The organism is Bacteroides sp. HMSC067B03, assembly GCF_001811315.1.
Lineage (GTDB): Bacteria > Bacteroidota > Bacteroidia > Bacteroidales > Bacteroidaceae > Bacteroides > Bacteroides faecis.
Window position 1 is genome coordinate 1 of the sequence record NZ_KV804276.1, and the last position, 49,897, is coordinate 49,897.

The 49,897-nt window shown below is 47.0% G+C and carries 44 protein-coding genes and 4 pseudogenes; 1 reads left to right on the forward strand and 47 read right to left on the reverse strand.

The genetic code is table 11. The features are described 5' to 3' along the window. Positions 1 to 3 precede the first annotated feature (3 nt). The 5 genes and pseudogenes from HMPREF2794_RS27510 to mef(A) all read right to left on the reverse strand — a co-directional run. Positions 4 to 218: pseudogene (locus HMPREF2794_RS27510) on the reverse strand (nucleotidyltransferase domain-containing protein); the annotation flags it as partial. A 397-nt stretch (positions 219 to 615) separates the two neighbouring features. After that, positions 616 to 1,350, reverse strand: a complete 735-nt coding sequence (gene erm(G), locus HMPREF2794_RS02785) for a 23S rRNA (adenine(2058)-N(6))-methyltransferase Erm(G) (protein ID WP_008021360.1) — start codon at positions 1,348 to 1,350, stop codon at positions 616 to 618. 120 nt (positions 1,351 to 1,470) lie between these two features. Continuing rightward, entirely contained in the window at positions 1,471 to 2,004 is a 534-nt protein-coding gene (locus tag HMPREF2794_RS02790) for a GrpB family protein (protein WP_008665086.1), read from the reverse strand. A 117-nt stretch (positions 2,005 to 2,121) separates the two neighbouring features. Then, on the reverse strand, positions 2,122 to 3,585 hold the full coding sequence (gene msr(D) / locus HMPREF2794_RS02795) for an ABC-F type ribosomal protection protein Msr(D) (RefSeq protein ID WP_008665088.1): 1,464 nt from the start codon (positions 3,583 to 3,585) through the stop codon (positions 2,122 to 2,124). A 113-nt stretch (positions 3,586 to 3,698) separates the two neighbouring features. Next, on the reverse strand, positions 3,699 to 4,925 hold the full coding sequence (gene mef(A) / locus HMPREF2794_RS02800) for a macrolide efflux MFS transporter Mef(A) (protein WP_008665090.1): 1,227 nt from the start codon (positions 4,923 to 4,925) through the stop codon (positions 3,699 to 3,701). 165 nt (positions 4,926 to 5,090) lie between these two features. Between mef(A) and HMPREF2794_RS02805 the strand changes: the two genes are divergently transcribed. Continuing rightward, positions 5,091 to 6,365, forward strand: a complete 1,275-nt coding sequence (locus HMPREF2794_RS02805; RefSeq protein WP_115474383.1) for an IS1380-like element IS612 family transposase — start codon at positions 5,091 to 5,093, stop codon at positions 6,363 to 6,365. Between the two features lie 100 nt (positions 6,366 to 6,465). Here HMPREF2794_RS02805 and HMPREF2794_RS02810 read toward each other — a convergent pair. The 42 genes and pseudogenes from HMPREF2794_RS02810 to dnaK form a co-directional block, all read right to left on the reverse strand. Continuing rightward, a pseudogene (locus tag HMPREF2794_RS02810) lies at positions 6,466 to 6,804 on the reverse strand (SIS domain-containing protein); the annotation flags it as partial. Next, a pseudogene (locus HMPREF2794_RS29385) lies at positions 6,801 to 7,115 on the reverse strand (hypothetical protein); the annotation flags it as partial. The pseudogenes HMPREF2794_RS02810 and HMPREF2794_RS29385, both read right to left, overlap by 4 nt. A 137-nt stretch (positions 7,116 to 7,252) precedes the next feature. Continuing rightward, entirely contained in the window at positions 7,253 to 8,611 is a 1,359-nt protein-coding gene (locus HMPREF2794_RS02815; RefSeq protein ID WP_005816221.1) for an efflux transporter outer membrane subunit, read from the reverse strand. After that, on the reverse strand, positions 8,612 to 11,725 hold the full coding sequence (locus tag HMPREF2794_RS02820) for an efflux RND transporter permease subunit (protein WP_009126928.1): 3,114 nt from the start codon (positions 11,723 to 11,725) through the stop codon (positions 8,612 to 8,614). Next, on the reverse strand, positions 11,722 to 12,843 hold the full coding sequence (locus HMPREF2794_RS02825) for an efflux RND transporter periplasmic adaptor subunit (RefSeq protein ID WP_005809248.1): 1,122 nt from the start codon (positions 12,841 to 12,843) through the stop codon (positions 11,722 to 11,724). Before HMPREF2794_RS02825 ends, HMPREF2794_RS02820 begins: the two co-directional genes overlap by 4 nt. Positions 12,844 to 12,886: 43 nt before the next feature. Beyond that, positions 12,887 to 14,089, reverse strand: coding sequence for a GNAT family N-acetyltransferase (locus HMPREF2794_RS02830; protein WP_008021343.1), 1,203 nt, complete (start codon positions 14,087 to 14,089; stop codon positions 12,887 to 12,889). A gap of 99 nt (positions 14,090 to 14,188) precedes the next feature. Continuing rightward, positions 14,189 to 14,761 (reverse strand): UpxY family transcription antiterminator, encoded by a 573-nt coding sequence (locus HMPREF2794_RS02835; protein WP_008021340.1) that lies wholly within the window; start codon positions 14,759 to 14,761, stop codon positions 14,189 to 14,191. Between the two features lie 505 nt (positions 14,762 to 15,266). Then, positions 15,267 to 16,475, reverse strand: a complete 1,209-nt coding sequence (locus HMPREF2794_RS02840) for a putative resistance-associated DNA invertase (protein WP_005816149.1) — start codon at positions 16,473 to 16,475, stop codon at positions 15,267 to 15,269. An 88-nt stretch (positions 16,476 to 16,563) separates the two neighbouring features. Further along, complete coding sequence (locus HMPREF2794_RS02845) at positions 16,564 to 17,061, reverse strand: lysozyme family protein (RefSeq protein ID WP_005816141.1); 498 nt, start codon at positions 17,059 to 17,061, stop codon at positions 16,564 to 16,566. A gap of 53 nt (positions 17,062 to 17,114) precedes the next feature. Then, positions 17,115 to 19,304: a type IV secretory system conjugative DNA transfer family protein gene (locus HMPREF2794_RS02850; protein ID WP_005816140.1), complete on the reverse strand. Its 2,190-nt coding sequence runs from the start codon at positions 19,302 to 19,304 to the stop codon at positions 17,115 to 17,117. A gap of 80 nt (positions 19,305 to 19,384) precedes the next feature. Beyond that, positions 19,385 to 20,293: a fimbrillin family protein gene (locus HMPREF2794_RS02855; protein ID WP_005816138.1), complete on the reverse strand. Its 909-nt coding sequence runs from the start codon at positions 20,291 to 20,293 to the stop codon at positions 19,385 to 19,387. A 66-nt stretch (positions 20,294 to 20,359) separates the two neighbouring features. After that, positions 20,360 to 21,013, reverse strand: a complete 654-nt coding sequence (locus HMPREF2794_RS02860) for an Lcl C-terminal domain-containing protein (protein WP_005816136.1) — start codon at positions 21,011 to 21,013, stop codon at positions 20,360 to 20,362. Positions 21,014 to 21,021: 8 nt separating this feature from the next. After that, positions 21,022 to 21,567: a hypothetical protein gene (locus HMPREF2794_RS02865; RefSeq protein ID WP_005816135.1), complete on the reverse strand. Its 546-nt coding sequence runs from the start codon at positions 21,565 to 21,567 to the stop codon at positions 21,022 to 21,024. Continuing rightward, positions 21,567 to 22,412, reverse strand: coding sequence for a conjugative transposon protein TraN (gene traN, locus HMPREF2794_RS02870; protein ID WP_005816133.1), 846 nt, complete (start codon positions 22,410 to 22,412; stop codon positions 21,567 to 21,569). Before traN ends, HMPREF2794_RS02865 begins: the two co-directional genes overlap by 1 nt. A gap of 69 nt (positions 22,413 to 22,481) precedes the next feature. Further along, positions 22,482 to 23,624, reverse strand: coding sequence for a conjugative transposon protein TraM (traM, locus tag HMPREF2794_RS02875; protein WP_005816128.1), 1,143 nt, complete (start codon positions 23,622 to 23,624; stop codon positions 22,482 to 22,484). Then, positions 23,608 to 24,027, reverse strand: a complete 420-nt coding sequence (locus tag HMPREF2794_RS02880) for a hypothetical protein (RefSeq protein WP_005816127.1) — start codon at positions 24,025 to 24,027, stop codon at positions 23,608 to 23,610. Before HMPREF2794_RS02880 ends, traM begins: the two co-directional genes overlap by 17 nt. A 12-nt stretch (positions 24,028 to 24,039) precedes the next feature. Then, a complete protein-coding gene (gene traK, locus HMPREF2794_RS02885; protein ID WP_005816126.1) occupies positions 24,040 to 24,654 on the reverse strand; it encodes a conjugative transposon protein TraK in 615 nt (204 codons plus the stop codon). A gap of 3 nt (positions 24,655 to 24,657) precedes the next feature. Further along, complete coding sequence (locus tag HMPREF2794_RS02890; RefSeq protein WP_005816123.1) at positions 24,658 to 25,059, reverse strand: hypothetical protein; 402 nt, start codon at positions 25,057 to 25,059, stop codon at positions 24,658 to 24,660. A gap of 65 nt (positions 25,060 to 25,124) precedes the next feature. Beyond that, on the reverse strand, positions 25,125 to 26,255 hold the full coding sequence (locus tag HMPREF2794_RS02895) for a hypothetical protein (protein WP_005816122.1): 1,131 nt from the start codon (positions 26,253 to 26,255) through the stop codon (positions 25,125 to 25,127). Beyond that, the gene (locus HMPREF2794_RS02900; protein ID WP_005816121.1) at positions 26,255 to 26,656 is read right to left on the reverse strand and encodes a hypothetical protein; all 402 of its coding nucleotides are present in this window, start codon (positions 26,654 to 26,656) and stop codon (positions 26,255 to 26,257) included. The genes HMPREF2794_RS02895 and HMPREF2794_RS02900 overlap by 1 nt, the downstream gene beginning before the upstream one ends. A 15-nt stretch (positions 26,657 to 26,671) precedes the next feature. Further along, on the reverse strand, positions 26,672 to 27,502 hold the full coding sequence (locus HMPREF2794_RS02905; RefSeq protein ID WP_005816120.1) for a phage antirepressor: 831 nt from the start codon (positions 27,500 to 27,502) through the stop codon (positions 26,672 to 26,674). A gap of 43 nt (positions 27,503 to 27,545) precedes the next feature. Next, on the reverse strand, positions 27,546 to 28,310 hold the full coding sequence (locus HMPREF2794_RS02910; protein WP_005816119.1) for a DUF5045 domain-containing protein: 765 nt from the start codon (positions 28,308 to 28,310) through the stop codon (positions 27,546 to 27,548). 27 nt (positions 28,311 to 28,337) lie between these two features. Then, on the reverse strand, positions 28,338 to 29,063 hold the full coding sequence (locus HMPREF2794_RS02915) for a hypothetical protein (RefSeq protein WP_005816118.1): 726 nt from the start codon (positions 29,061 to 29,063) through the stop codon (positions 28,338 to 28,340). A gap of 14 nt (positions 29,064 to 29,077) precedes the next feature. After that, positions 29,078 to 31,618: a hypothetical protein gene (locus HMPREF2794_RS02920; protein ID WP_005816117.1), complete on the reverse strand. Its 2,541-nt coding sequence runs from the start codon at positions 31,616 to 31,618 to the stop codon at positions 29,078 to 29,080. 220 nt (positions 31,619 to 31,838) lie between these two features. After that, the gene (locus tag HMPREF2794_RS02925) at positions 31,839 to 32,369 is read right to left on the reverse strand and encodes a TraG/VirB4 family ATPase (protein WP_117722843.1); all 531 of its coding nucleotides are present in this window, start codon (positions 32,367 to 32,369) and stop codon (positions 31,839 to 31,841) included. A gap of 92 nt (positions 32,370 to 32,461) precedes the next feature. Continuing rightward, positions 32,462 to 34,273, reverse strand: coding sequence for a reverse transcriptase/maturase family protein (locus HMPREF2794_RS02930; RefSeq protein WP_004318718.1), 1,812 nt, complete (start codon positions 34,271 to 34,273; stop codon positions 32,462 to 32,464). 573 nt (positions 34,274 to 34,846) lie between these two features. After that, positions 34,847 to 37,033 (reverse strand): annotated as a pseudogene (locus HMPREF2794_RS02935) (conjugal transfer protein TraG); the annotation flags it as partial. A gap of 122 nt (positions 37,034 to 37,155) precedes the next feature. Beyond that, positions 37,156 to 37,455, reverse strand: coding sequence for a DUF4133 domain-containing protein (locus HMPREF2794_RS02940; protein WP_005816074.1), 300 nt, complete (start codon positions 37,453 to 37,455; stop codon positions 37,156 to 37,158). Positions 37,456 to 37,503: 48 nt separating this feature from the next. After that, positions 37,504 to 37,869 (reverse strand): DUF4134 domain-containing protein, encoded by a 366-nt coding sequence (locus HMPREF2794_RS02945; protein ID WP_007837354.1) that lies wholly within the window; start codon positions 37,867 to 37,869, stop codon positions 37,504 to 37,506. Between the two features lie 58 nt (positions 37,870 to 37,927). After that, complete coding sequence (locus HMPREF2794_RS02950) at positions 37,928 to 38,260, reverse strand: DUF4134 domain-containing protein (protein WP_005812854.1); 333 nt, start codon at positions 38,258 to 38,260, stop codon at positions 37,928 to 37,930. Further along, positions 38,257 to 38,709: a hypothetical protein gene (locus tag HMPREF2794_RS02955; RefSeq protein ID WP_005812857.1), complete on the reverse strand. Its 453-nt coding sequence runs from the start codon at positions 38,707 to 38,709 to the stop codon at positions 38,257 to 38,259. The genes HMPREF2794_RS02950 and HMPREF2794_RS02955 overlap by 4 nt, the downstream gene beginning before the upstream one ends. Positions 38,710 to 38,930: 221 nt before the next feature. Continuing rightward, entirely contained in the window at positions 38,931 to 39,701 is a 771-nt protein-coding gene (locus tag HMPREF2794_RS02960) for a metallophosphoesterase (protein WP_007837351.1), read from the reverse strand. Further along, entirely contained in the window at positions 39,698 to 40,477 is a 780-nt protein-coding gene (locus HMPREF2794_RS02965) for a hypothetical protein (RefSeq protein ID WP_005812861.1), read from the reverse strand. The genes HMPREF2794_RS02960 and HMPREF2794_RS02965 overlap by 4 nt, the downstream gene beginning before the upstream one ends. After that, the gene (locus tag HMPREF2794_RS02970; protein WP_005812863.1) at positions 40,465 to 41,436 is read right to left on the reverse strand and encodes a hypothetical protein; all 972 of its coding nucleotides are present in this window, start codon (positions 41,434 to 41,436) and stop codon (positions 40,465 to 40,467) included. Before HMPREF2794_RS02970 ends, HMPREF2794_RS02965 begins: the two co-directional genes overlap by 13 nt. Before the next feature lie 156 nt (positions 41,437 to 41,592). Then, complete coding sequence (locus tag HMPREF2794_RS02975) at positions 41,593 to 42,492, reverse strand: toprim domain-containing protein (protein WP_005812865.1); 900 nt, start codon at positions 42,490 to 42,492, stop codon at positions 41,593 to 41,595. A 200-nt stretch (positions 42,493 to 42,692) separates the two neighbouring features. Next, positions 42,693 to 43,799, reverse strand: coding sequence for an AAA family ATPase (locus HMPREF2794_RS02980; protein WP_005812867.1), 1,107 nt, complete (start codon positions 43,797 to 43,799; stop codon positions 42,693 to 42,695). Positions 43,800 to 43,801: 2 nt separating this feature from the next. Next, positions 43,802 to 44,143, reverse strand: a complete 342-nt coding sequence (locus HMPREF2794_RS02985; protein WP_005812869.1) for a helix-turn-helix transcriptional regulator — start codon at positions 44,141 to 44,143, stop codon at positions 43,802 to 43,804. 43 nt (positions 44,144 to 44,186) lie between these two features. Continuing rightward, a complete protein-coding gene (locus tag HMPREF2794_RS02990; protein ID WP_004320284.1) occupies positions 44,187 to 44,555 on the reverse strand; it encodes a helix-turn-helix domain-containing protein in 369 nt (122 codons plus the stop codon). Between the two features lie 133 nt (positions 44,556 to 44,688). Continuing rightward, positions 44,689 to 45,417, reverse strand: coding sequence for a hypothetical protein (locus HMPREF2794_RS02995; RefSeq protein ID WP_007837349.1), 729 nt, complete (start codon positions 45,415 to 45,417; stop codon positions 44,689 to 44,691). A 236-nt stretch (positions 45,418 to 45,653) separates the two neighbouring features. Next, positions 45,654 to 46,901: a site-specific integrase gene (locus HMPREF2794_RS03000; protein WP_005812874.1), complete on the reverse strand. Its 1,248-nt coding sequence runs from the start codon at positions 46,899 to 46,901 to the stop codon at positions 45,654 to 45,656. Beyond that, positions 46,898 to 47,464 (reverse strand): hypothetical protein, encoded by a 567-nt coding sequence (locus tag HMPREF2794_RS03005; RefSeq protein ID WP_005812876.1) that lies wholly within the window; start codon positions 47,462 to 47,464, stop codon positions 46,898 to 46,900. The genes HMPREF2794_RS03000 and HMPREF2794_RS03005 overlap by 4 nt, the downstream gene beginning before the upstream one ends. A 201-nt stretch (positions 47,465 to 47,665) precedes the next feature. Continuing rightward, entirely contained in the window at positions 47,666 to 49,582 is a 1,917-nt protein-coding gene (gene dnaK / locus HMPREF2794_RS03010; RefSeq protein ID WP_010537261.1) for a molecular chaperone DnaK, read from the reverse strand. Positions 49,583 to 49,897 lie beyond the last annotated feature (315 nt).

Below are 49,897 nucleotides of genomic sequence, written 5' to 3' on the forward strand. Positions count from 1 at the left end.
TCATCATATTTGTTTTCTTTCATCTGAATTCCCCTTGTTTAAAAAGTTATTTATCTCCGTTGCAATTTTCTTCACTTCTTTATAAGGCTTCCCGGTCATATCATAGCATTCAAAAAGTGAAAGACCGAGTAATTCAAAAATATGATTAACCCTTTGGCGTATTTTTCAGGTTTATATTAAAAAGTTTCAAGCAGTTTTATAGCTTTCTTTTCGCCTATTCGAACGTGGTGGAAAGTACGCGAACATAAATTCCCGCGCCCCTATGCGCACGCAGTGCGCTCACGTGCCGAAGGCACATATCGCGCCAGAGGCATATCGCACGCGAATGAAATGTAGCGTATATCGCAAATCCGTGAGGATTTATATCGCTTTAGTTTGTCTGCTTCGTCAGACAAACTAAACTTTCCACGTGGCTGGAGAGGACAGAATGAATGTCATTTGAGTACGTCCGTTCTCGGAAACATATCCACTTCGCTTTTGGCACTATCGGTATACGGGAACATATCCAATCTCTCTCAGGAATGTATACCATACTTTTAAAAGGCAGAATAGCATTTTAACTAATGCTACCCTACCTATAACTAAACATTTACAGTTGCATGTGGCCTATTGTTTTTAGCCGTTAAATATTTTATAACTATTAAATAGCGATACAAATTGTTCGAAACTAATATTGTTTATATCATATATTCTCGCATATTTTAAAGCTTTATTAAATTGATTTTTTGTAAACAGTTTTTCATACTCTTTGTTAACCCATTTCATTACAAAAGTTTCATATTTTTTTCTCTCTTTAAATGCCATTTTTGCTGGCTTTCTTTTTAATACAATTAATGCGCTATCCACTTTAGGTTTTGGATGGAAATAATACCTGGGAATTTTTGCTAATATAGAAATATCTACCTCTGCCATTAACAGCAATGCTAGTGATCTGTTTGTATCTAATAACATTTTAGCAAAACCATATTCTACTATTAAATAACTTATTGTGGCTGAACTTTCAAAAACAATTTTTCGAATTATATTTGTGCTTATGTTGTAAGGTATGCTGCCAAATATTTTATATGGATTGTGGCTAGGAAATGTAAATTTTAGTATATCATCATTTACTATTTGATAGTTAGGATAATTTAAGAGCTTATTACGAGTTACCTCACATAATTTAGAATCAATTTCTATCGCCGTAACAAAATTACATCTCTTTACCAATTCAGCAGTAAAATGACCTTTCCCTGCACCTATTTCAAAGATGTTATCTTTTTCATCTAAACTTATGCAATTCATTATTTTTTCTATGTGATATTTTGAAGTAATAAAATTTTGACTATCTTTTATATTTACTTTGTTCATTATAACCCCTCCTTAATTTATTTCATTAACAAACAGTTTTTATGTTTTCATTTGGATATAGTTTTTTCTTATCTGGTCCTATCATAGGATACACCTCTCTTTCATACTTTTATATATTTTCTATCGTGTTTTATATGATTCATTATTTTGATACCATAGCAAAGCATCCTTTTCTAGTTGCTTTACAAATGCATCCTTACCAGTGCAGTAGCCTTCAATATCCTCCGAGAATCGATAAGCCAGCTCCATCTTTAATTCACCATACTCTAAAGCGATGTCTGGATGTGTACGCAGAAAGTCCCTTACTGCTATATGCCTATTAATATCTTTGTGATTGCTTTGCTCAAAAATATGAATCTGGTGTGTCCTGTTATCGCCGCCTTTGCGGAAATATCTACGTCCTTCAATACCAAACTCACCCATACACTCATAACCAATCGCTACAAATTCTTTGTTATGCTTATCAACCAAACTAATATTTGTCACTACGGGCATTATATCAATGATTGATTTAGCGGCTAACCCTTTGACTGCTGTACTGCCAATATGGTAAACCTCCACCAATATATCCTTCAATATATTCTTTATCTTCTGTGATTCATTTTCATACTCTACTTCCCAAAAGGGGTCGTACGGAACTACTCGTATAAACAATATAAACCCTCCAATCTCATTCTCAACGAATAATATTTTTAGAAAAAAGTCTTTATACTTTTTAACAATGGAGCCGCCAGCCAGAACAGACTATACTGATCAGCGACTACCTTAAATTTAATGTTTCAGATTTATTTTCTTATCTCTAATTTCATAAACTACATCAGCTACATTTTCGAGTAAGCGTTTATCGTGGGTGATAAACACGATAGTTCCGGCATACTCCTTCATTAGTATTTCCAAAGCCTCTAAACTTGGTATGTCAAGGAAGTTACTGGGTTCATCCATTAGTAGGATGTTATATCTACCCATGAGCATTTTAGCTAGCAACAATTTTATAATTTCTCCACCGCTTAAAACAGATAAGCTTTTTCCAATATCGTTCTGTTTGAACCCCATAGATGCTAGCACTGAACGAATTTCTGATATATTGTAATCACAATCCTCCTGCATAAACTCCATGACATTCTGATTACTGTTGTACTTGTAACCATTCTGTGCAAAGTAACCTATTTTTGCCTTAGGTGAAATAGAAATTCCTTCTTCATGGTTTAAGATCATTTGGATTAAAGTTGTTTTTCCGGTTCCATTACCACCAGTTAACGCCACTTTTGCTCCTAGAGGAATTTGAAAAGATGCATTTTCAAACAGTGCCTTATCCCCAAATATTTTATTAATTTCCGTACCGACTATAGGGTATGGATTATGGAGCTCCAATGCTTTACTTTGCCTGAAACGAATTCTGCGAATGTCTTCCGGAGCTTCTACATTTCCTAAGGCTGCAATCCTGTGCTCTAGGGATTTAGCGGCATTATGCATCTTTTTTTCCTTACTTCCTATTGATTTTTGATGAGCTAAACGCCCTCCGCCTTCAGTACTTTTTTTCTTTGAAGCACCTTTCGCCTTCTGTTCTATTTTACGAGCCTGTTTTCGCTTTTCCTCCGCAGCCCTTTCCAATCGGGCACGTTCCGCAATAAATTGTTCGTATTCTGCAGCTTGGCTCTTGCGTTCTTCCTCTTTCTGACGAAGATAATCAGAATAGTTTCCCCAATACTCAGTGATTTTGCCATCTTTCAGTTCCCATATTTTATCTACTATTTCATCAAGAAAATAGCGGTCATGGCTAATAACTAACAGTGCACCTGTAAAATATTTTAGCTGTCCAATTAGAAAATCAATTCCTTCACGGTCTAAATGGCTCGTAGGTTCATCCGCTAAAATACCATGAACCTGTGCCGATAAGGCCTGTGCTATTTTAAGCCTTGTTTCTTCACCACCGCTCATGGTCTGTATATCTAATTGCTCAACACCGAGCTTGCCTACAAGTGCAAAATCTTTTTCCACCTGCAAAGTTACTTCGTCCAACTGGGGAATATAGGCAAGTTCACCCAGACGATTCATTTTACATCCTGGGGGAGTTAATTCTCCTAAAAGTACCCTGAGTAAAGTGCTTTTTCCAGCACCATTTGCTCCTACTAAACCAATACGGTCATAATCATATACTTCTAATTCATTTATATCTAAAACATCGCGTCCTTTGAATTCCACACGAATATCTTTTGCTTTTAATATCAATTCCATAACATTTCCTCCTGTCTATAATCGCATGTTTTCTTTTGCTTGTACGCAGGGAAAACCCTGCGATTTTAGCAGGAAGAATTACATGAAAATTAAATACATAAATATGGTCCCTCCTATGAATTTTGTTTTAAATCTAATTTTCTAACCTCAGTTATCATGGGGCAAGCTATGGCAATGCCAATAATTAAAACACCTGATAGTAAAAACCAATGATTTACACCGATTCTATCAGCAAAGAACCCAGATAGAATTAACCCAATTGGCATAGCAAGTGACATGATACTTCCGGTCAAAGAAAATACACGTCCTAAATATTCAGGCTTAATTTTCTCCTGAAAAAGAGCTGTTTGCACACCGCTGTAAAACGGAACCGAAAGCCCCATTATTGCACAGCAGACTACAAATATGAAAAATCCACTTTGGGGAAGTAATCCTGAAATGGTTAAGCTTATCCCCATCATAAAAATGGATGCCGTTATTAATAAGATTCGCTTTTGGTAATTCCCAAATAACCCTAATAATAGACCCCCTATCAACATACCAGAGGCATAAGCAATCTCCGTAATAGAAATATGCATCGGTGTACCATTAAAACATTCCATAGTGATTAAAGGATATAAAGCATTTATGGGCATATAAACAAACATATATAATGTTCCAACGAGTAATAAAGCAAATAATCCTTTATTTTGCCGTAGTACAGCCATTCCTTCTTTCATTTCTCTTATGAAATTTGGTTCCAAACTTTGCACTCGATCACCCAGCTTAGGTATACGTACAATTGCTACCGTAATAGATGCAATCACAGCACCCAATACGTCGATGGCAATAATAGCATTTAAATCCCAAACGGAGTATAAGAGTGCTGCAACTGCCGGACTAACAATATAGCTTATAGACTGCAAAGACTGACTATAGCCTGCGCATTTCGTTAGCTGCTCTTCTGGTACTAAAAGTGGTGTAACCGAATTGAGTGCTGGGGTATGAAAAGCTGTTCCAATGCTACGGATAAACAATACTATCATAACCATCCAGACAGGTAGCTCCATATAGAATGCAACAATAGCTAGCACGGCCCCAGCTGCTGCGATAATTAAATCAGCACCAATCATTATCTTCTTCCTATCATGACGATCCACTAATACACCAATGGCTGGTCCAAAGACCGCATAGGGTAAAAAACCTACAAGTGAAGCCATAGACAAGACCATCGCAGATCCTGTTTTTTCTGTAAGGTAAAAAATAATCGCCATTTGCAGGATGGCACTAGTGATTAATGATACTGCCTGCCCTGCCCATATTGTATAAAACTTAAGTTTCCAATTGTTGTATTTTTCCATTTATATTATCTCCCTTAATTCCGCAACACTTTGATTTAACTTTATTTATAAGTTCCTGAGCAACAAAAAGTTGCTCAGGATTTTGCCGTGTCAGATTTTTCACTTATCTTAGTGTTGCAATTAGAAAACAAGCGAAAATCGTAACAAGGCGCTGCATAGGTACAAATAAAATTCGAAAAACTCACACCTTTTGGAGGAATTTTTTCAATCATGGAGAAATTTGACTCCATGCTTTCACCCGTTATCGACTCAACACTGGGTCAGAGATGCCGCAGTATCATCGGATATCAGTTCAGCGAGATAGTCCGTTCGCTGATGAGCGTTTATTTCTGTGGCGGCTCATGCGTGGAAGATGTAACGTCACAACTGATGCGCCATCTCTCGTATCATCCTACCCTTCGTACATGCAGCTCTGATACCATCCTCAGAGCCATCAAGGAACTGACACAGGAAAACATCTCCTATACTTCCGACCAAGGCAAGACCTATGATTTCAATACTGCAGACAAACTCAACACATTGCTTATAAACGCTTTGGTTTCTACAGGCGAGTTGAAGGAAATTGAGGAATACGATGTTGACTTTGACCATCAGTTTCTTGAAACGGAGAAGTATGATGCAAAACCGACCTACAAAAAGTTCCTCGGCTACAGGCCTGGCGTATATGTTATCGGTGACAAGATAGTCTATATCGAGAACAGCGATGGCAACACGAATGTGCGTTTTCATCAGGCAGACACCCATAAGAGATTCTTCGCTCTTCTGGAATCCCAGAACATCCGTGTAAATCGCTTCAGGGCAGACTGCGGTTCCTGCTCGAAGGAAATCGTCAGTGAGATAGAGAAGCATTGCAAACTTTTCTACATCCGTGCCAACCGATGCAGTTCGCTCTACAATGACATCTTTGCTCTGAGAGGATGGAAGACGGAGGAGATTAACGGCATCCAGTTCGAACTCAATTCCATTCTCGTTGAGAAGTGGGAAGGCAAGTGCTATCGTCTTGTCATCCAGAGACAAAGACGCAACAGCGGCGACCTTGACCTGTGGGAAGGCGAATACACTTACCGTTGTATTCTGACCAACGATTACAAGTCATCGACAAGGGACATTGTTGAATTCTACAATCTGCGTGGCGGCAAGGAACGTATCTTTGACGACATGAACAACGGATTCGGTTGGAGCAGGCTCCCCAAGTCATTCATGGCGGAGAATACTGTCTTTCTTCTGCTTACTGCATTGATACACAATTTCTACAAAACCATCATGAGCAGGCTTGACACCAAGGCTTTTGGGCTCAAGAAAACGAGTCGCATAAAGGCTTTTGTCTTCAGATTCATCTCCGTACCTGCCAAGTGGATCATGACTGCAAGGCAATACGTGCTGAATATCTACACAGAGAACCGCGCTTATGCAAAACCCTTCAAAACAGAATTCGGATAAGAATCCTTTCTTTCCGGTTAGAATATGCGTATTGCCTCAAGTCGCATTGTGGGGTAAGGGGAAGGTATGCACAAATCGGACAAAATTCACGCTCATACTATCATGATGCATAGTGTTCAAGCTCTTTACTGCAATTGAGATTGCCATTGAGATTGCTTGCGGATTTTAGGATATATAGGGGCATGTTCTTCAACTCCCGGACAATCCTCTCTACGGTTGCATCATCCACAGTACCACGCATCTGTCCCACGCAGAGGGCAAGCAGCATCAGCACCGTTACCTGTCCTGTAAAAGCCTTGGTAGAAGCCACACCTATCTCAGGTCCTACATGGATGTATGTCCCGGAATCCGTATTTCTTGGGATAGAGGCACCCACGACGTTGCAGATGCCATACACAAAAGCCCCCTTGCTCCGTGCCAACTGTATGGCGGCAACGGTTCCGAGCGGTCATACTTCCTTTGTAACTCCATACACTTCTCAAAGGAGAAGTCGGATGCCTCAAAAAGAGGCTGGATAAGGTGGGCGCATTCGTTCAGCAGTCCCTTGACGATGTGGATGTTCATCTCGTGGCAGTTTCGGCAAATTGCACTGTTGCAGTTGATATACCGATGACTGTTGATGAAGTCATCCACATAGCGGTCATACCGCTTGCCATTCAAAATCACATCCTGAAGATAGAGTTCTCTCGCTTCTAAGAGTAACTCAAACAATTCTTCTGCTACATCCTGTTCGGTAGCGAAGTGGGTCAGGTGTTGCTTCTCTTCAAAAAAAGAGAAGACTTTTTAATTTGTTTTTGCATACTAAATTACTTATTTATAAGTTTATGACGACTGAAATATAAAAATTACACAACATGGTTCAGTATTAGGTTATAATTCTTGTAAAGTTACATTCCTCCTCCCAACGCATGGTAAAGTTTAATTATACTTTGTATGCGTTCAAAACGAGTTTGTAACTGTTGCACTTCCGCTTCGAGAAGAGACTGTTTGGCGGTCAGCACTTCCAGATAGGTGGTATTGGAATGACGCATCAGCGATTCTGTCTTTCGCACAGCGTCGCATAATGTTTCAACCTGCCGAGCATTGATTTCAATTTGCGATTTTGCCGTCTGCCATGCGGTCAGAGCATCGTTCACTTCCTTTCCTGCGTTCAGTAATGATTGCCGGAACAACAGTTTGGCTTCTTCCTGACGGCTTTTGGCTATCTTCAAGTTGGCGATGTTTACGCCCCGGTTGAATAACGGCTGTGTCAGGGAACCGATGGCATTAAGTAACCATTGTCCGGGATTTACGATTACGCCACCGCCGTTATTAGTCCATCCAAGAATTCCCGAGAGGGTAATATTGGGATAGAAGGCGGCACGGGCCGCATTGGTGGCGTAGAATGCTTGCGCCAGTTCCATTTCAGCCTGACGCACGTCGGGACGGTTGGAAAGCAGTTGCAAAGGGACTCCGATCGAGACAGTATCGGGGAAAGCAGCCTCGGCCAGATCACTTCGTCCAATCGAGTGTGACGGCATGGCAAGTATCGCAGACAGGGCGTTTTCTGTTTCGGAAATACTCTTGCGTATGGATAACAGGGATGCTTCGAGTCGCATCACGTTCGCCTTTGCCTGCAATACGCCAGCCTCGTTTGATTTCCCCACTTTTTTCAACGCTTCAAGAGTGCGTACGGTAGTCCGCCAGTTCTCCAAAGTCCGGTTACTTATTGTCATTTGTGCGTCAAGCATGGCAAGGGTGTAGTAACTGTCTGCAATAGTGGCGACAAGCTGTGTCTGTACGGCCTGCCGGTAGGCACGGCTTCCTTGTAATGCGGCGGCTGCGCCACGCTTTGCCGCCGTAAGTTTGCCGAAGATGTCCAGTTCCCAGCTTGCCGACGCTCCCACATTATATGTCTTTGCCGTTGCTCCGTCATGTTTATTGGCATTACCTTCGGCAGTCAGTCCCAGTGATGGAAGATATGATAGTCTGGCAGTCATCAGGACGGCTTCTGCCGCTTCCACGCGTAACCGTGCCACATTGAGGTCTGCGTTCCGTTCAAGTCCGGTTTCAATCAAGGACTGGAGTTTCGGGTCGGTAAACATTTCCCGCCACGACAGGGACGCGATGGTCATTGTATCAATGTCCGCCGGCATGTCCCGATACAGATTCTCCGTTGAGAGGTCAGGGCGATGATACCGGCTGTATGTGCCACAGCCGGCAAGCATCCATCCCGACAATATGATATATATTACTGTCTTCTTCATTTAATTATGCTTAACACGTTCTTGGATATATTGGAATACAATAAACAATGACGGCACAAGGAACAACAGAGCCAAAGTACCTACAATCATTCCACCGATTACACCTGTGGCAAGCGAACGGCTGCCGTTGGCACCCACTCCGTGCGCCATCATCAGCGGGACAAGACCGAACACCATGGACAACACAGTCATCAATATGGGGCGCAGGCGGACTTTTGCCGCACTGTATGCCGCCTGTGCCAGCGTCATGCCTTCCGACCGCCGTTTACCGGCGTATTCGGTAAGCAGGATCGCTGTCTTGGCAAGCAGGCCTATAATCATGATAAGTCCGGTCTGCATGTAGATGTTGTTCTCCAGACCGAAGAGCCACGCAAACAGGAAACTGCCCATCAGTCCGCAAGGCACCGACAACAGAACCGCGAAGGGTATGAACACGCTCTCATACAAGGCGCACAGAATCAGATAGACCAGAACCATGCAGAGCAGGAATATAAGCGTGGCATTGTTGGTCGTCTTGCTTTCCTCACGCGAAATGCCGCCAAACTCGTATGTGTAATTTGACGGAAGCACTTCACGTGCCGTCTCGCCGATGGCTTCGAGCACCTGCCCCGAACTGTAGCCCTGAGCCGGAGACCCGCTAATCGAGATGGCGTTGAACAGGTTGAAACGGGTGAGGTCTGACGGGCCGTTGGTCTTGGTCAGGCGCACGAACCGGCTCAAAGGCGACATGCCGCCATCGGTGGCACGCACATACATGTGGTGCAGGGATTCCGCATTCACACGATATTCCGCCGGAGCCTGCATGGTCACATGGTAGAGCTTGGAGAACCGGTTGAAGTCGGAAACATATTGTCCGGTATAATAGCCCGACAATGTGGAAAGCACATCTGCGGGCGACACACCCGACTGTTCGCATTTGGCGGCATCGATATCCACCCAGTATTGCGGATAATCCGTGGCAAAGGAGGAATAGACTTCGCCGATTTCGGGTCGCTGCGACAAGGCTTCGACAAACTTGTCTGCCTCTTCCTTGAAGGCGGCGATGTTTCCGCCCGCCTTGTCCTGCAAATAAAGCTCGAAACCGTTTCCCATGCCGTACCCGGCAATCATCGGAGGCGACATGGCGAACACCGTGGCATCGGGAATATCCGAAGTGGCGGCATAAATCTTTCCGATGACATCATTGACCGACTGCCCCTCTCCCTTACGCTGCTCCCAGTCTTTGAGTGTCACGAAATACATCGCCTGCGAGGGACCGGAACCGCTGAAAGAGAAACCGGCGACCGCACCGCTGTATTCAATCTCGCCGATGCTGTCGAGACGGCTGTTGATACGCTCCATCACCTTACTTGTCTGAGCCATGGATGTGCCGGGCTTCGTGTTCATGCTCACCATGACCGTCCCGGTGTCCTCTTCGGGAATAAGTCCCGTCTTTGTGACATTGACCAGCAGCACCAGCAACCCGAAAGAAATGCCTATGATGCTCCACAACAGCCATCGGCGATGGATAATGAACATCACTCCACGTACATAGCGTCGGCTCAGACGGTCGAAGACGGCATTGAACGCTTTACGGAAACGGGCTGCAAAATTGTTCTTGGTGTTGCCCTGCTCATCGATATAGGGTTTCAGCAGCAGCGCGCAAAGTGCCGGTGAGAGTGTGAAGGCATTGACTGCCGAGATTCCCACGGCAACAGCCATCGTGATACCGAACTGCGTGTAGAACGCTCCCGAAGTCCCGCCCATCATGGCAACGGGGAAAAACACTGCCATAAAGATGATGGTAGAGGTCAGGATAGCCGACGAAACGCCTTTCATGGCATCATCAGCCGCGAGAACCGCAGACTGATAGCCCTCGTCGAACTTCGCCTGCACCGCTTCCACCACCACAATGGCATCATCGACCACAGTTCCGATGGCAAGCACAAGCGCGAACAGGGTGAGCAGGTTGACGGAGAAGCCGATCATGGACATCACGGCGAACGTACCGATAATGGAGACGAAAATGGATATCGTAGGAATAAGCGTGGACTTAATATCTTGCAAAAATACATATACCACCACGATAACCAGAAGTATCGCTTCAATAAGTGTCCGGATAACAGAATTGATGGAAGCATACAGGAACTTGTTGGTATCGGTAAGCACCACGAATTCCGTCCCTTCGGGCAAGTCCCGGCTGAGGTCGTCAAGCACTTCGTGAATCTCCTTGATGGTGCTTGAAGCATTGGACCCGGCTTTCTGGTTGATGAGCATCATGGCTGCCGGATGCCCGTTCACTTCGGAGGAATAGTTGTAGTATTCATCGCCCAGTTCCACATCGGCAACCTCCTTCAGCCGAAGCACATTGCCGCCCGGCAGTGACTTGATGACCAACTCACCGAACTCTTCCGCGCCGGACAAGCGTCCGCGGTATTTCATCGTGTATTCATTGGCGGTAGGATGATTGGCACCGAAGGAGCCGGTGGCGGCCTCGATGTTCTGTCGTGCGAGTACGGTGGATATGTCATCGGGGATAAGCCCGTATTGCGCCATCTTGTCGGGACGCAGCCAAAGTCGCATGCTGTAGTTGGAACCGAACAACTGTGCCTTTCCCACGCCGCTGATACGTTTCAGCCTCGGCTCGACATTGATTTTCAAGTAATTGTTCAGGAAGGTCTGGTCGAAGCGGTCATCGGGCGAATAGAGCGCGAAAGTCATCAGTTCGGCATTCTGCTGCTTTTCAGTGGTGACACCGGTCTTGGTGGCTTCCGCCGGAAGCTGGCTCAGCGCGCCGTTCACGCGGTTCTGCACGTTTACCGCCGCCATGTCCGCGTTGGTTCCCTGCTTGAAATAGATGTTGATGGAAGCATCGCCCGTATTCGATGCCGTGGAAGTCATATAGGTCATGTCTTCCACGCCGTTGATGGCTTCTTCCAGAGGGGTTATCACTGCCTTCTGCACAGTTTCAGCGTTTGCTCCAGGATAAGTTGCGAATACGTTGATGGTCGGAGGTGCGATGTCGGGGTATTGTTCCACCGGCAAGGAAAACATGGAAATCATGCCCAACAGTACAATCACCACCGAGATAACGCCCGAAAACACCGGGCGGTCTATAAAAAATCGCAGGTTCATTTCGTTTCGTTTTTAGGGGTTATGCTCATGCCTTCTCTCACCAGTCCCACGCCTTCGGCGACAATGGTGTCACCGACCGAAAGACCTTCTTTTACGATAAACCGGTTGCCGTCGTTCAGGCGGTCCACCGTGAGATAGGCGGCTTCCGCCTGTCCGTTTTTCAGACGGTAAGCGATAATCTTGTCCTGCAGTTCCACGGTGGCGGTCATGGGAATGGTTACGGCCTCCGTTTTCGGGTTTTGAAGGATGACATTGCCGATGCTGCCACTCAACAGTTCGCGGTCGGGATTGGGGAACAGGGCTTTGATTTGTACCGTTCCGGTAACAGGATCCACCACGCCGCTTACGGTTTCAATACGTCCTTTCGCCTTGTACAGGCTGCCGTCGTTGAGTTGCAGGCCCACTTCCGGCGTCCCGGCTATCATGCTGTCAATCGAGCCATAGCGAGCCGAATATCGCCGTAGCATATTCTCCGAAATGGAGAAATAGGCATACATCTCCGCATTGTCGGACACGACCGTGAAAGGCTGTGCCATATTGGGACCGACAAGCGCACCGATGCGATAGGGCAATGTGCCTACTACTCCGTTGCTCGGGCTTTTGATTTCCGTATAGGAGAGATTGTTGCGTGCATCCGATTCTTGTGCCTTTGCCTGTTCGAGTTCAGCACACGCCACTGCCAGTTGGTTCCGGGCGAGAGAAAGCTCGTAGTCGGATATGACCTTCTCGTCAAACAATGCCTGCTTGCCCCGCAGCTCGATTCTTGCCGTTTCCACTTTTGCCTGTGCCGCGCTGACATTGGCCTGCGCCGTGCGTAATGCCGCCCGATAGGGCACTTGGTCAATTACAGCCAATACTTGACCGGTCTTCACCCGTTCACCCTCTTTCACTTTCAGACGGATAATGCGCCCGGATATTTGCGGCAGGATGTCCACATCCTGCCGTCCGCGTATGGCGGCGGAATAGGACTCGGAGATTTCCACCGGACTTGCCGCGACCTTTATGACCCGATAACTCTGCACCGCATCCTGCTTGCCGTCCGCCTGCCTGCATCCGGTCGGCAGGAACAGCATGAGAGCAAATGCGGCGAAATTCGTGATAATGAATTGCTTGTTCATATTTTCTTCTTGTTTTGTATTAATTCATAATAGGTTTGGTGTGTCACCACTGACGGATGGTATTCCACTCTTTTTCGAGAATGGCATAAACACAGGTATCTTCATATTTTGGGGAGCCGTCAGGATTGTTTACGAATGTCACAAACTCTTTGAAACATCCTTCGCGGCGCATACCAAGACGTTCGCATAAGCGTTTGGAGCGGATATTGTCATCTTCCACAAATCCATAGATACGCCGTGCGCCCGCCTCTCGGAAAAGATAATCCAACAATCCGGCTGCCGCTTCACAAGCGAATCCTTTGCCTTCAAAACGTTTGTTGAAATGCCACCCCACATTATAAGTGTCTTCATTCTCACGCAAAGCGAACACGTCACCGATAATAAAGTCATCTTTTTTCAGACTCACCGCATAGCGCAGCATGTCTTTCGGGGAATACTGCATATATGCCCATGCCGCCTCTCTGGAACAAAGGCGGTCTCCGGCAAAGCAATTCACACGCGGATGGGAAAGATACTCCAACAACCCTTCGGCATCCTTCTGTTTGAAATTTCGAATGATAATTCGTTCGGTTTCGATATATATTTCCTTGTAATAATAAAATGGTATGAGTACGCCCAAAGTAGCGAAGGCAAGCATGGCATAGAGATACTGGTGGAACCAGATGAAGGTCATCCCGTAGAACAGGAAGGCAATGCTGCACAGCCCAGAGGCCAGTCCGTCGATGCCGTCGATGAGGTTGATGGCATTGATGATGAAAACCGTAACGAAAACGGTGAGAGGGATGCTAATCCACGACGGCATGGAATGGATGAACAGCATTCCGTGAAGGTCGGACAGTTCCACTCCGCCAGCCACCAGCATGATGCCGCAGACTATCTGGATAAAGAACTTGGCACGGTAGCGCACACCGATAAGGTCATCGGCAATGCCGACAAGGTACAACATGATGATGGCGCAGAAGGCGTATGCCAATGGCAACGCTTCTGCGCCTATTTCCTTAAGCAGCTCATCATGTCCGGTTGAGACATTGACCGCCAAAAGCAGGACAAAGGAGAAGAACACTACGGGCTTGAAGGCCATACCGCCAAGGCGAGGCACTACACACTGATGTATCTTCCGCTCGTCCGGCTCGTCGAACAGTCGCCTGCGGAAGGCGATGAGCAGAATCTGCGGTATCACGATTCCTGCGAAAAACACGCACAGGAAGAATACCGACAGGATGTTGACAATCCAAATTAAACTCATTCTCTATCTAACTTTAATAGGCCGTTTGTGTCGGTCTGTCCTGTACTAATCCCTCTGTATCAATCAATTCGGGGGGGGGTAATTCGTGTTTCCATAATCTCAGTCTATGATTTGAATATATTCCGGCTTCACCTCAGCTGAAACCGCCAGTAGGTCGGGAATAATGACGACAAGCTGCCGACCTCTCTTTTTTGCCACTTTTATGAAGTAGCCCTCCACCTGGTCGAACGGTCCGCCATGTACCCTTACTCTTTTACCTTTTTCAATGTTGATTTTATCTTTTTCCTTGTTGATTTCGCTGATTTTGTAGAAGTGTACCTCTTCATCTGCCTGCTTGCACACCTTGATGAAGTTGGTCATGTCTTCATCAGGTACAGTCAGATAGACAAGTTCTCCGCCACTTTTCCATGTGACAAACTGTAGGTCGTAATAATAATTGTGTTTGAAATCAACAATCTTCTGATGACTTGCATGCACAAACACCAGACTATGGATGACGGGTACCATGAAAAAGACTTTCTTGCCCTTGACAGTGCGAAGGACTTTCTGCTTGGGTATGAAATACTCTAAGCCATACGTTTCATTAGAGAGCCGATCTTCGGCAGTATTCTCGTTCTTGTAGGCCCGCATGACATACCACAGTATCTTATCCTTGTCCAATACATTCACCATACTGTTTTGACATGTGTTTTTTGAGAAAAGAACGTACTCATGGTTCATCCCGATATGCGTATCGGTCTGTATATCAGCAACTTTCTATGTGTTTCAACTACAATAGTCATCTATTCTCATCTTTCTGAGTCCACCCCCTGCAAAGCCCCTCTTTACGACATAAAAATTCGGTCGGAAAAGGTATGCAAAAGATGTTTCTCTCTTTAAGAGAAATATCGTTTTGCTAAACAGTTGATATTGAGGTATCATTTTATCGTAAAAGACATATTTGCTCAACAATTGCTTGACGGAAATCAACAAATTTTAGCATTTTTGTAAAAAAGTCGCTATATAATTTGGTGAATTGGAGTTATTTTCATATTTTTGCATCCCGAAGAGTTTCTCTTAAAGAGAGAAACACCTTTTTGCTCAACAATCCCCGACTTTTTTATTATAGTTGCGGTATCACACCGCAATACAATAGTTATAAATATTGAAATAAAGGTGCAGTGAGACGCTGCACCTCCTAAAGAGAATTGATGATGAGATTGTTGGCGTTGTCAACGACAGAGGTGTCCAATGAGGAGAGGTATATCTGTGTGGTTTTCTCGGAGTCATGCCCCAATGCCTCGCTGATAGTAGATACGGGCACGTTCTTGCTCTTGGCTATGCTTGCCCAGGAGTGGCGGGCTACGTAGGTGGTCAGGGGTACGGACAGGCCTATCATTTCTCCGATTTTCTTCAACTGCTTGGTGATACGGCTATAGGCATTCTTGTACTGTCTCCAGAATATGGCTCCCTCTCCTTTTGCTATAGGGAGCAGGTAGGGAGAATCATCTGTTTTGTACTTCGCCACTATCTCCTGCATGGCAGGTTCCCATTTGATGTGCAACTGTTGTGAGGTCTTCTGACGGCGGTAAATGAGCGTACTGCCATGCAGATTGCTTGGTGTAAGTTGTGCCATATCGATGAACGACATCCCACGGGTATAGAAACTGAACAGGAACATATCCCTTGCAAGCTCCAAACGGGGGTTCAGACTCAAGTCCAGCTCTTTCAGTTGCTTGATGATTTCCAAGGGGAGTGCCCGCTTGACGGTCTTGTCGATGCCGGTATATACATGCTTGAACGGTGAGGAAGAGATGACCAGTCCGTCATCTACGGCATGATTGTAGATGGTGCGCAGGTTGCGGATGTAGAAAGAGGTGGTGTTGCGGCACAGTCCGCTGTCTTTCAGCCACTGTTCATAGCCTTGTATCGTTGTCCCATCGACTTCCTCCAATGGCACATCGCCTCCTTTCAGGTAACGCTGGAGGCTGTTGAGGGTGGTTTTGTACCTTGCTACCATCCGCTTCTTGCCGATGCGTCTCAGTTTTTCGTTCAACTCCAGCGTATAGCCGATAATGCCATGTAATTCTTTTCCCTCATGGAAGTTGTCAACGACGGTGTCTGCTGTATATGACTGCCCTTCCTTGTCCAACCGTGCAATGACCAACAGCAGTTTCTTCCTGTCAGCATCCAATGTATCTTTCAAGGAAAGAAGATAGGCTTGACGTTGTGGAGTGACGGAAGTTGGCAAAATGATGTTTGAATGGTCCGCATCCCACTCTGAGGAATAGATTCTGTACTCTGTATGGATCTGACGTGCCACACGATTGTGTATCACCTGATAATACAGGCGACCCTCTTTCTCTTGAACAGATGATGTTCTGAACTTTAATTTGATGGATGCCATAATGCTCTGACTTTAACATTGAAATTGCAATTATTACCTTTATATATAATATAAGTGACAGACAAACAGGTATAGGAGGGATGGTGCCTCACCGCTCGGCATACAACAGCTGATATTCCACCCACCTCCGTTTCCTAATGGATGCCACTGCTTTTCCCCTCCATTTGCAATAGCTCAGATAGAGTGGCAGGATGTCCCTGTCGCCACGTTCCAATCGGGTGAGCAGGGACGCTTTCGGGTATCGTCCATTGCCTAACAACTTGGCTGGTCCAATCTGGTACGAGAGGGTGGCAAGCAGATAAGCATCCCTGCCATAACGGGCATATAGGCGCAGGTGCCGGAGGAGGTCTGTCCGTAACAGCAAATCTGCACGCTGACGTGTCAGTGTTTTCGGGAAACGCTCTCCCTTCTGTAGCTGGTGACCATAGCCCACATAGCCCGGTGTGGTCTTTGGGTCGTGCCAACCCTCGAAGTGTTTGGTAATGGCTACCATCCGTTCAAACAGTGCCCTGTCAATGGTTTGGCTTTGACAGGGCACGCTACAGATGGCCAACATGCTCAATAGTACGATGATGTATCTTCTCATTACATTATTTTATATAGGAGGTGCGATGTCTCACCGCACTCTAATCAATATCACTACATCATAGTGCGGAACTGCTGAATCTCTTTAATCATGGCTTTCACGTCCTCCCCAACCTGAACGAAGTTCTTGTAGAGGATGCGCTCTCGCTCTTCTTTCGACTTGAACTTATAGAACTTAGGGAGAGGGACATACTCCGATTCCTCCTTCTTTATTTCCGTCATATCGAAGTCGGTCTTGCAGTAGAACTTGGATGTCTTGAACTCCTCGCTCTCCTGGATGTTCATGCTTCCGTTCATCCCGGTCTTGGTGACTACGAAGTCACGGGCGGTCTGTCCACATATCCAACCTGTGGGCATATCGGAGATTTTGCTTGCAGGCACCAGGCTGTCCATATTCTCATTGAGGTTGATGGAGGTCTTGTCACGGTCGATGGTCACGCCCTTTTTGAGTTGCACTACTTTACCGAAGATGTCACTCGACAGCCATTCGAGGGTTTCCTTGGCTCTTGCCGAACCGCTCACCACATTGCCCACGGTGGTGATGATTTTCTGCATACCCACCTTGCCATAATCGGCTTCCAACTGCGGAAGTTCCTGAAAGCCAAGTGCCACGCTCACCTTGTTGCTTCGGGCTGTGCCTATCAGTCGGTCTATCTTGTGGAAATACAAGGTCGGCAACTCATCGACGATGATGCTGACAGGAACGTTCTTGCCCTGTCCTGTATTCACCCTCGTTACAAGGCGGTTGAGAATCAAGGCATTCAGTGCACCGATGATGCTCTCCATCTCGGGGTCGTTGGCAATGAGCAGATAACTTGGATTCTTCGGGTCACTGACCTTCAGGTCGAAGTCATCGCCGTCCTTGTGGAATATCCAGTAAGATTCCTTGGTGGCGAGACGGGAGGTATAGACACGTAGCGTGCCAATCATACCTTCCAACTGCTCCATGGCTTTGTTGGCAAAGGCAGTCTGGAACGGGCCAAGCAAGGGGGCTACCTCGTTGTCGGTCTGAAGTACCTCGAAGATGGTCTGATAACTCTCATTGAGGAACGATAGGATATGTGGCATGTCGCTGTACTTGCCCAACCAATAAGCGGGCTGCACCTCCGCGCCCGAATGGTCGAACACCCGTCCTGTGGGTATCAGCCTTTTCGTCTTTGGGTCTTCACGCCGCTCGGCAATCAGCATCTTTCCGTCCTTGTCGTAGGGCTCCTTGCCGTAGTTGCAGAAGAAATAGATGCAGGCGGCAAGGAAGTTGACGGCAGAGGTCTGGAAGAACTGGTCGCTGCCACCGCCGCCTTCCTTCTTGCCTTTTTGCAGGGATTCAAGCAGGGTCTCGGCGGTCTCGCTCGCTGCGGCAAGGTTGTTGATGTACTTCAACTGGATGGGGTTCACACGGCGCGAATACTCCACATCCACAAAGTTGATGATGTTGAACTTCATGCCATGGGGCATCTTGCTGTCCTTGGCATTCTTGTTCTTCAAGTAATGATAGTAGAGTTTGGTGGCGAGAGTGGGAAACTTATAGTCGTACACCACCATGGCAAAGCCCTTCTCGCTGTGCTGCCTGATAAACGGCTCGATGATGGAGAAGGTCTTACCAGAACCAGGAGTACCCACAACCCATGTGCCACGGAACGGATTGACGATGTTCACCCATCCCTTGCGGAACTTGCCCTTGTAATAATAGCGCATAGGGATGTTCACGCTGTACTTGTTCTCCTGCAACTCCCTGCATTGCTCAAAGCTCTCATTCTCGAAGTTGAAGCGGTCTTTCAGCAGCCCTTCCTTCAGGAACTTAGAGATATTGTCGAGGGCGATATGCACCAATACGACACCGACGATGGAAGTGAGCATATAGAGCCAAGTGTTCAAACGGAGGGTATAGAAACAGGGCATTATCGAATGACCGAACAGCCATACGGACTGCACAATCAGCAGCACTCCCGACAGCAGCGGATAGAGCACCTGCCTGCGAGCGTCAAACTCCAGATGCTTCTTGTTGCGCGTTCCCACACAGGTGATACATATCAGCAGGAACGTAGCCACCTTGCTATACACGAGGTTGCCGTCATGGTAAATCATCCACCGCTTGATGCGAGTGTGGATATCCGTCACTACGCCGCCCAAGAAGTCCAACTGCTCCGGCTCCAGTGCGTAGGCGAAGAACTCCATCAGGATGGAGACATAAATCACCGCCCTGAATATCTTGTAAAAACCCTGTAACTCTTTGCTTTCTTCCATTTACTTTACGATGATGTTGGGTGATAATGAGAAAAGATGAAGGATGCCACGGTGGACACCCTCCAATCCTCTTATGAGTTTTATTCGTAGCCGTTGATGGTCTTCTCAGACTCTACTGTCCACGGAGAAATAGTTGCAGATATGACCTCCAAGGTGTTGCGTACAGGCTTCAATGAATAGCTGTAGGAATGACCCGCTTTCCACGTGTCGTTTGTGAGGAATACGAAGTTCTCCCCATTGCTGAGTTGCAATGTCATGTCTGGCATAACCTGTGCAGGAACATAAAGCGTATATTCCATGTGGTCACTTTGTGGGTCGCCGAAATAATAGGTCGTCACCGACTCGTCACTGCATTCTACCTTTCCGGTCTTGATGTTGAAAGTACCGCTGTCAAAATAACCGACGAACGTGAGTAGGCTTCCTGCAAAATCATTGGTGGTGAAACCGTATTCTGGTGAGGTATAGACCTTGATGATGACACGCACCATCTGATGGGTGAAGTTCAATGTAAGGCTCGGATTGGCGTATGATGCCGCTCCACTGGCAAACAGAAAATCATTGACCTTCTGCTCACTCTGTACAGCTGCCTCCGGCACTTGGAACTCTATGAGGTCGTTGGTAGGATTTGCCGTATAGGGATAGTAGGCATTGAAGGTGTGAGTGTCTGTGTCCGTGAAAAACACCTTGTTGGCTGACACAAACTGATTCGTGCCGCCGCTTCGGGTGAACTTCATATTGTTGATCATCCCTGTGGAAGAGATGCCAATCATATCATTGAGTTCCCACTGGTTGTCAACGGCTCGTGTGGAAACGGCAGGTTGCAGCATCTCCAGATTGGTGAATACCTGAAGCTGCTTGGTTGATGTGCTGTCGGTCACGACCACAGAACCTCCGCCACCGGGCAGGTAAATCTCATTGACGATGTCTTGGTCACAGGACGTGAGGAGCATGGCTCCAAGTCCCAACATTAGAAACAAATTCTTTTTCATGCTTTTTCTTTTTTAATTGTTGTACTTTGATGATGATACGGGTGATACTCGATGTCTGTATATGGGCTAATCCATAATCGTGATGATGGGTCTCGCCTTATGCGGCTGCCACTTGGGAGTCTCCTGTATGGCACCGCTTCCCAGTGAGTAAAGCCATGCCTTGGCGGTCGCTTGTCCTTCTACCTCCGTTGAAGTCCAATACCAACAGTCATCATCCTCATCGGGGATAGGTGTGCCGCCGCATTTCAGGATGTATGGGTTGATGATGTCCTTGGCATGATAGAGCAGACGCATCTGTGCCACACTGGGGATATAGGCACTTTGCCCGTAACGCCACATGTCGAAGACACGCTCAGCCAAAGGCGACTTCACATCGGTCGTGCCATAAAGGGCAAAAGTGTTCTTGTTGCCGTCGTAGGCGGTGAGGTCACAGGATGTGTCCTGTTCCACACCGATACTGTCAGCAAAGGCTTCGGGAGCGATGTCCCACAGATAGACGGCATATCCGTTTCCCTCCATTTCTTCCCTCTGATTGACGTTGAACACCACTGCAATGGCTTGCTTGCACGATTGCTCGTAGGTTTCGTAGGGCATCACCTTGCCGTCAGTGGTCAAGATATGGGTGACCTTCATGGCTGTGTCGGGAAAGTCCTGATGCTCGTCACAGGCAGTCAGCAACACCGTTGCCGCAACTGCCAAGATTGAAAACAGTTTCTTCATACGCATAGTCATTTTACAGGAAGTTTCACACCCAGGACAATACCCGTTCTGAACAGGTCTTCACCCTTGATCATCACATCGGTCTTCACCTGCCAGAAGAGCTTCCAGCCGTGTCTGAGTGTATAGTTTTGCTCATAGCCGAGGTGGATGCCACCCAAGAACCTGTCAGTATCGCTACCTGCCGATGCTCCTATGCGCATGTTGCCATGGTGGTTGCGTCCTCTTGCCACACAGGGCTTATAGGCAAAGCCGAAACCATAACTGCGGTAGTTGTTCCAAAAACTCTCAGGACAGACATGACCGCACGATGCGCACTCGTTCCACTTGATATATCCGTTTGCAAAATACTCCCACGCATTGTGGTACTTCGTCTCATACTCGTAGGACAGCGTCACGTCCAGTCCTCGCTCATACAGGCATCCGAACCCCAAGGATATGCGGTCGCTATTCTGCTGCGCCATTGCCGGAGTCATGCTTGCCATAAAACAGATGACAACGAGTAAGGTATGCACAAGCCAATTCCTCACTCCTAATTCCTCATTCCTAATTCTCATTATTCCTCCTCCAACAGTATATGGTTAAACGAATCGGCAGACAGCACATCCTCATAGTCGATGCTGAGCGAGATGGTGCGTCCACTTATCTGTTTTTCCGACAGCTCGATGGTCAGCACCTTGTCGTTGGGGAAGGTCATCTTCTTCACCACAATCACGTTGCGATAGCCATACTTGAAGGTCTTCGCATCGTCCAACACAAGAGATGGGGTCAGTTCCACTATCTGCGCATTGGTAGCCTTGCTCTGCTTCTTGTCCGATAGTTTGATGCGCATCTCGTCGATGTCGAAGCGGATGTTGGTCTTGTTCTCCACGGAGAAGTCGATGAAGAAATATTCGCCCACGCTGTAGATGTTGTTCAGGCGCATTACCATGCGGTGCATCTTCGTCGCCACGTTGCGGTATTTGGCAGACGATGACCATATCTGACGTGCATACTTGGTCATGTCGGCAGTGGACAGGCTTACAGCGGGATTGTTGTAGGCATTGCGCTCCGAGCATTCTATTTCCTTATCGGTTACTGCCTCCTGCATCCTCGTGGTATAGAGCAGTGCATACTGCGTGCGGTAGCGTTCCGTCACGATTGTCACTATCGCCAACACCTCACCGTCGGCATACACGTTGTCCTTCGGCTTCAGGCGGATGGTGTTGTTGATGGGTTGGTCGCCCACCACCTTGTCTGTGGATATATCGACAAAGCGGATGGGTTCGGAGGCGGTGATGACGGTGGTCACTTGGTCGTTGACCGTCAGCTGCTCCATCTCCATGTAGGTGGTCTGCGCCTTGGCTGAAAGCACGCTCAGCGAAAGCAATGCACAGACATTCATTTTCTGAAAACAATTCATATTAGTTGATTTTTTGATGTTTATACTCTATGAGCCACCGTTCCCGACAATTCCGTTGTCGGGCAGTGTCTATTTCCTTTTCTCTTTCCCATTTACAAGGTAAACAAACGTCCCATACTTCAGCTTCACTTTGTTCTTCTTGATAGCCTTGCTGATGGCATTGCTTGTCTTCTGGTAGGCATTGGTCACGGCTTGCATTCCCCATTGCGAGAAACTGTTGTTCGCTCCACTCTGGTCGATGTTCATGTTGCTCTGCATAGCACCGCTCGCCACATCTTTCGTGGTCTCACGGAACTGGCTGCCGGGGACATACAGTCCCTCCAGTCCGTCCGTGTCATAAAGCGAAAGCGAAACCTTTATCAGCTCGTCATCCACAAGGATGGAGTTGATGCTACCCTTCACTCGCTGCGAACCGAAACCGCTCATGGTGGCATAGAGGTACGACCCTTTCTTCACCACGGTCTCACCAATCTCAATATCGTCCAACAGTCTCAGCCGCACCCTCGACCCGTCCGTAGCCTTCACGTCCTCGTCAATGATGGCCTTGATGAGCTTTGGCTCATGCTCGTTCTGCGTCAGGGTGTTGAAATAGTCCGAAGTCACCTTCACCTTCTTCACCACCTCCTGTGCCTTGTCCTCCTCGTCCAGTGCCTTCACCGCCTTGCTGTCCTCGGCAATCTGACCTTTCACCTCAATCTGCTCCTTGGGAGGCCCAGCCTGTGTGGTATCCTGGGCCACGGGGGCAACTGCCGCCTGTCCTCTCAGCCTCGCTTCGGCGAGTGCCTTGTTGAGTGCTTCGAGTGCTTCCGCTTCTCGCGCCTTGGCATCGGCCACTTCGGCTGCATCGTCCTTCTCTTCTGCCTGACGGACGAGTTCCGCAAGGTCTTCTTCTGTGTACTTGGATTCATACGCTTCTTTCTCTTCTTCGTTGTCACGCTCAATGTTATCAACAGCCGAATAGTCTGCTATGCGACCATACGACTTCGCCATGTTCTCATACTTGCCACCGATGCCGTCACCATTCTTAATCTGCGCTCCGGGCAGGTTGGGGTTCAGAAACTCGGTGGTCTGCAGGTTCTTGTCCTGCGTTTCCGCCACCTCCGTATTGAACATGTCAAAGACAAAATAGCCTGTGGCAATCAACGGGATGTACACGATGGCTGGCAGCATGTACTTCGGCTGACGGAAGTTTATCTTATCTGTTATTCTCATCGCTGTCTGATTTTGATGTTACTGACTTGTCTCGATTCTCCTCGTTGGTTCGATGCGTCACGGGAGGAGTGATGCAATGGGCTGCATTCATCATCTGCTTCATGCGCCCTTCCTGCCGCTCGATGGCACTTGCAGCCTCCGTCCGATGACCGTAATACCGCACCATCCTGTAGATGTTGATGCCGAAGCACGTGGCGACAAAGCCGAAGACGATGACGAGAAACAGCGTCTTGTGGGCATTGGCAAAGCCTTGCACCTTAGCCGCCGCACGGTCTATCCTCGCGGTCTTGGCAAACTTGCGCCCTGCCGCCACCTCCTTCTCATACCGCTTCTTGTACTTGGGGTCGTTCTTGTCGGGCATATCCTCGCCCACAAGCATCCGTCTGATTCCTTTTACACTCATACCGCTAGGATATTAGAAGTTTGACTTCGACTTCTGCTCAATATCCTTGTTGAGCAAGGTTCTCCAGTTCGTGATGAGCAGTCCATGAGGATTGTTCTCCGTCCTCGGCACGCGCTTCACCTGTCCCGCCGTCACCAATTCACGCATCAGAATATTGCTCCTTCGCTCTATCCTTTGCCTACCGTAGTAGGTGAACTCCATCTTCTCCTTGTTGAACTTGATGCTGTCGCAAAAGATGCTGAACACGGCACTCGTACCCATGATATTGTTGTAAAAGCCCTTTTCCTTCAGCGTATTGTACTGCGCCAAACCAGTTTCATCGACCAAATACATCGCCTTCTCCATCGAATAGCGGATGTACTTGTCATCGGGAGCAAGCGTAAAGAAGTAATGGTGGAACATCTCGATATGGCTCTTTGCCTCCACATCCAGCGTTTCCTCCATCGTGGTGCGGTTCACCAGTATGGGCACGTTGCCGTCCAATACATACACCTTTTGCTGCGCGTCCGTCACCATGCAGCGCGCCGTCCAGATGCTCGACACCGAGATGATGATGCAGCCCATGAGGAACGCAGAGCAGATGATGCCCACCAGCTTGATTTTGTTTTCTAAGTTCTTGATTACCATACGTTACTGCTTGTTTGAGGTCTGATTTCTCTTCATTCTCACATATTCACGGTGCAGGATGGTGTATATGTCCTTCTCAACTTCTTCCACCAGTTTGGCGTAATACTTGATGCAAGCCTCTACGTAGATGCCTTCGTATTTCAGTTGGATCCACACCCACCAGATGTCACGTTCACGTCTCCGTCGATTTCTGTAGATTTTGGCACGATGCAAGCGATAACTCAGGTAATCTACCATAGGCACTACATACTCGTCGTTATCCTCAAAGCCTTCTGCCATCTCCTCATACTGTGGGTCGATGTAGTTGTTTTCGGAATTGAAAAACTCTTCCTTTGCACGCTTGTTGGCAAACGCCATGAATTTCTCATCTTTGAGCCAACGCTCAATTTCATTTTTTGCTTTCATTTTTCTTGATGGTTACTTTTATTTGTTTCAATAGGAGGTGCGGTGACTCACCGCACACTCACATGTTATCTCATCACGGTCGCCATGGTTCCCGTAGCCGTCATCTTGGCTTGTTGTGCCACGCCCTCGCCGAAGTTTCGGGTTGAGAAGGCGGTGTCGCCCTCTGGTATCATCCATGCCGCAAGGTCGGGCACGAGGTTCAGGCATTTCAACGCCACGATGCTCGCTGCCATCAGATAGCCTGCCGAGAAGAACGAGTTTTGCAGATAGGCTGCCATCGTCTGCTCACTGGCGGTGATGGCCGTCAGGTTCTCTACCTGTATGCAGAGCACAATATCAAACAGCAACAGGACGTAGAAACCGACGAAGTAGAGCATGGCTCCGTAGAAATGAACTGTCAAATAACGGGTTAGCCACTTCGCCCACGCTCCTTCCCACTTGGGCAGCAACGAAAATGCCCATTGTATTGGACCGAATATAGTGAGCATTCCGAGCAATATCTGCTGACAGTATATCGTCGCCCACCAACCGATGCGGAACACGATCAGGGCTATCAGCATCACTATCTTGTCGATGCCCACCACGGCCCCTGCCGTCAGTGAGGTGAACCACAGTTTGCTGGCATCCTTCTCCATGTTGGTCACTTCGTCCACGCCCGTCTGCTCCATCGTCGCCTCTATCAGGTTGGGGTCTGATGTGCCCTTATGCGCCACGTCTGCCTGTGCCTGGAGGTCAGTGTACATCGAGTCCCTGACATATACCAACTGCTGCACCTCCTCAAACTTGTCGGAAATTTGGGTCGCCTCTGCCTCATAGAGGTCGTGGGTGTAACTGCCGATGCAATTGGGAATATAGGATAGAAAATCCAATACGCACCAGCTGCTGCCGCTGTTGGTCATGCCTGTGTCAGCAGGTGGGTACCACCAACAGAGGATGATGCTCACCACCAAGGGCTTGAACAGTTTCATCACGTCCAACGGTTCGTTCTTCACCATCATCTTGTAGGCCATGCTTGCCGCCACGATGATAGAGAACAGTGCCGCCAATGCCATACACATTTGGAGGATCCACCAGAACGGCCCTTGTGAGCCTGTGAAGGTGGCATCGGTCAGGAACTCGTTGGTCTGGAATATCACATCGTCAATCTCCTCTTCGAGGATGTTGATGCCGAAATCGCTGAGTATGTTGTCTGCCATCAGTGCCTGGTTCTATTGTTGATAATCTCTTTGATAAACTCTATGCCTTTCGGTGTCCATGACAGATAGAAGTGGTAGAAGCAGCGCATCCTGCCTGTGACATATACCGCAATGCCCTTGTCCTGAAGGTCTTCACGCAGTTTCCACATTCCATATTCCTTGGTGATGATGCCTTCCTCTTTGAGGGTCTTCACAATCTTGCCGTAGTAACTTCCGACATATTTGTGAAGCTTTGACATTGAAACTACCTCTAAATCAGATGGCATATAATGCTCATCAACGATGGGTGTCCTGCCGATAACGCTGATTCGCTTCGGCATCCTTGACATCTCCAACTGCCACTTGCCGTTTTTCCTCTTGGCGGCATAGAGACGTAACTGTATTTTTGATATTGATTCCATAGCTATTTCTTTATTTTATGTTCTTTCGATAACAGGAATGACTCCCACGCTCTTCAGTTTCTCATAGAGGAAGCGGCGACCTTTCTGTGTCCATTTGGTGTTCATGCGCACATCCTCCGTACCGTCCTTGTGTTTAATGAGGTAGGTCTCGCTGGTCACATAACCGCAGTCCTTGTAGTCGGCATACAGAATCCACTGCTTGCCACGCTGATACTGGATGTTCATCTCCTTCAGACGTCGGTTGAAGCGGATGGACGACTCGCCATAGTCCTGTGCTATCTGTGTGACCAGGACACTGCTCTTCGTGGCAAGGATGATGTCAAGGTAACTCACCTTGTCCTTCATCTCCGTCACCTCCTGTTGCAGGTCATCCACCTTGGATCCCAACTCAACGATGCGTGTCCTTTGGTGTTCACACTCCTGTTCGACAAGCAGACGCTTTTGTCGTTCTTCCTTCAGATTGACTGCTAACCGTATCAGGAAGTCTGGCTCTGCCAATGCCTTCTCGATGGTCTGCTGTGTCATATAGGCACCATGCTTGCGGATAGAGGGGAGCACCTCCGATGTCACCCACTTGCGGAAACGTTTGGCTTCGGGTTTGCGACTGTCAAGGATGACATCATACAGTCCGTCTTCATTGATAAAGTTTGTAACCTGTTCTCTTCCAAGACTATCCGAGATGGGGTACTTTGAAAGTACATCATCCGAAAGTCGTTGTACCAACTTGCTGGTTTTTAGTCCAAGAACTCTTGCCACATCAGCCAAACAGAACAAGGGTTGCTCTGGTGTTCCTGTGGTTCGGACTGCTCCAAATTCCTCGTTGTTGAAAATCTGAATATCGTTCATATCTCTATGCTGTTTTGTGATTATTTCTTCTCTTCCCTTATTTCTATCTGTTCACACTTTCTTCACCCTCACCGCTGTTGGCATCATCGCCGTCAGTGCCTGTCGAGCTCCTCACGCCCTTCATGTTTTCCTGCCAACGGCTCTTGGCATCGCTGATGATGCTGCCTTTATGTACTACACGGTCGTTGGTGGCTGCCAAGAGGGCGGTAGTCTGGCTTTGGGTGTTGAGCTGCACAAGGTATTTCAGTAGTGTCTCGTTCTGTGTCGTCAGGTCGGCATAGATGCTAAGATACTGCCGCTTTCTCTGTGCATTGGGCATATAGGCATCCTTGGTGGCTTTCACGGCACACTGGTACATATTGTACAGTTCCTCCCACCGACGCTTGTCGTTGATGGTGCCTCCTGTAGGGATGATATGGTCTATGTTCGCCTTCATCTTGTCCAACTGACCGTTGATCTTGCTGCTTTCGGCAAGCCAGGCGAGGTCTATCTGTCGGTCGGCTACGTTCAAGGCTTCCACCTCAGCACGCTTGGTGAGGGCAGAGTCTATCTTCTCCGCATCATCTACTTGGTTGTAGAGGTTGATGCCGGCAAGAGTGCGGAAACCTAACTTGTTCTTCTCTGCCGCTGTCTTCTTATAGTTGTTATGTAACAGCCAATAATAGAACTCAGGGGTGAGAGAACCGCCACCTGTCTCCATCACCGTTATCTGGTTCTGCTTGGAGGAGTCGTGGTTGTAGGTCACGCTCTGGGCTGTGGCTTTGATGGTGGTTGCTACCGCCATGATGAGTATCATTGTCTTCTTCATGTCCGTTCTTCTTTTGTTTACAATCCGTCAATAGTCAAGTTTTCCTGCCACTTTCCATCGGCTGAAGGCATCTTCCAGTATCTCTTCCTTCGTCCTCGTCCGATACACCTTCTCCTTCCAATAGCCCATGCGCAGCTGCACATACCGCCATGTCTGGAAGTAGGCTTGGTTCAGATGTTTTTCTATCAGGTCCAACGAATTGTTGATATTGTCCAACACCATCAGCAGGTCGGAAGTTGAACAGGCTGCCGCTCCTGTGGCATACAACACGAGGTCGTTGACGCTATGGTAGAGTTGGCTTCCTTCGTTGTATATGTTGTCGATGGCTTTCTTGTTGATGCTGATGAGCATCGTGTCAGCCAGTTCGATGTGTTTCCGCTTGATGACCTTATCATTGAAGTCCTCCAACAGGTTCTTGTAGTCACTGATGCGGTCGCTCACCGTCTGGTAGGTGCTCTTCACGTTCAGCACCGTGCGCAACGACTGGTACATCACATCGATGATGTCGAAGGCCCGGGTGTATTTGTCCAAATCCACATTCAGTTCCTTGTATTTGCCCACCTCTTCACTGCTGTATTCATGCAGCAGTTGATTGCTGTACTCCAAAGTGCTGCGTGCCAGCAAGAGGCTGCGCTGCTTCTTGTGGTCGTTGATGTATGCTTCCACCGATACCGCATCGAATCCCCATTGCGCCAAGGCTGTATTGGGGAAGAGGGTAATCAGCAGGAGAGCTATGATGATGGTATGTCTCATTCTCCGTTCCTCCCTCAGTTTTCGTTCTCGTTATCTTCACCATTCCCTCTGTTAGGGTCTGCATTCTCTCTCCATCGCTCGTAGCACTCTTCAATGAGTGTCCTTCTGCGACCTTGGTCTGCGTCGATTGAAGGAAGAATGTCCTTCAGCACGTCAATGATGCTGCGCTTGTAGTGCATCATTTTTTCTAATGATACCAAGTCGGCGTAAATCTTGGTGATACGGCTATCTACTTCACGGGCTATCTCCAGACGGTCGCTCGACCAGAGCAGGTGTATTACATCGTCATTGTCGGCGGTCTGGGTTGCCTCGCTCTTGGCATATTCTGTGGTGATGCTGCACGACGGGAACTCCTGGGCTATCTCCGAGATACGGCTGTTCACCTGCCTCGTCTTCTCCTCGTCAGAGGCATTCGGGTCAAGGGTCAGCACATCCACCACCTGTGTGTCGGTGTATTCCGAGGTCAGCTCCCACGATATTTGCAGTATCGCACGGTGTATCTTGATGCCAAGGAAGTACTTGGGCTTCCTTGCAATGGACAGTGTCGCCTTGAAGGTGATAATGCCGTTGATGTTGGGCATGGTGGCAGTTCGGACGTAGGTGTAGCCGTTCCACGAACCGGCACCTTGCCACGTGAGATTGTAGGCTGACTTCACATCCTGCATGATGGCAGGGATGCGGTAGTAGTCATCGGTGGAGGTGGCATTGTCGTTAGCCGCCTCGCTCTTGGCATTCTGTATGTCTGCCAACTGCTGCTGCCATGTCGCCAATTCCTTCTTCAGGTTGTCTATCTTCGTCTTGTTGACATTATGTTGCTGCCGCAAGGCAGGGGCTTCCTCCACAGAGGCATTGGCTATCTGCGTGAGCAGGTTCCTGTTCTCTGTCTCCAACTGGCTTATCTGCGCCTCCAACAGGGCTATCTTGCTATTCGCCTCACGTTCCTTCTCGTCCAGTTCCGATAGGTCGAGATTATTTTCTGATACGCTTGTCCTCATGGCGCATTCCTTGCTGTGGGCATTGAGCGAACCGCCGCACTCACGGCACTTGTACTGCGTGCTGCCCTGTCCGAGGGTGACACCGTCCGAACAGGTGACGCTGATGGTCACGCTCTCCACGCCCTTCAGTTTGGCGGCATCGGTGGCTTGATAGTAACGGCGTGCGTCACTGCCGATGTAATAGACATAGCCCTCCTCGTTGTCGTTATACTCCGAGAGACGTGCCTGCAACTGACGCTTGAAGGTATTCAAGTCCATGCTGTAGGAGTCGAAGACATCCTCATACACCTCTTCCACGTTGTTCCAGCTCTTGGTAACGTGTATCTCGTAGGCGTAGGCCTTCTTGGTCTGCTTGCCGCCACGGCTGATGATGTACGACGACATCCAATAGTTCATCGTATAGGTGAAGCCGTCGCTCTGGGCGTTGAGCTGCTGCACACGGCTGCGGCTCCATCCGGCATGGTTCTCCGAGTTGGCCAGTATCTGCTCTCGCTGCGTGCTGTTAGGGTAGAAGTTGGGGTCGGAGGTGTTGATACGATACCAATGGTCACCGTTCAGAATACTGTTGTCATCGGTCGGCGGATAGTAGTCACAGAGGCTTACGCTGCCTTGGTCTCGTCGGGCAATGTACCAACGCTGTGTATAGTAGTTGCCCTGCGTCTCGCTCAGATAGTCTGTCATCCACGAGGTGATGTTGTAGTTGGAGAGGTCGAAGAGGGCTGCCACGTTGTCCTCGCCACCCACCAGACTAAGGAGTGTGCTGCCGATGCCGTTCTCTGCCTGTTCATAGAGGTCATGGTAGTTGTCATAGATGTCGATGATTTTACTCACCTTGCCATTGAAAAGGTCGTTGAAGGCACTCTGCTGCAAGAGTGCGCCTGATGCCCCGTTGATACCTGCCGTCGCCAACGATGCTCCCATATTGTAAAGCGTCTCGATGTCGGCGGTGAGGTTCTCCACGGTGAAGTTGCCGGGCACACTGGCGATGTCATCCAACAGCTGCTGCCAATCTACATTGCCTATCTCCGAGAGTTTGAGGATGGCGGCTATCTCTTGGTTGATTTCCAAGAACTGAATGTCGGCAAAGGTCAAGCTACTGTTGGTCACGACACTCTCAAACTGCATACACAGCGACTTTGTGTCGGCGCATATCTTCATCAGGTAACTGCCCCAGTAGAGGGCGGTCTGCGGACTTTTCAGCATCATTCCTGCCACCGTCCATATCTTGGGCATAATCTTGTTCGCCACCATATTGTGGATGCGGCGGTAATAGTAGTTCTCCGTGCTACTGCTCCAAATGCCGAGGTCGGTGAATGCCTTGCGCTCCAAGAACTTGGCAGCGAAGATGCCGGCAGTGGCAACCTCTGCGGCATTGTAGTGCTTCAAGATTTCGCCCACCTGCTCGTTATAATAGCTCTCTGCCATAGCTCCAGCACCGAATGCGGCAGCCATGGCGGCAACGATCTGCTTGTCGTAGTTCACGCTGTAATACTGCGCATGAACCCTTCCCACGACAAGTGTAAGACACATATATATTATAATAAGGTATAAACGTCTCATTGCTTCACTACTTTACGTTTTTACTACTTTCAGTTTCTACTATTCCACTACTTTACTACTTGTAGTATTTACTATTGGTAGTATTCACTACTAATCGTATTTACTACTAATCGTAAATACTACCCAGCCACCGTTCCCGAAAGTTTTGCTTTCGGGCATCTGGGCTTTACGTCTATTCCGGGATTTCCGTTTCCATCAATCAGCCCCCGTGCTCGCCGTGTCAGCGGCGAGTGGCTCCATCGTCCGTCAAATTGAGCACATGCCCCGCCTCATTGACCTTCTGCGCAAATGCCAACGACTTCCCGATGCCACTGGCATCCCAATCTCTGCAATACCGCTCGATAGCCTCCTGATGTCTGCACTTCAGTTCATGCTTATAGAGTTTCAATGCCTCCTTCTCAGCTCGCTCGGTGGTGTAGGTCATATAGCACTCGTGCGGCTCCTCCACACCATACACTCCGCTCGTCGATCCACGTCGGATAAACACCTCACGGAAGAAACTTCTTCCCTCCTTGTTATCCAAGCGGTTGACAGTGAATATCTTCTTGCAATCCACATCCGTCAATCCTAATATCGCCTTGATCTCGTCGAATCGCTCACGAAATTTGCTTTGGTCGAGCAGCATCACCACGTCGGAGTTGTTGATGATGGCTTCCTTCACGATGGGACTGCCGATGATGTCCTGTATCTCCTGTGTCACTACGCCCACGCTCGCCCAGAACTTTCGGGCTGTCTTGTGTAGGCTAAGCACCCAGCGCCTTATCATATTTCTATGGTAGGTTTCCAAATGCTCGCCCCCGAACCGGACTTACACCTCTCAGCGTATCCGGCTCTCCACTAATTTCAGTCTATCTTTCCGTCATGTATCTTCTTGTGACAACTCCTGCACACGGCAATCGTCTTGCGTTTACGGGCAATCATGTGTCGTTCCCAGCTTTCCTTTCCCTGCAAGTTCTTTAGTTTCCTTACATGGTGCATAACAAGGTCGTCTGTCGCTCCACATAATTCACACTCACGGGCTTTCAGCCTTTCAACAAGGCTTGTCCGCCCCGCAGTATAAATTGTTCGTGGCATAATGTCACATTCCGATTTATAGGTGGGCTTCTTTCGTTTGAAGCCACCGTCGTAAAAGTATCTTTCCTTTACACCAGTTTTAGTCATGTGCGTTACGATAAACCTACCGTTCTTACGATATTTCTTGTTTACCTTACGTGTTCGGCACTTATATTTGCCTGCAAACGTTTTGTACATGCTGTATTCCATGATGTACTTGAAATTATTCAAGGCATGGGCGCAGTTGTTGGCTATGGAGTAGTAATTATAGAACCCCACGATTTCCCGATTATAACTATCAAGGATTTCAAGGTCGTCATTGAATATCAGTCCCGATTTACATTTCGGTTTCCATATTTCCTTTCCGTTACGGTTTGTCAGTTCCAATACTCCCCAATCGAAAAGTTTTTTACGGACTGTTTCCGTACTGACATTCAAGCAGACCCTTTTACCATAGGTTCTTCTCAATCTACCCCGTTTATCCCGTCTTTGGTCATTGGACTTTCTTACAGTGATTTCATATCCGAGAAACTTGGCCGGTCTTTCCGTGTGAGTGACAAGTGTCTTTTCATCGGACAGCTCCAATGCCAGTCTGTCAGCAAGGAAGTTTTTAATATCTTCTTTTATCTGTTGCGCATCCTGCTTGCTTCCGATAATTCCCACAAGAAAATCATCTGCATATCTTGCATATTTCATTCTTCTGTAATCGGCATCCATTTCTTCGCCGTTGGGATATTTAGCCCGTCCTTGTTCTATTGCTTTCAGTTCAAGGATTAGCTTTGTCCTTTGCCTTTCGTCTTTTACGAACTTCAATCTTCGCACAATACGTTTTCTTGCATTGCCAAAGTCCATACTTTCTCTACTGAATTTTCGTTTCTTCCCTTTGTCGAATTTGGCTGTGTATTCCTTTATATACTTATCCAGCTTGTCAAGGTATATATTAGCCAATATCGGGCTGATGATACCCCCTTGCGGTGTGCCACTGTAAGTATTGTGGAATTGCCAGTCTTCGATATATCCCGCTTTCATAAACTTGCGTATCAATCGGATGAAGCGTTCATCCGCAATACGCTCCAAGAGAATGTTTATCAATACATCATGGTTTATATTATCAAAGAAGCCTTTTATGTCTCCCTCCACAAACCATTTTGCACCATTAAACTCCTTTTGGATATGAGTTAATGCAGTATGGCAGCTTCGATTGGGACGGAAACCATGCGAGGTGTATTCAAAATTTCCCTCGTATATGGCTTCCAGTACCATTCTTACTACTTCTTGTATCAACTTGTCATTGAAAGTCGGCACGCCAAGAGGTCTTTTCTTACCGTTTTTCTTCGGTATGTACACCCTCTTTGACGGTTGGGGCTGGTACGTTTCATCTTTTAACGTATCAATCAACTTTTCAATTCGTTTCAGGCTCATGTTGTCAATGGTCTGACCGTCTGAACCTTTAGTCATGTTACCCTCTTTAGCGTAGATACGCTGATAGGCAACGTAGAACATTTCCTCATTGAACAAAATTCTGTAAAGACGTTCAAACTTATAGCTTGCATCCTTACTGTGTTCTGATAGACTGTTTAATACTCTTTCTGGACTTCTCATAATGTCTCTCACATTTTCCGTTAATTGTATTAATAATTAGCTGCTTCCCTTCGCCATGTACAAGGCGTTACCTTGCTCAAACTACTATGGAAGCTCCGTTACCACTCCGAATTTTCATAGGTCGAACCTAATAGCCTTTCGGCACTTCGGGATAGGTAATCCCCGTTTATTACATCGTAACTGTTGGCATGATAGATTGTCGGATACGACTTCCGTCCTTTACTCGCTTACTGCGGTTGTGTCGTGATAAGTTCTTGCTACCTTCATTCCTATACACTGAAGTAGTATCACGATATGGCGATTGATAGTTACCTTACGCCATAGCCTCAAGGGGGACCATTCGGACTATCGTTCAATCAATTCGGACTTTATCCTCATATCTATCTTTTCATCTCGCCATTCAGTCGCAGTTTGGTAACTAACTGACTTATGACTTTTCCGACATGCTACACTCCCTGCTCGGTTAAGTTTTCCCGAAACAGATAAGTCGGCTGATGATAGGTCATTTTCAAAGAACACTTTCCTAATCTCTTGCCAAAGAGATATTTACGATGCAACCTTTACGGGCGCACATAGGTACTTGATGTACTCGGCCATCAGCGGCGAGGCGATGGCTTTCCATGCCTCCTCGATGACAAGGCACTTGCGGTTCTTCTTCAGGCGCATCTTCTGCAGGAACACGTCCATGATGATGAGCGTCACGATGGGGAAGAGCTGCTTGTTCTCCTTGATGGCATCCACCTCGAAGACGATGAAGGTCTCGTCGAACAAGGTGCTATCCACGTTCTCGTTGAGAATCTTGTCGTACTTGCCGCCACGGTAGAAGTTTTGGAGCATATAGGCGAAGTTGTCGCAGTCGATGGTGGTGATGTTGTTCTCGATGCAGATCTGGTCGAGACGCTCACAGGCGAACTCATAGAATGAGTCGAAGGAGAGGGTCTTCACGCTCAATGCCATGCGCCGTTCCTCCAGTCCCTTGATGAGTTTCTCCACCTTGTCGTGTATCTGCGTCAGCTCCGTGCCGCGCCGCTTCTCCATGGTGGAGAGGTTTTTTCTCAGTGTCTCCTTCTGTGAGGAAGGATAGGGCTGCACACCGTTGAAATAGAAATCGTAATACTCCGTCACCAACTGCTCCACGACACGGAACTCCAGTTCGGGTATCTGCGTCTCCGAGCCTTTCCATATCAGCAGTATCAGGTTCTTCAGGAAGTCTATCTTCTCAATGTTCAGCTCCCGCTTGCTGATGTTGAAGGGGTTCATGGTGATGGGCTTGTCCTCCGTATAGGCGATGTACTTGCCGCCCACATACTCGCAGAGTCCCTCATACGAGTTACCCGTATCGACCATGACGATGTCGGTGTTCTGCTCCCACAACTGACGCACCACGCTGTTCATGTGGAACGACTTGCCGCTGCCCGAAGGACCCAAACAAAAAAAGTTCGAGTTGTCGGTCAGCTTCTCCTTTCCCTCCTTTCCTGTGATGTCGATGGCTACGGGCACACCTTGGCGGTCGGTATAGTATATCTTCAGCGGGGTGTCCTCATTATGCACGATGCGCTCCTTGTACATCAGACAGGTGGCGGCATCGCCGAGGGTGAGGAATCGGTCGTAGTCGGCATTCATGCCATAGCAGTTGCCGGGGAAAGAGTTGACGAACAGCTCCAACTGGTTGTAGGCCCGCTTGCTGATGTGGATGCCCATGCGCGAGAAGGAGTTTTCGAGATGGTTGGTGCATTTCTGTATGTCGGTGTCGCCGCTCACTGCCACCACGAGGTTGTAGTGGGTATAGACGAGCTGCTTGCTCTCACGGGCTATCACCTCCTGCACACGCTTGATGTCCTCTACAGCCATCAGGTTGCTGGGGTTGGGCATGGAGGCATGGCGGTTTTTCTTCTTGTCGAGTAGGGCAAGCTCACGCTTCTGGTTGGGCACGAACACCATCTGGTTGAACACCACGCAGTCGGCTCCGGGCACGCTATCGACGATGCTCACGAGATCAACGGGCATACTGGTGTTGTTCACCTCGATATTTGCGTAGGGACGGATGACCGACGGCAAGTTGGCATAATCCACATCCACAAGGCTATACACCTTGCAGCTACGGTCCCCCATGCCGATGGTCTCGTCATCGACCTTGAAGTTGGTCATCGACACCACCTTGTCACGGAAGTTCATGGAGAAGAAACGGTCCACATACTCGCAGGCTTCCGTTTTGCCGAGGAATCGGGACTTCACGCCGGCATCCCTCAGCTGGTCGTGCACCTTGCGTATCTTCACCAAGAAGTCACGCCATTTCTTGTTGTCGAACGACATCAGACGGCTCTTCTTGTTCTCCTGTGTGATGGTGAGGTAGCAGACGCTGTCGGTAAAGGGTCTGCCGTTGAAATAGCGGAAGTAACTCTCGCTCAGGAACTCATGATTTCCACCGTTCTCTTCCTTGAATGCCTTCCTCACAAACACGTCCTGCTTGTGCAGCGCATAGCCTTCGCCCAAGGTCTGGGCAAGGGCGGCGAAGAGGTGGGTGAACTCATAGTAGGCCTCGATGTTGGCGGAATACTTCTGCACAGGGTTCTCCATCTTCAGAACAGCGGAGTATTCGCCCGTCTTGGTATAGAGCACGCCGATGCCATCCACTTCCTCGATGGAGAAGTAGATGTCCTGGAAGATGCGCTTGCGCTTCCCTCCCGTGCCGAATGCCTTGACACTGATGGCCATGCCCACGCAGATGGCTGAGAATATGAGTATGATGTATAGGGTCATTGTTCTTTTTCTTTTTTAATCGCAAAAAGGCGGGCGCACCCTCATGCGTGATGCCCCCACCTCCATTCACTTACAATCATTGATAGCTTTCCACTTGGACATAATGGATTCTCTTTTTTGTTTTACACTTTCTTTGAATAGGCATAGATGAATATGCCGTTGTCACTCTTCTTGCTGTGCAAGCCCTTGCGCTGCTTCATGACGATGAGAACGCCACCGACAGCTACGGCGAGGACTAGCAGCACGAGTCCTGCCACGAAACCGAAGATGCAGTAGCCGAGGATGAAACCCGCAACGGCTCCTCCTGCGGTGGCTGCCGCCCAGTAGATGTAGCGTCCCTGCAACCCGAAGAACTCCAATGGACGTTGCAGTCCCTTGAAAATGGGATAATCCGGAAAACGCTCTTGCTTTGTATCTGCCATAACTGTCAGTGTTTTAACGTTCTACATACTCACAATCTCACGCTGCGTTTAACCTCCAATGCCGAAGAACAGAGGCAGTGCCTGGGCTGCTGCAATGAGGAAAATACATGCGCCGACGACCATCATGATCTTCTTTTTCACGTCCTGTTCCTCGTTGTTCATGGCGATGTAAACGCTTATGGCTCCGACAATTGCAACGACACCTGCAATGGCATAGCAGAGCTTCACCACGATAGGTACATACTTGGCAATCTCCTCCGTCACTGTGGTAAGCGCGGTCGTTCCTGCCGAGTAGTCGCCGGCTGCGTTCTGTGCCATTGCTGCGGTGGTGCCGACAAGCAACATCAGGGCGAGCGTTTTCATGCGCTGTGAAGAGAAGAATCCCTTCACCTTCTTGTTAATCCTTTCAAACATTCTTTTTACCTTTTAATTTGTTACACTTTGAGTTATCTTATCTCGTATCACCTGTATCTCAAATCTGATAACCGAAGAAAGCGGGGAAGACGATGGTCGCTCCTATGAGGAACAGGCAGGCTCCCACCAGCATCATGATGTTCTTCTTCACTCCTTCTTCGCCCGTATTCATCTTTATATATATCTGCAAGGCGCTGACTATGACCACGATGCCCGCCACTGCATAGCACAGATAAACGATATAGAGCATCATCGTCACGGCATAGTCATGGGCACTCGCAAGTGCGTCCGCTCCCCAGCTGTAGTCCACGTTGCCACACTTAGCACTGGCCAGAGCTGGGGTTAAAGCGGCATATAATGATAGAAATGCACTTCTTGTTTTTGACATCATATCTCATTATTGAGTGATTCCACCTTGACCATGTCACGTCCATTGTGACGAAGACCGCGGGCGATGATGGTGTTGTTCAATTCTTCCGAATACATGGGGTCGGAATAGGTGGTATTCACTTCCTCCATCTTCTTCTCGATTGCGCTTTGTATCTTTTCAAGCACATGAGGCTTGCTCTCTTCCGCAGTGGCGGCTGCCTCCTCTGTAGGCTCTGCAAGCTGCTTCTCCTCGTAGGCTGTCTCATATTGGTTGTCGCCTACGCTGAAACCACCGTCGCTCTCGCTGACCGCTATCGACTCTTCCTCGTCGGTCATGTCACTGACATCAAACGACTCGCCCTGTGACTTCTCGTCCTTGGGCTTTCCGTACAGATCCTGCACGATGATGACCGTATAGTAGATGACATAGATTATGGTCACGACAATGGCGAATATTACAAATGACTTCATATTTTCAAGTTTGATTTTACTATGGTTTGGCTTATTGCCGATGCAAAGGAACTACCTTTTCTTCAATCTTAAACCGAAATGACTTTCCGCGGAGCCAAATCTTAACTCTAATTTTGATTACACTCGCAATCATACTCAAAAATCAAACTCGAAAGGCACAAAAAAAGCCCTTCCGATAGGGAAGAGCTTGTAAAGAGGGTGGATGAAAAAAATGTGGATGGCTATATGGTCAGGTACTTGCCATGGGAGAAGTCCTGATGTTCGTTAGAGAAAACATAGCCCAACTGGTTGGACAAGCATTGGGTGTTGCCTATCCTGGCATCGATGTTGGTGTGCGAATGTCCGTATATCCAATAGTCTATGCCGCTATCGGTGATATAGTCCTCCAACTCTACGGTGAACGCCACGTTTGCCTTGCTGCCTTGAAACTTTGGGTGGAGCATACGGAACGATGGTACATGATGGGTGACAACAATCTTATGGGCTGCTTGCGAATATGCCACTGCATCCTTGATAAAGGTGAGGCAACGTTCATGCTCAGCATTGAATTGGGCATGGGTCATCAGCTCACCTTTATATAATATACGGCGGAAGTCGCTTATCACTTGCTCGGTGAAGTAAGCGTCCTCCAAAGGAATCCTCGACCAAAGGGTGGAGAGGATGATGTCGGTGTCGCCAATCCTCGCAATACCGTTGTAGTGGCTGAATACATTGGGACGTACCTCCAAGAGATAGCCGTCGGGCAGTGTCGCCACATCATAATATTTGTAGAACTCATGGTTGCCCATGCAGCAATGCACCTCCTTGTAGTTCTCCGATGCCCAGTCCCAAAAGGGATGCTTGGAGTAGTTGTCATCGCCGAGATAGCCGATGTCGCCGGCAAGCAGCAGTATGTCGCCCGTCACCTCCAAGGGGTGGGCTTTCAGATACCGCCAATTGTCGGCAAACTCCAGATGCAGGTCGGATGCGTATTGTATCTTCATATTGGTCATGCTTCTATAAACAATTCATCCAGTTGATCTAACAGTCCGGTCACAAATGCCTCGTCTTGACCGAGTGACTTTGACAATGGTTCTGCGAGAGTTGACCAGTCGGCTCTGATGGAGGCGACAAACTCCCTTATACATGCCACTATTGAAGCAGGAGCCTCAATGTTGTCCTCAGTCATTATGACCACATTTTTCAGGATGTCCGAACGGTGCTTCTTGATGTCTTTGGTGTTCACATGCTTGCCGTCCCGCTTGTCTGCCATGAGATTTAGGTAGGCTCTTGCCTTCAGTGCTATCAAGGCAGCGGAATTGGCATGGCGTATGCCATCAGTCAGTTGGCTGTGTGCGATAGTAAAGTGATAGTAATCATCGTCCATGATGATGGCACTAAGACTCGACACATCTTCATCGGTCGGGATAGGTTCTATGACAAATCCCTTTGGCTCTCCAAGCACGTCGGGGTGGCGTGACAGCAGTTCTATCATCTCGGGATAGCCGTCTTTACCATCAAGGAAACGATACATTTCATACCTTGGTGGCTCACCAGCCTCCTGTTTCCTCTTTTCAGGTCGATAGCCAGCCTCCCGCACAAACTGCCAGAAGCGATTGGCGAAAGCCTCGGTCATGTTCTCTACGATGACTATCATGTCGATGTCGTGTGTGGCGCGTGGACGCACCACGGTATTGGTCATGGTGATGTCACAGGCTGCTCCGCCTATCACCACATAGTTTTCTGAGTATTCCGCAAATGCTTCACGGAACTTGACTAATCCTTCCATTTCTGTTCACTGATTATTCGTTCTACTTCTTTTTCTACTCTCGGATCATCATCATCTCTCAACGAAAGGACAAGGGAAAGGCGATCAACCCACTGGCTTTTGTCGCCCATTTTGCTGACAACAGGGTATTTCCATACCTCTATGATATAGTTGCCGTCATAGATGTTGGGATTCTCCATGACATCAGCCGACTTGACGGCACGATATTCCTTGCTTGTCATCATTATCATCTCTTCCCGGTCACGATTAAGCATGGAATAATGTGCCAGGGCATTGATGCCGCATACGGGGTATTCCGCATCCAAGCGTATGTCATCGCAAAAGATGCGGTTCTCCACAGGTGACAGCAAGACGTTCTGAGCCTTGTCCCACAGTTCCTTGCCCTTCAACTCGAAGTGTACCACCTTGCTGCGCTGTCCGTTCTGAATCTTTTGACACAGTCCTACATCTTCAAGACAGGTGACACCCAACGTGACGCTTTCGTAAGAATATGGAAGCAACGGTGCAATATCCCTTGGCGACATTCCTTCAATACTGCCCACCTGTAGGTGATAGAGTAGTATGTATTGCGCCACAGGGGTCAATACTTCGGCAATCTTCCTGTTGCTTGTCTTCTCCAATGCTATGATGCCTGGCAGATGGGCATATTCCTCGGACATGACAAAGAAGACTCCTTTGTCTGCCAGTCTGTGTCGCTCGTAGGTGGGTCCGGGCGCAAGGATAAACACCGCAGGCAGTCCCAGGGCTTCGGTCAACCGCTTGCCCGTGATGGCGCAAGTCCGTGGAGAGGGATTGCCCTTCTTGGGCTCAACGAACAGCAGGGGCGTGCCTTGGTATGTGCCATCATAGAAACGGTATGAGAGTTTCTCGCCAACCGTGATGCCTTTCAGGCTTTCCTTGGCACGAGGTTCCACCTCAAAGCGTCTGCCCAATATCCTTATTTCTTTTTTCAATTCCATTCTGCTACATTTTAATAATGTATTAAAACGATGCAAAAATAAGGATAATAATTGAGAATCAAGCATGTTTGGGCGAAAAAGTGCAGATTTGATATGTAATTTCAATGCATTTGAGCCATTTTTGCATCAAATGATGGTGTTTTCGTCTTTATAATGTCATTCAGATGCCGTTCGTTTCTTCCTCATCAGATAGTCGTTGACATCCTTGTAGTCGGCATATCTGAAGGACTCGTCCGTCACCCTGTACTCGAATACATTGCTGATGCTCTCAACCGTCTTGCGTCCTGCCTGGTCGTTGTCGAGGAAGCAATGGATGTGGGTGTAACGGTCAAGGTAATGCAATGCCTGTTTGAGGTTGGCGACTGAGTTCAGTATCATATAGTCGCAAGGGCTTTCAACGACAAACCATCGGTCTTGCTGTTTAACGAGGGTCATATAAGCAAGGAAGTCCATGAAGCCCTCAAAGACCAGACAACCGTTTTGCCACTCGTTGAACGTATGGGCAAGCAGGGTGATGTCCTTATGCCCGATGCAGCCCTTGAAATAGGGATTGCGCACCTCATGTCCTTCACTCAGATTGCCAAAGGCAATGCCATAGTAATGTTTTTGCTCAACCTTGTAGTGTATCTCCCTGCAATACATCCTGCCAATGGTGATGTCTATCCGTCGGCTACTGAAATAGGACAGCAGAGAATGGTTGCTCAGTGGGAGCAGCTTCACATCGTTCATCTTGGTTGTCGTGTATTCCTTGGCTGCGATAGCGGTCTCGATTGCCTTATCCACAGTGGCAATACTCTTGGACGCAAGGTAGGCAAGGGCATCGGAAACGGATTGTTTGTTATACATACGCTTTACCAGCTCCACAAGGTCACCGCCCTCCTTAATGGCGTAGTCGTACCACAGGTTCTCCTTCTTGCTGACCTTGAACGATGCGGTCTTCTCGTCCCTGAAGGGTGACAGATACCAGTAGGCATTGCCCTTCTTCTTTTTCAGCGTTACATTCTCCTTGTCTAAGAAGTCTATAATGCTCAGTTTCTTCGATTGTTCAATATTCATTGTACTTTCATTTGTTCGGTTTTACTTTGTCCATGGAAACAGTTTACTTTACCCTTTCTCCTATATAGGCACACCCGTAAACTAAACCATTTGCTAAACTACTTTTCCGCTTCCCAATTCAGCCTCCGATTTCGGTTTACTTTGGCCTTATTTCTTATATATAGGTACGGACGTAAACTAAACTGGTTTCTGAACTGTTTTTATTCCTCTTCATGGAACAGGTCAATCTCGGCAGGTGTATATCCGAAATAGTAATGATTATCCCGCTTCACTATGAGCTTTTGCTCGTTAATCAGGTATTTCAGCATTTTGATGATGACGCTTCTGCCACGCTTAAAGCCAATGTCTGCATAGGCTTGCGTTAATTCCTCCACCATGCGATCGAATCCTTTGATAGGTTTCTCCTTGAATGCAGCCGTCAGCGCCTCGTTATGCTGTTCGGATGTCAAGTCTTGGTAAGTAAACCTTGACGGTTGCTTGTCACCTTCTTCCTTCTCCGGCGTGTGCTCGACAATCTCTGGCAACCCTTCCTCATTGACTGTAAAGGCAAACGGCTTGAACTCCTTCTCACGGATGTGCATCGCCTTCACCTCGCTGATGTCGGGATTGGTGGTGCTCTTGGTGATGACAAGCACCGTCTCTGCCTTGTTGTTCATCTCCGTACCGATATGCCCGCGCACGTTATTGTCGCCCTTGTTCTGATGCAATACGCAATGGATGTGCAGGTCATACTTTGATGACCATTCCATCATCTTGTTGATGACCTCGACCGATTCTCCCGCATTGTTGATGTCGAGAAGCAGGTCTCTGATTCCGTCGATGATGACCAGTCCATAGCTTTGGTCTTGGGCAAGCGCATAGTCTATGACCTCTATCCTGACGGAGGGCGTGTACTCTCTCAGACAGATAAAGTCAAGGTTCTCGTTGTCGATGCTTGTAGGTAGACCAGCGAGCTTCAGGATGCGCTCCAGCACATTATGGCAGTGATAGCGGCTCTGCTCCGTATCTACATACAGTATCTTGCGTTTCCCCTCTGGCAGACTGGCGCGATAGTTCAGTACCTTGCCGTTGGCGAGGGAAGCGGCTACCAAGGCAGACACGTTGAAGGTCTTTTTCGCCTTTGCCTTACCAGTAGAAGCACTGAAGTTGCCCAATGTGGCTATGCTGGAATTATCAACCCATATAATCTGAGGAGGTGTTTTATAAGTATCTGTTGCCTTTATCAACGATTCGCTCAATATGCGATTGAGACGCTGTACTCCTTCCTCTTTTGAGTTAGGCTGTACATGTTTGTTATTTTCTTCCATTTTCATTCTTTCGGATTATCAATTTCTATTTTCGTTACCATTCCAATGACCTCTTGTTTGTTTTGGAGCAGCCACTTGTCGATTTCTTCTCTATTAAAATACAGCATTTTTCCCCTTGGCTTATAGTGTGGAACTTCTTTTGCGGCTGTAAGTTTGTATAGCAGGCTTTCAGAAACACCAATATACTTACATGCTTCGTCAAACCCCAAGACGGTTTTGGTCTGCTTGACCATCTTCTCCAATTCCTCGATTCGCTCTATTAGTTTGTCAATAGGTCCCAAAGCCTCCAAACTGTCTTCTATTGCGACAATTCGCTCATAGAGTCTAAAATGTCTTTCATTCATGTGTCACGTACCTTAATTAAATTGTTTACAGACAGTAGCACGGTTATATTAGCCGTCTATTCTTTCTTTGTGTAGATAGTACATATTCCTCTGCTTCTCTTTGAATCTCGTTCTTCGATTTGCCCTTGGTTCCTTGAAGCCATTCATCTATCTCAGATTTGAGGAACATGATGCGTTTGCCTCTCTTGTGAAACGGTATTTCCCGATTGCTTGTCCAGCAATATATGGTATGCTCTACCGGATGTGTTGGGAGATAAGCACATAATTCAGCAACCGTAAACCATGTTTCTTCTTTTTCTGATTGAACAAGTTCATATATACCATCAATCTTGTCTTCTAATGATGACAGCTTTTTCAGTACCCCCGTTATAGCGTTGGGAATATCTTCAAATCTTATACTATTTTCTTCCATGCTAATTATTTTTTATGATTTTTGATGCAAAGTTATGGGGAGACTGTCACTAAATAGAAAAAGTAACGTGATAGTAAGGCAGTATCAACCAAACTATCACGTTTTTACTTTCATTTAGCAGAATTATTGTGATTTATTCCTCTCTTAATATCTGTTCGATGGATTTGCAGATGGCATATTGACTTGCTGTCATGGAAACGTTTCTTCTTATCCTTGAAAGAGAAGAGGAAAGACAACTTGAAGTTATGAATTTCTCTGTTCCATCCTTTTTGATACTGGTTAAGAAGCGACCTTCTCCCATGACATATTGCCAATTATTGTTTATCAAATGGTATTGAGCCATAGCGTCAAACAGTACGGCTACATTACGTACATTCTTTACACGGATAGATGCGTCCAAGTCGCACTTGAATAGGCGACACAACTCGCTACGCACATCACTGTTGTCGGCAAAATCAAATATGTCGTGACTTTGGACAAGTTCTACCAACAAATCCATCTGTCTGTCTGACAATTGGCATCCCAAAGTGAGGATGGACGATTTCTTTCGGGTAAGGATTGGCAGACCAGTACCCACATGTTGAAGAAACAACTCAATAAGTTCCTGCTTGGAATAATCTTCTTTTTTCTTGATTATTGACACACACTTAGAGTCTCTAAACAAAGTACCAATAATGCCAATTGCCATCTGTCGCGAGTTCTTACAACGTGCACAATCACAGTCAATATATTGGTGACTGCGCTCAAATAGTTCTATGAAGTACTCTGTCTTCATATGATTCTTTTCAGCTTGAAGATACCAACTTCTTGCGATCTCAAACAACTCATACAGTTCTCTGTAGAAGTCTTCTGTACACTCCACATGTTTGTGGACACGCTTGCTCTCTTCAAAAAGAGAGAAGCCAAAAAAGGCTGTCTTTTTTCATTTTTATCTGTTTATTGTTATAAATGTTTGGTTTCCACGAAAGGTTAAAGTGCCAAAACAATAGCATCATTACATAGAATGTTGAAAATGAAAGGCACTAAAAACCACCTGTACAATAAAGGACTTATTGATACAAGTGGTCTTCTATACTAAGTGCTTACAAATGATAATCACTATTCATCTATGTCCAACTTAAAAGCTTCTGTAGCTTCATCTTTCTTCTTGTCAATTACTTTTGCGTAGATTTGCGTGGTTTTTACATTGGTATGCCCTAACATTTTGCTTACGGTATATATGTCTGTACCGTTAGCCAATTGTAACGTTGCATAGGTGTGGCGGAAGCAATGAAAGGTGATGTGCTTGGTAATCCCTGATGCTTTTACCCACCGTTCCAAAGGCCTAGATATCCATGAAGGGTCAGGCAGTCCGGCAAACACCAACAGTTCTCCGTCTTTCTTGCGCTCACCGCAAAGCTTGTATGCCTGTGGCGATATAGGCATGTATTCAACGCCCTTAGTCTTCTGCTGAGTGAAATTGAGACGGTACCCACCATTGTATTCTTCAACCTCTGACCATTTAAGCTTTTGAATATCGCTATGTCGCATTCCTGTCAGTGCAGAGAACAAGGCTGCCCGTTTTAGTATATCATCACACGGAGTCTTTGCCAATATATTAAGTTCTTCCAGTGACAGATACTCTCTTCGAGCACTCTGAAACATGATATTTTTAGCCTTGGCAGCAATATCACAATTCAGATAGCCATCCACGAAAGCTTGTTTGAGTGCCGCCTTGAAGATAGAGAAGTACGTCGATGCCGTATTCCTTGAAATAGTTCCTTTCTTAGAACCACCCTGCGGTGCCTTTATCAAGAAGGAACGGAATGCCTCAATATACTTCATGTCAATCTGCGAGAACTGTATGTAGTCACACTTGGCAAACATTGACAACAGTGTGTGCAATCTGCGCCAGTTGACAACTATCGATTCTGACGCAGTTTCCTCTCTTTCTTTGATTAACTTCTCAATATACTCCAGAACATTGCATTTTGAGCGTTCGCTTTGTTCTGCCATTTCCATTTGCTGGTCAGTAAAGAGAGCCATGTTGTCGTACTCTTTTTGACGCAGGACTCGAACGCCATCCGCATAAAGGCAAGTTTCCATATCTTGCTTGGATTTACACTGAATAACGCCATTGTCATCTCGCTTGGGCTTGTACTTTATTCTACCAGCAACGGCTCGCTCGCTTCGTCGTTTATCCCATATAGGGGTAGTAATAGACCTCCTGAGATATTCACGCACTCGTTTGGGTTTGTCATTTCCCGTCTCATAAACAGGATAAGCTTCAAGATAGATGAACCACTCATCTCTCCACTCACTTTTCTTTAATTTGACGGAGACTTTAGTATAATCTAATCTTTTCATAATGGTTTTATATCTTTATAAAGTTTGTCTATTGATTCCTTGTGAGCATACACATAATTACCGATTTGCCGGGTCGGTATTGAGTATTTTCGTATATGAGCATACACGGTGCTGTCATCCAGATGAAATTTCTTGGAAATCTCACCTATTGTATAGCAATCCTCTGGTTCCATGCGGTACATGGTAACTGGTTTCCTTGGCTTGGTGTCAAGCGGAGACTGTCTTAACGGAAACAGATTCATTAGTTCTCCTTTGCATACAAGTCGTATTCCTTTCTCTGGCTCAATGAAGGAAATCTTTTTCATGTAGATGAGCCTATAAATGGTTGAGCGGCTTGCACCAAACATAGCATACGCTTCCGTTATGCTGATATACTCTTTAGACTTGGGCATATTGCTTACAATCTTGTCCAGTTCAAGTTGGCGTTTTTCTTCATCATGCTTACGCTTCCACGCCACCTTGGAGCATTTGGGTGAACAATACCAGGACTCCAAAGTCCTTGCGAAGAACTCTTCTCCGCACACAGGACATTTCCGTACTATCTTATACTTTGCTACTGCCATAATTCATTCATTTTGTAGTTCTTAATATCTATTCTTCTCATCATATCTACTTTTTCTTACAGGTACAAATAAGGTACAGATGTTTATAATAATAACGCAAAGATAGCAATATTATTGTGTACGGCCAAAAACAAGAAAAGCGTGTAACTCATTGAGCTACACGCTTTCCATTTGATATTGTATTCTTATTTCTCTATGTGCTTATTTCACTTCCTCGAAGTCAGCATCCTGAACGTTATCGCCATGCTTGCTATTATCCTGACCAGCATTCTGACCTGCATTCATATCAGGACCAGCCTGTGTACCACCTTGGGCACCCTGTTGTGCATACATTTCAGCACTTGCAGCCTGGAACGCAGTATTGATTTCTGCCATAGCCGTATCAATAGCAGCCAAATCCTGAGCCTTGTGAGCATCTTTCAGTTTCTGCAAAGCAGCTTCAATCGGAGCTTTTTTATCAGCAGGCAACTTATCACCTAATTCTTTCAGCTGATTTTCTGTCTGGAAGATTACACTGTCAGCCTGATTCAACTTATCAATCTTTTCACGTTCTTTCTTGTCTGCTTCTGCATTAGCTTCAGCTTCAGCCTTCATCTTTTCGATTTCTTCCTTGCTCAAACCGCTGGAAGCTTCGATACGGATTGCCTGTTCCTTACCTGTAGCCTTATCCTTAGCAGATACCTTCAAGATACCATTCGCATCGATATCAAATGTAACCTCAATCTGAGGAACACCACGACGAGCCGGAGCGATACCTGACAAGTTGAACTGGCCAATTGACTTATTCTGAGCAGCCATCGGACGTTCTCCCTGCAATACATGAATCGTTACTTCACTCTGATTATCAGCAGCAGTAGAGAATGTTTCACTCTTACGAGCCGGAATTGTAGTGTTAGCATCGATTAACTTCGTCATTACACCACCCAATGTTTCGATACCCATTGACAACGGAGTAACATCCAACAATACTACACCCTTGATTTCATCTGTCAAAACAGCACCCTGTACAGCAGCACCGACAGCTACTACTTCATCCGGGTTCACGCCTTTAGAAGGAGTCTTTCCGAAGAAATCTTCTACCAGTTTCTGTACAGCAGGGATACGAGAAGAACCACCCACAAGGATTACTTCATCAATGTCAGAGTTGCTCAAACCAGCATCGCTCATTGCTTTCTTACATGGTTCCAGACAAGCCTGAATCAATCCGTGAGCCAATGATTCGAATTTTGCACGAGTCAGAGTCTTAACCAAGTGCTTAGGTACACCATTTACCGGCATAATGTACGGCAAGTTGATTTCTGTGCTTGTTGAAGAAGAAAGTTCAATCTTAGCTTTTTCTGCAGCTTCTTTCAGACGTTGTAAAGCCATCGGGTCCTGGGTCAGGTCAGCGCCTTCGTCATTTTTGAATTCCTGTACCAACCAATTGATGATTACCTGGTCAAAGTCATCACCCCCCAAGTGAGTATCACCATTAGTAGAAAGAACTTCAAATACACCACCACCAAATTCAAGGATAGAGATATCAAATGTACCACCACCAAGGTCGAATACGGCAATCTTCATATCTTTGTGAGCCTTATCCAGACCGTAAGCAAGAGCTGCGGCAGTCGGTTCGTTTACAATACGTTTTACTTCCAGACCTGCAATTTGTCCGGCTTCTTTAGTAGCCTGACGTTGAGAGTCAGAGAAATATGCAGGAACAGTGATGACTGCTTCTGTAACTTCTTGTCCCAGATAGTCTTCAGCAGTCTTCTTCATTTTCTGAAGAATCATTGCAGAGATTTCCTGCGGAGTATACAGACGTCCGTCAATATCAACACGCGGAGTGTTGTTATCACCTTTCACTACTTTATAAGGAACACGTTCAACTTCTTTTTGTACCTGATCCCAATTTTCACCCATGAAACGTTTGATTGAGAAGATCGTACGTGTAGGATTAGTAATAGCCTGACGCTTAGCAGGATCACCTACCTTACGTTCGCCACCATCTACAAAAGCAACTACAGAAGGAGTTGTACGCTTACCTTCGCTGTTTGCAATTACTACAGGTTCGTTGCCTTCGAATACGGCAACACAAGAGTTTGTTGTTCCTAAGTCAATACCAATAATTTTTCCCATGATCGTTATTCTTTTTATTTATTATTATTCAATTTCTTTTTGTCCGGTTGTTTTCTTTCTCTTTGTAAGAGCTTTCAAACGGACGCTTATTAAAAAACAAACCATGTGCCAAAAAGAAATCAGACGGATACATGACATATTTTCTGCCAAAACGACAGTTTCAAATCTAAATTACTGCTGGCAGAGTCATACAGAAGCCGGGCAGCAACTGCTTCTTTAAACAAATGGAAACGGCTCTGGTTCAATAAAGAAAACGAATTCATCAGAAAGGAATAAAAAAATATGGGGCTGTGTCAAAACTAAGGCACATCCCCT

Excerpts from the sequence above, each read along its gene's own strand:
- traK (WP_005816126.1), bottom strand. The coding sequence starts at position 24,654 with ATGGTAATCAAGAACTTAGAAAACAAAATCAAGCTGGTGGGCATCATC.
- HMPREF2794_RS02880 (WP_005816127.1), bottom strand. The coding sequence starts at position 24,027 with ATGAGTGTAAAAGGAATCAGACGGATGCTTGTGGGCGAGGATATGCCC.
- HMPREF2794_RS02915 (WP_005816118.1), bottom strand. The coding sequence starts at position 29,063 with ATGAGACATACCATCATCATAGCTCTCCTGCTGATTACCCTCTTCCCC.
- HMPREF2794_RS02860 (WP_005816136.1), bottom strand. The coding sequence starts at position 21,013 with ATGAAGAAACTGTTTTCAATCTTGGCAGTTGCGGCAACGGTGTTGCTG.
- HMPREF2794_RS02970 (WP_005812863.1), bottom strand. The coding sequence starts at position 41,436 with ATGGAATTGAAAAAAGAAATAAGGATATTGGGCAGACGCTTTGAGGTG.
- HMPREF2794_RS02945 (WP_007837354.1), bottom strand. The coding sequence starts at position 37,869 with ATGTTTGAAAGGATTAACAAGAAGGTGAAGGGATTCTTCTCTTCACAG.
- HMPREF2794_RS02825 (WP_005809248.1), bottom strand. The coding sequence starts at position 12,843 with ATGAACAAGCAATTCATTATCACGAATTTCGCCGCATTTGCTCTCATG.
- HMPREF2794_RS02960 (WP_007837351.1), bottom strand. The coding sequence starts at position 39,701 with ATGACCAATATGAAGATACAATACGCATCCGACCTGCATCTGGAGTTT.
- HMPREF2794_RS02920 (WP_005816117.1), bottom strand. The coding sequence starts at position 31,618 with ATGAGACGTTTATACCTTATTATAATATATATGTGTCTTACACTTGTC.
- HMPREF2794_RS02855 (WP_005816138.1), bottom strand. The coding sequence starts at position 20,293 with ATGAAAAAGAATTTGTTTCTAATGTTGGGACTTGGAGCCATGCTCCTC.
- HMPREF2794_RS02980 (WP_005812867.1), bottom strand. The coding sequence starts at position 43,799 with ATGGAAGAAAATAACAAACATGTACAGCCTAACTCAAAAGAGGAAGGA.
- traM (WP_005816128.1), bottom strand. The coding sequence starts at position 23,624 with ATGAGAATAACAGATAAGATAAACTTCCGTCAGCCGAAGTACATGCTG.
- HMPREF2794_RS02865 (WP_005816135.1), bottom strand. The coding sequence starts at position 21,567 with ATGAGAATTAGGAATGAGGAATTAGGAGTGAGGAATTGGCTTGTGCAT.
- HMPREF2794_RS03000 (WP_005812874.1), bottom strand. The coding sequence starts at position 46,901 with ATGAAAAGATTAGATTATACTAAAGTCTCCGTCAAATTAAAGAAAAGT.
- HMPREF2794_RS02815 (WP_005816221.1), bottom strand. The coding sequence starts at position 8,611 with ATGAAGAAGACAGTAATATATATCATATTGTCGGGATGGATGCTTGCC.
- HMPREF2794_RS02955 (WP_005812857.1), bottom strand. The coding sequence starts at position 38,709 with ATGAAGTCATTTGTAATATTCGCCATTGTCGTGACCATAATCTATGTC.
- HMPREF2794_RS02835 (WP_008021340.1), bottom strand. The coding sequence starts at position 14,761 with ATGGTGAATGTATTGGACAAGGATAAGATACTGTGGTATGTCATGCGG.
- HMPREF2794_RS02845 (WP_005816141.1), bottom strand. The coding sequence starts at position 17,061 with ATGAGAAGATACATCATCGTACTATTGAGCATGTTGGCCATCTGTAGC.
- HMPREF2794_RS02895 (WP_005816122.1), bottom strand. The coding sequence starts at position 26,255 with ATGGCAGACAACATACTCAGCGATTTCGGCATCAACATCCTCGAAGAG.
- HMPREF2794_RS02910 (WP_005816119.1), bottom strand. The coding sequence starts at position 28,310 with ATGAAGAAGACAATGATACTCATCATGGCGGTAGCAACCACCATCAAA.
- HMPREF2794_RS02940 (WP_005816074.1), bottom strand. The coding sequence starts at position 37,455 with ATGGCAGATACAAAGCAAGAGCGTTTTCCGGATTATCCCATTTTCAAG.
- HMPREF2794_RS02900 (WP_005816121.1), bottom strand. The coding sequence starts at position 26,656 with ATGGAATCAATATCAAAAATACAGTTACGTCTCTATGCCGCCAAGAGG.
- HMPREF2794_RS02965 (WP_005812861.1), bottom strand. The coding sequence starts at position 40,477 with ATGGAAGGATTAGTCAAGTTCCGTGAAGCATTTGCGGAATACTCAGAA.
- HMPREF2794_RS02975 (WP_005812865.1), bottom strand. The coding sequence starts at position 42,492 with ATGAATATTGAACAATCGAAGAAACTGAGCATTATAGACTTCTTAGAC.
- HMPREF2794_RS02840 (WP_005816149.1), bottom strand. The coding sequence starts at position 16,475 with ATGGCATCCATCAAATTAAAGTTCAGAACATCATCTGTTCAAGAGAAA.
- HMPREF2794_RS02930 (WP_004318718.1), bottom strand. The coding sequence starts at position 34,273 with ATGAGAAGTCCAGAAAGAGTATTAAACAGTCTATCAGAACACAGTAAG.
- HMPREF2794_RS02830 (WP_008021343.1), bottom strand. The coding sequence starts at position 14,089 with ATGAGTTTAATTTGGATTGTCAACATCCTGTCGGTATTCTTCCTGTGC.
- HMPREF2794_RS02905 (WP_005816120.1), bottom strand. The coding sequence starts at position 27,502 with ATGAACGATATTCAGATTTTCAACAACGAGGAATTTGGAGCAGTCCGA.
- HMPREF2794_RS02850 (WP_005816140.1), bottom strand. The coding sequence starts at position 19,304 with ATGGAAGAAAGCAAAGAGTTACAGGGTTTTTACAAGATATTCAGGGCG.
- HMPREF2794_RS02985 (WP_005812869.1), bottom strand. The coding sequence starts at position 44,143 with ATGAATGAAAGACATTTTAGACTCTATGAGCGAATTGTCGCAATAGAA.
- dnaK (WP_010537261.1), bottom strand. The coding sequence starts at position 49,582 with ATGGGAAAAATTATTGGTATTGACTTAGGAACAACAAACTCTTGTGTT.
- HMPREF2794_RS02990 (WP_004320284.1), bottom strand. The coding sequence starts at position 44,555 with ATGGAAGAAAATAGTATAAGATTTGAAGATATTCCCAACGCTATAACG.
- HMPREF2794_RS02950 (WP_005812854.1), bottom strand. The coding sequence starts at position 38,260 with ATGATGTCAAAAACAAGAAGTGCATTTCTATCATTATATGCCGCTTTA.
- HMPREF2794_RS02820 (WP_009126928.1), bottom strand. The coding sequence starts at position 11,725 with ATGAACCTGCGATTTTTTATAGACCGCCCGGTGTTTTCGGGCGTTATC.
- traN (WP_005816133.1), bottom strand. The coding sequence starts at position 22,412 with ATGAATTGTTTTCAGAAAATGAATGTCTGTGCATTGCTTTCGCTGAGC.
- HMPREF2794_RS02890 (WP_005816123.1), bottom strand. The coding sequence starts at position 25,059 with ATGAAAGCAAAAAATGAAATTGAGCGTTGGCTCAAAGATGAGAAATTC.
- HMPREF2794_RS03005 (WP_005812876.1), bottom strand. The coding sequence starts at position 47,464 with ATGGCAGTAGCAAAGTATAAGATAGTACGGAAATGTCCTGTGTGCGGA.